Origin of the sequence: Acinetobacter rongchengensis (assembly GCF_003611475.1) — a bacterium.
Taxonomy (GTDB): Bacteria; Pseudomonadota; Gammaproteobacteria; order Pseudomonadales; family Moraxellaceae; genus Acinetobacter; species Acinetobacter rongchengensis.
The window spans coordinates 1-57,671 of sequence record NZ_RAXT01000009.1; the positions used below are offsets into that span (position 1 = coordinate 1).

The 57,671-nt window shown below is 37.1% G+C and carries 53 protein-coding genes and 1 pseudogene (1 of these 54 running past the window's edge); 32 read left to right on the forward strand and 22 right to left on the reverse strand.

Annotated features, from left to right (window positions below; genetic code table 11):
• Window positions 1–450 (forward strand): hypothetical protein (locus D7V20_RS06635; RefSeq protein WP_120383529.1); only part of this gene is annotated, 450 nt, incomplete at its 5' end.
• A 54-nt stretch (window positions 451–504) separates the two neighbouring features.
• Here D7V20_RS06635 and D7V20_RS06640 read toward each other — a convergent pair.
• The 8 genes from D7V20_RS06640 to D7V20_RS06675 all read right to left on the reverse strand — a co-directional run bounded on the left by D7V20_RS06640 (window position 505) and on the right by D7V20_RS06675 (window position 6,655).
• Window positions 505–801 (reverse strand): cyd operon YbgE family protein, encoded by a 297-nt coding sequence (locus D7V20_RS06640; protein WP_120383530.1) that lies wholly within the window; start codon window positions 799–801, stop codon window positions 505–507.
• A gap of 3 nt (window positions 802–804) precedes the next feature.
• Window positions 805–906 carry a cytochrome bd-I oxidase subunit CydX gene (gene cydX / locus D7V20_RS06645; RefSeq protein WP_004653762.1) on the reverse strand — a complete coding sequence of 34 codons (102 nt, stop codon included), beginning with the start codon at window positions 904–906 and terminating at the stop codon, window positions 805–807.
• 41 nt (window positions 907–947) lie between these two features.
• Complete coding sequence (gene cydB / locus D7V20_RS06650; RefSeq protein ID WP_120383531.1) at window positions 948–2,093, reverse strand: cytochrome d ubiquinol oxidase subunit II; 1,146 nt, start codon at window positions 2,091–2,093, stop codon at window positions 948–950.
• Window positions 2,090–3,682, reverse strand: coding sequence for a cytochrome ubiquinol oxidase subunit I (locus D7V20_RS06655; RefSeq protein ID WP_120383532.1), 1,593 nt, complete (start codon window positions 3,680–3,682; stop codon window positions 2,090–2,092). Before D7V20_RS06655 ends, cydB begins: the two co-directional genes overlap by 4 nt.
• Complete coding sequence (gene cydP / locus D7V20_RS06660) at window positions 3,682–3,873, reverse strand: cytochrome oxidase putative small subunit CydP (RefSeq protein WP_120383533.1); 192 nt, start codon at window positions 3,871–3,873, stop codon at window positions 3,682–3,684. Before cydP ends, D7V20_RS06655 begins: the two co-directional genes overlap by 1 nt.
• A gap of 796 nt (window positions 3,874–4,669) precedes the next feature.
• A complete protein-coding gene (locus tag D7V20_RS06665; protein WP_120383534.1) occupies window positions 4,670–5,284 on the reverse strand; it encodes an OB-fold-containig protein in 615 nt (204 codons plus the stop codon).
• A gap of 39 nt (window positions 5,285–5,323) precedes the next feature.
• Window positions 5,324–5,632 carry a Rieske (2Fe-2S) protein gene (locus D7V20_RS06670; RefSeq protein ID WP_120383618.1) on the reverse strand — a complete coding sequence of 103 codons (309 nt, stop codon included), beginning with the start codon at window positions 5,630–5,632 and terminating at the stop codon, window positions 5,324–5,326.
• Window positions 5,633–5,650: 18 nt separating this feature from the next.
• On the reverse strand, window positions 5,651–6,655 hold the full coding sequence (locus D7V20_RS06675) for an adenosine kinase (protein WP_120383619.1): 1,005 nt from the start codon (window positions 6,653–6,655) through the stop codon (window positions 5,651–5,653).
• A gap of 114 nt (window positions 6,656–6,769) precedes the next feature.
• Here D7V20_RS06675 and D7V20_RS06680 point away from each other — a divergent pair, with 114 nt between their 5' ends.
• From D7V20_RS06680 to D7V20_RS06690, 3 genes are all read left to right on the forward strand, one after another.
• On the forward strand, window positions 6,770–7,237 hold the full coding sequence (locus tag D7V20_RS06680) for a GNAT family N-acetyltransferase (protein WP_120383535.1): 468 nt from the start codon (window positions 6,770–6,772) through the stop codon (window positions 7,235–7,237).
• A 218-nt stretch (window positions 7,238–7,455) separates the two neighbouring features.
• On the forward strand, window positions 7,456–10,404 hold the full coding sequence (locus tag D7V20_RS06685) for an insulinase family protein (RefSeq protein ID WP_120383536.1): 2,949 nt from the start codon (window positions 7,456–7,458) through the stop codon (window positions 10,402–10,404).
• A 37-nt stretch (window positions 10,405–10,441) separates the two neighbouring features.
• The gene (locus D7V20_RS06690) at window positions 10,442–11,590 is read left to right on the forward strand and encodes a phospholipase A (RefSeq protein WP_120383537.1); all 1,149 of its coding nucleotides are present in this window, start codon (window positions 10,442–10,444) and stop codon (window positions 11,588–11,590) included.
• A gap of 169 nt (window positions 11,591–11,759) precedes the next feature.
• On the opposite strand, the gene D7V20_RS06695 is transcribed toward D7V20_RS06690, so the two are convergent.
• Both D7V20_RS06695 and D7V20_RS06700 read right to left on the reverse strand, forming a co-directional pair.
• Window positions 11,760–13,112: a TrkH family potassium uptake protein gene (locus D7V20_RS06695; RefSeq protein WP_120383538.1), complete on the reverse strand. Its 1,353-nt coding sequence runs from the start codon at window positions 13,110–13,112 to the stop codon at window positions 11,760–11,762.
• Between the two features lie 9 nt (window positions 13,113–13,121).
• Complete coding sequence (locus tag D7V20_RS06700; RefSeq protein WP_120383539.1) at window positions 13,122–13,772, reverse strand: potassium channel family protein; 651 nt, start codon at window positions 13,770–13,772, stop codon at window positions 13,122–13,124.
• Window positions 13,773–13,993: 221 nt separating this feature from the next.
• On the opposite strand from D7V20_RS06700, the gene D7V20_RS06705 reads away from it, so the two are divergent.
• Window positions 13,994–14,539 carry a hypothetical protein gene (locus D7V20_RS06705; RefSeq protein ID WP_120383540.1) on the forward strand — a complete coding sequence of 182 codons (546 nt, stop codon included), beginning with the start codon at window positions 13,994–13,996 and terminating at the stop codon, window positions 14,537–14,539.
• 70 nt (window positions 14,540–14,609) lie between these two features.
• Window positions 14,610–15,206 carry a hypothetical protein gene (locus tag D7V20_RS06710; RefSeq protein WP_120383541.1) on the forward strand — a complete coding sequence of 199 codons (597 nt, stop codon included), beginning with the start codon at window positions 14,610–14,612 and terminating at the stop codon, window positions 15,204–15,206.
• Between the two features lie 72 nt (window positions 15,207–15,278).
• Here D7V20_RS06710 and ilvA read toward each other — a convergent pair whose 3' ends face one another.
• Entirely contained in the window at window positions 15,279–16,817 is a 1,539-nt protein-coding gene (ilvA, locus tag D7V20_RS06715; RefSeq protein WP_120383542.1) for a threonine ammonia-lyase, biosynthetic, read from the reverse strand.
• Window positions 16,818–16,932: 115 nt separating this feature from the next.
• Between ilvA and rpiA the strand changes: the two genes are divergently transcribed.
• The 3 genes from rpiA to D7V20_RS06730 all read left to right on the forward strand — a co-directional run bounded on the left by rpiA (window position 16,933) and on the right by D7V20_RS06730 (window position 18,866).
• Window positions 16,933–17,604, forward strand: coding sequence for a ribose-5-phosphate isomerase RpiA (gene rpiA / locus D7V20_RS06720; RefSeq protein WP_120383543.1), 672 nt, complete (start codon window positions 16,933–16,935; stop codon window positions 17,602–17,604).
• 173 nt (window positions 17,605–17,777) lie between these two features.
• Complete coding sequence (locus D7V20_RS06725) at window positions 17,778–18,467, forward strand: YgjP family zinc-dependent metalloprotease (protein ID WP_120383544.1); 690 nt, start codon at window positions 17,778–17,780, stop codon at window positions 18,465–18,467.
• 42 nt (window positions 18,468–18,509) lie between these two features.
• A complete protein-coding gene (locus tag D7V20_RS06730) occupies window positions 18,510–18,866 on the forward strand; it encodes a glyoxalase superfamily protein (RefSeq protein WP_120383545.1) in 357 nt (118 codons plus the stop codon).
• 353 nt (window positions 18,867–19,219) lie between these two features.
• On the opposite strand, the gene D7V20_RS06735 is transcribed toward D7V20_RS06730, so the two are convergent.
• The gene (locus tag D7V20_RS06735; protein ID WP_120383546.1) at window positions 19,220–19,972 is read right to left on the reverse strand and encodes an HD domain-containing protein; all 753 of its coding nucleotides are present in this window, start codon (window positions 19,970–19,972) and stop codon (window positions 19,220–19,222) included.
• A 523-nt stretch (window positions 19,973–20,495) separates the two neighbouring features.
• Here D7V20_RS06735 and D7V20_RS06740 point away from each other — a divergent pair.
• The 6 genes from D7V20_RS06740 to D7V20_RS06765 all read left to right on the forward strand — a co-directional run bounded on the left by D7V20_RS06740 (window position 20,496) and on the right by D7V20_RS06765 (window position 26,821).
• Window positions 20,496–21,605 (forward strand): GGDEF domain-containing protein, encoded by a 1,110-nt coding sequence (locus D7V20_RS06740; protein WP_120383620.1) that lies wholly within the window; start codon window positions 20,496–20,498, stop codon window positions 21,603–21,605.
• A 119-nt stretch (window positions 21,606–21,724) separates the two neighbouring features.
• The gene (argC, locus tag D7V20_RS06745; protein ID WP_120383547.1) at window positions 21,725–22,774 is read left to right on the forward strand and encodes an N-acetyl-gamma-glutamyl-phosphate reductase; all 1,050 of its coding nucleotides are present in this window, start codon (window positions 21,725–21,727) and stop codon (window positions 22,772–22,774) included.
• A 79-nt stretch (window positions 22,775–22,853) separates the two neighbouring features.
• Window positions 22,854–23,603 (forward strand): DUF6776 family protein, encoded by a 750-nt coding sequence (locus tag D7V20_RS06750; RefSeq protein ID WP_120383548.1) that lies wholly within the window; start codon window positions 22,854–22,856, stop codon window positions 23,601–23,603.
• 18 nt (window positions 23,604–23,621) lie between these two features.
• Window positions 23,622–24,038 (forward strand): ATP-dependent Clp protease adapter ClpS, encoded by a 417-nt coding sequence (gene clpS / locus D7V20_RS06755; protein WP_120383549.1) that lies wholly within the window; start codon window positions 23,622–23,624, stop codon window positions 24,036–24,038.
• A 9-nt stretch (window positions 24,039–24,047) separates the two neighbouring features.
• The gene (clpA, locus tag D7V20_RS06760) at window positions 24,048–26,324 is read left to right on the forward strand and encodes an ATP-dependent Clp protease ATP-binding subunit ClpA (protein ID WP_120383550.1); all 2,277 of its coding nucleotides are present in this window, start codon (window positions 24,048–24,050) and stop codon (window positions 26,322–26,324) included.
• A 143-nt stretch (window positions 26,325–26,467) separates the two neighbouring features.
• A complete protein-coding gene (locus D7V20_RS06765) occupies window positions 26,468–26,821 on the forward strand; it encodes a YnfA family protein (protein ID WP_120383551.1) in 354 nt (117 codons plus the stop codon).
• 56 nt (window positions 26,822–26,877) lie between these two features.
• On the opposite strand, the gene D7V20_RS06770 is transcribed toward D7V20_RS06765, so the two are convergent.
• The 8 genes from D7V20_RS06770 to D7V20_RS06805 all read right to left on the reverse strand — a co-directional run bounded on the left by D7V20_RS06770 (window position 26,878) and on the right by D7V20_RS06805 (window position 34,150).
• The gene (locus D7V20_RS06770; protein WP_120383552.1) at window positions 26,878–27,360 is read right to left on the reverse strand and encodes a lytic transglycosylase domain-containing protein; all 483 of its coding nucleotides are present in this window, start codon (window positions 27,358–27,360) and stop codon (window positions 26,878–26,880) included.
• 230 nt (window positions 27,361–27,590) lie between these two features.
• The gene (locus D7V20_RS06775; RefSeq protein ID WP_120383553.1) at window positions 27,591–28,154 is read right to left on the reverse strand and encodes a hypothetical protein; all 564 of its coding nucleotides are present in this window, start codon (window positions 28,152–28,154) and stop codon (window positions 27,591–27,593) included.
• A gap of 25 nt (window positions 28,155–28,179) precedes the next feature.
• Window positions 28,180–29,124: a phosphatidate cytidylyltransferase gene (locus D7V20_RS06780; RefSeq protein ID WP_120383554.1), complete on the reverse strand. Its 945-nt coding sequence runs from the start codon at window positions 29,122–29,124 to the stop codon at window positions 28,180–28,182.
• Window positions 29,121–29,804, reverse strand: a complete 684-nt coding sequence (locus tag D7V20_RS06785) for a lysophospholipid acyltransferase family protein (protein WP_407923934.1) — start codon at window positions 29,802–29,804, stop codon at window positions 29,121–29,123. Before D7V20_RS06785 ends, D7V20_RS06780 begins: the two co-directional genes overlap by 4 nt.
• A gap of 72 nt (window positions 29,805–29,876) precedes the next feature.
• Window positions 29,877–30,311: a hypothetical protein gene (locus D7V20_RS06790; protein ID WP_120383556.1), complete on the reverse strand. Its 435-nt coding sequence runs from the start codon at window positions 30,309–30,311 to the stop codon at window positions 29,877–29,879.
• Entirely contained in the window at window positions 30,308–31,666 is a 1,359-nt protein-coding gene (locus D7V20_RS06795; protein ID WP_120383557.1) for a phosphatase PAP2/dual specificity phosphatase family protein, read from the reverse strand. The genes D7V20_RS06790 and D7V20_RS06795 overlap by 4 nt, the downstream gene beginning before the upstream one ends.
• A 76-nt stretch (window positions 31,667–31,742) precedes the next feature.
• Window positions 31,743–33,491, reverse strand: a complete 1,749-nt coding sequence (locus D7V20_RS06800; protein ID WP_120383558.1) for a bifunctional alpha/beta hydrolase/class I SAM-dependent methyltransferase — start codon at window positions 33,489–33,491, stop codon at window positions 31,743–31,745.
• 23 nt (window positions 33,492–33,514) lie between these two features.
• On the reverse strand, window positions 33,515–34,150 hold the full coding sequence (locus tag D7V20_RS06805) for a CDP-alcohol phosphatidyltransferase family protein (protein ID WP_120383559.1): 636 nt from the start codon (window positions 34,148–34,150) through the stop codon (window positions 33,515–33,517).
• Between the two features lie 144 nt (window positions 34,151–34,294).
• Here D7V20_RS06805 and ybaK point away from each other — a divergent pair.
• The 15 genes and pseudogenes from ybaK to D7V20_RS06870 all read left to right on the forward strand — a co-directional run bounded on the left by ybaK (window position 34,295) and on the right by D7V20_RS06870 (window position 50,148).
• Window positions 34,295–34,761, forward strand: a pseudogene (gene ybaK / locus D7V20_RS06810) (Cys-tRNA(Pro) deacylase).
• A gap of 372 nt (window positions 34,762–35,133) precedes the next feature.
• Window positions 35,134–36,918 (forward strand): IucA/IucC family protein, encoded by a 1,785-nt coding sequence (locus D7V20_RS06815; RefSeq protein ID WP_120383560.1) that lies wholly within the window; start codon window positions 35,134–35,136, stop codon window positions 36,916–36,918.
• Window positions 36,911–38,419 carry a lysine N(6)-hydroxylase/L-ornithine N(5)-oxygenase family protein gene (locus D7V20_RS06820; RefSeq protein ID WP_120383561.1) on the forward strand — a complete coding sequence of 503 codons (1,509 nt, stop codon included), beginning with the start codon at window positions 36,911–36,913 and terminating at the stop codon, window positions 38,417–38,419. Before D7V20_RS06815 ends, D7V20_RS06820 begins: the two co-directional genes overlap by 8 nt.
• Window positions 38,416–40,233 (forward strand): IucA/IucC family protein, encoded by a 1,818-nt coding sequence (locus D7V20_RS06825; protein ID WP_120383562.1) that lies wholly within the window; start codon window positions 38,416–38,418, stop codon window positions 40,231–40,233. The genes D7V20_RS06820 and D7V20_RS06825 overlap by 4 nt, the downstream gene beginning before the upstream one ends.
• A 41-nt stretch (window positions 40,234–40,274) precedes the next feature.
• Window positions 40,275–40,922 (forward strand): GNAT family N-acetyltransferase, encoded by a 648-nt coding sequence (locus D7V20_RS06830; RefSeq protein WP_120383563.1) that lies wholly within the window; start codon window positions 40,275–40,277, stop codon window positions 40,920–40,922.
• The gene (locus D7V20_RS06835) at window positions 40,919–41,290 is read left to right on the forward strand and encodes a hypothetical protein (RefSeq protein ID WP_120383564.1); all 372 of its coding nucleotides are present in this window, start codon (window positions 40,919–40,921) and stop codon (window positions 41,288–41,290) included. Before D7V20_RS06830 ends, D7V20_RS06835 begins: the two co-directional genes overlap by 4 nt.
• Window positions 41,287–42,537, forward strand: a complete 1,251-nt coding sequence (locus D7V20_RS06840) for an MFS transporter (protein WP_120383565.1) — start codon at window positions 41,287–41,289, stop codon at window positions 42,535–42,537. The genes D7V20_RS06835 and D7V20_RS06840 overlap by 4 nt, the downstream gene beginning before the upstream one ends.
• A 9-nt stretch (window positions 42,538–42,546) precedes the next feature.
• Window positions 42,547–44,796 carry a TonB-dependent receptor gene (locus D7V20_RS06845; RefSeq protein WP_120383566.1) on the forward strand — a complete coding sequence of 750 codons (2,250 nt, stop codon included), beginning with the start codon at window positions 42,547–42,549 and terminating at the stop codon, window positions 44,794–44,796.
• 245 nt (window positions 44,797–45,041) lie between these two features.
• Window positions 45,042–46,262, forward strand: coding sequence for an MFS transporter (locus D7V20_RS06850; protein WP_120383567.1), 1,221 nt, complete (start codon window positions 45,042–45,044; stop codon window positions 46,260–46,262).
• A 317-nt stretch (window positions 46,263–46,579) separates the two neighbouring features.
• Entirely contained in the window at window positions 46,580–47,602 is a 1,023-nt protein-coding gene (locus D7V20_RS06855) for an alpha/beta hydrolase (protein WP_120383568.1), read from the forward strand.
• Window positions 47,603–47,745: 143 nt separating this feature from the next.
• The gene (locus tag D7V20_RS06860) at window positions 47,746–47,970 is read left to right on the forward strand and encodes a hypothetical protein (protein ID WP_120383569.1); all 225 of its coding nucleotides are present in this window, start codon (window positions 47,746–47,748) and stop codon (window positions 47,968–47,970) included.
• A 382-nt stretch (window positions 47,971–48,352) separates the two neighbouring features.
• Window positions 48,353–48,475, forward strand: a complete 123-nt coding sequence (locus tag D7V20_RS20290) for a hypothetical protein (protein ID WP_268877888.1) — start codon at window positions 48,353–48,355, stop codon at window positions 48,473–48,475.
• Between the two features lie 397 nt (window positions 48,476–48,872).
• Window positions 48,873–48,986 (forward strand): hypothetical protein, encoded by a 114-nt coding sequence (locus tag D7V20_RS20425; RefSeq protein ID WP_456236585.1) that lies wholly within the window; start codon window positions 48,873–48,875, stop codon window positions 48,984–48,986.
• A 213-nt stretch (window positions 48,987–49,199) separates the two neighbouring features.
• Window positions 49,200–49,544 (forward strand): SMR family transporter, encoded by a 345-nt coding sequence (locus D7V20_RS06865; protein ID WP_120383621.1) that lies wholly within the window; start codon window positions 49,200–49,202, stop codon window positions 49,542–49,544.
• A 46-nt stretch (window positions 49,545–49,590) separates the two neighbouring features.
• Window positions 49,591–50,148 (forward strand): TetR/AcrR family transcriptional regulator, encoded by a 558-nt coding sequence (locus D7V20_RS06870; RefSeq protein ID WP_120383570.1) that lies wholly within the window; start codon window positions 49,591–49,593, stop codon window positions 50,146–50,148.
• Window positions 50,149–50,301: 153 nt separating this feature from the next.
• Here the strand turns inward: D7V20_RS06870 and putA are convergent, their stop codons facing one another.
• Window positions 50,302–54,063 carry a trifunctional transcriptional regulator/proline dehydrogenase/L-glutamate gamma-semialdehyde dehydrogenase gene (gene putA, locus D7V20_RS06875; RefSeq protein ID WP_120383571.1) on the reverse strand — a complete coding sequence of 1,254 codons (3,762 nt, stop codon included), beginning with the start codon at window positions 54,061–54,063 and terminating at the stop codon, window positions 50,302–50,304.
• A gap of 121 nt (window positions 54,064–54,184) precedes the next feature.
• Here putA and D7V20_RS06880 point away from each other — a divergent pair, with 121 nt between their 5' ends.
• A complete protein-coding gene (locus tag D7V20_RS06880) occupies window positions 54,185–54,673 on the forward strand; it encodes an Lrp/AsnC ligand binding domain-containing protein (RefSeq protein ID WP_010111721.1) in 489 nt (162 codons plus the stop codon).
• A gap of 132 nt (window positions 54,674–54,805) precedes the next feature.
• Here the strand turns inward: D7V20_RS06880 and putP are convergent, their stop codons facing one another.
• Window positions 54,806–56,305 carry a sodium/proline symporter PutP gene (gene putP / locus D7V20_RS06885; RefSeq protein WP_120383572.1) on the reverse strand — a complete coding sequence of 500 codons (1,500 nt, stop codon included), beginning with the start codon at window positions 56,303–56,305 and terminating at the stop codon, window positions 54,806–54,808.
• A 369-nt stretch (window positions 56,306–56,674) separates the two neighbouring features.
• On the opposite strand from putP, the gene aspA reads away from it, so the two are divergent.
• On the forward strand, window positions 56,675–57,671 hold the 5' portion of the coding sequence (gene aspA, locus D7V20_RS06890) for an aspartate ammonia-lyase (protein ID WP_120383622.1). The gene runs 455 nt beyond the window's last position; only the first 997 of its 1,452 coding nucleotides appear in the window; the start codon lies at window positions 56,675–56,677; its stop codon lies off the right edge, out of view.

Consider the following 57,671-nt stretch of genomic DNA (forward strand, 5'->3'; position numbering starts at 1 on the left):
TTCTTTGGTGCTTTAACGGCATTAATAATATTTACGAAATGGACGAATCAAAAAGGCAGTGAAGTTATTTCTAATGAAGCAAAGGAAATTTTTAATTTAATTGAAAAAATTGCTGTGAACTCCGATAAAATTTTAGAAGATATGATGATAATGTCTATTCATAACAAAGTGCCTAATGACTTTGATGAAGAGAGATTCAATAATTTTAGAGAATTAAATGTCGAAATTATAAAAAGACTGCAGCTGATAAATTTTGAAAATAAACATGTAGATACAGTCAGACTAATAAATAGTTTTGAAGGAGCTTATAGAAACTTTGCAAAGCTATACCATCAATCTACGCCAAGAATTTTGACTGATATATTAAATAATGAAACTAAATATAAAGAGAGTTTTGGTCATCTTAAGAAAGATATGTATGCCTATGCACTTTATAAAAAAACACTTTGAAAGCTAAAAAATAAAAAAACCCTGAATTTTTCAGGGTTTTCATATTTCTTTAGCTTAGGTCAAGAGCCAAGTGTAATAGCCCCAAAGCATGAGTGGCCATGCAATATAAGGGCTAAATAACCATTTCCAAACCCAAAACTGTGGCAGAAATCCTACACCGTGAATAAACCCACCTGAAATACCAATCATCACCATCATCAAGGCACTATGATTATAGTGACCATTGGCGTCTAGCATCATGGCAGGGTGAATTAATAAAACACTTGCAAGCGGCAATGCCATCAAAAATGAAATGGCCATCGCAATTTTGTTCGGCTTGTTTTCTTCTGTTGTCATTGCAATTTCTGTCATGGTTTATTCCTCATCCAAATCTTGATGATGTTCGATGTAAAGTGCGCTTAAAACACCTGCAAAGCACGCCATCAAAACTCCAAGAATCCAAGCAAAATACCACATCGCTTATTCTCCAATGATATTAATTAGGTTATGACACAGCCTTAATACAGGCTGTGTGAATTATCTTGAATGTGTTTGTTGGTAATCACGCCCCACATTTTGTAATAACACCAAGTGGTGTAAGCCAAAATAAGCGGAACAAAAATAGAAGCAACAACGGTCATTACGGTTAGGGTATTTTTACTTGAAACAGCATCCCACATCGTCAAGCTGACTGTTGGGTTAGTGCTAGAAGGCATTAAGAATGGGAATAAAGCAAATCCAGCAGTTAAGATCGAACCAGTTACCGCTAAAGTAGAACCTGTGAAGCTTATTCCAGCCTTATTTTTTCCTGCACCCAAGATGATCATGATTGCACCTAAAATCGCAGCGATTGGAGCAAGCATGGTGATTGGATAAGTTGAATAGTTATTCATCCAACCTGGGTTCATATCGGTGAGTACTTGCTTCGCTAATGGGTTAGCAACGCCATTGGTGTTATAAGGTGTTACTAAGGTATAACCTTGAATACCACCAAAATATAGCCATGCGCCAGCACCTAAGAAACAAACTAAGAATATAATACCCATCAATTGTGTTGCTTTAGCAGAACGTTGACGTAAGTCACCATCTGTACGCAACATTAACCATGCACCACCATGTGCGCAAAGCATAGATAGACTTACCAATCCGCAGACCAGTGCAAATGGGTTCAGTAGGGCAAAGAAGCTACCTGTATAAGTTGAACGTACAGTTTCATCTAAAGTAAATGGTACGCCTAAGAACATATTACCAAATGCAACACCGAATACTAATGCAGGTACAGCACCGCCGATGCATAGCCCCCAATCCCATGAAGTACGCCATTGGGTATTGGTGAGTTTAGAGCGGTAGTCAAAGCCTACAGGTCTAAGAAATAGTGCGAATAGGACTAAGAGTAGTGCCCAATACATACCCGAGAAGGCCGTTGCATAAACCATTGGCCATGCAGCAAATAGCGCACCACCAGCAGTTACAAACCAAACTTGGTTGCCTTCCCAGTGCGGTGCAATGGTATTGATGGCGGCACGACGTTCATCGTCAGTTTTACCTACAAATGGCATGAGCGCCATTGATCCCATGTCAAAACCATCGGTTAGGGCGAAACCAATCAATAAGACCCCAACCAATACCCACCAGATAATTTTGAGAAGTTCATATTCGATCATGATTGAGTCTCCCCGGCGTGATTTGCATTCGTGTTCGCTTCAAGTTTTTCGAAATGGTATTTACCTGTATGTAAAGAACTTGGCCCTAAACGAGAGAATTTGATCATTAAATACATCTCAATAATCAGCAATACTGTATAAAAAGCAGCTAGTGCAATAATTGAACCCCAAACGTCACCTGTGCTTAAACTTGATGCAGAGAGATGTGTAGGCAGTACTTCACCAATGGTCCATGGTTGACGACCACCTTCAGCAACATACCAACCTGTTTGAGCTGCAATCCACGGTAAAGGTAAGCCAAACAATGCAAACTTGAGTAACCATGGTTTGTTTTCAGCATTGCGTTTAGCTACGGCAAATGTTGCTAAGATAAACAGCAATAACATGAGGAAACCAGAAGCAACCATTGCACGGAATGACCAGAATAAGCTTGCTACATGAGGGATAGTATCTTTAGTTGCAGCTTTAATCTGTGCTTCAGAAGCATCTGTAACATTTGGTGTATATTTTTTAAGAAGTAAGCCATAGCCTAAGTCTTTTTGATTTTCTTTAAATGATGCCATCAGTTCAGGAGAGCGATCACCTGCACGAAGTTTTTCAAGTTCACTATAAGCGACCATACCATTTCGGATACGTACTTCATGTTGAACCATCAAATCTTTTAAACCAGTGACTTCTTTATCAATAGAACGTGTTGCAATAAGCCCCATTGCATAAGGAATTTTAATTGCATAGTCAGTGCGTTGTTCTTCTTGATTTGGAATACCAAACAACGTGAATGAAGCAGGTGCAGGGTGTGTTTCCCATTCAGATTCAATTGCGGCTAATTTAGTTTTTTGAACATCACCAAGCTCATAGCCAGATTCATCACCCAATAAAATAACGGATAATGTAGATGCTAAACCGAAGATTGCAGCAATTGCGAAAGAGCGACGTGCAAATGGTAAATCACGCTTTTTCAACAAATAATAACTAGAGATTGCCAAAACAAAAATTGCACCAGTAACATAACCTGCAGAAACAGTGTGTACAAATTTGACTTGAGCAACAGGGTTGAAGATCAAAGCACCGAAATCTACAAGCTCCATACGCATGGTTTCAAAATTAAATTCTGAACCGACTGGATTTTGCATCCAGCCATTGGCAACTAAGATCCATAAAGCAGATAAATTAGAACCAATCGCAACTAACCATGTCACACTTAAATGTTGAACTTTTGAAAGGCGATCCCAGCCAAAGAAGAATAAACCGATAAAGGTCGATTCAAGAAAGAAAGCCATTAATCCTTCAATAGCGAGTGGCGCACCGAAAATATCACCAACATAGTGTGAATAGTACGCCCAGTTTGTACCAAACTGGAATTCCATTGTTAAACCTGTGGTAACACCTAAGGCAAAGTTAATACCGAAGAGTTTCCCCCAGAACTTGGTCATATCTTTATAAATTTCTTTACCTGAAATCACATAAGTGGTTTCCATGATGGCAAGAATAAAAGCTAAACCGAGAGTCAGCGGTACAAAAATAAAGTGATACATCGCGGTCATTGCAAATTGGAACCGCGAAAGATCGACCACGCTTTCAGAAATCATCAACGTGTCTCCTTGGTTTGGGAAGGACTGCCAGCGATACGCTCAGCAACTTGATTGTCAAAATTTTTAGGAATTGTCGGCGCATCAAACCATATATGTTTGATCGTCATTAAAAGCACAATCTTAATTATTAATATGATTGTTATTTCTCTGACTAGGCGACGATTTAAATCGTTTGATTTTAAGCTCATGGTTAAAGCCTATAATTTAATTACTTTTATATTATTAAACAAAATACTACATAAAATAAATAGAAAATATGATTAAAATAAAAATATATTATTAATTTCAAGTAAAACAGTAACTTGAAGTTAGTATTTGTTAAAAAATAAACTAAATAAAGTTAAAATAAAAGTTGATTAAAACAGTTGTATTTAATCTTTTTAAAACCAACTAAAAAGGTAATATTTAAATTTATAATCCATACTAATTTGGTTTGGATTAATTTTTAAGAATTTTTAAAATAAAAATAGAGTAAAAATAATCATAGTGAAATGGTTGGTTTAAATGTTTATATTTAAGTGAATAATCCGACTAAAAGAATAAGGTTATTTTTAAATAGTGTTTGTGTTTTATTTTATTCTAGTGCTCTGAGGGTCTGATTAATATTGTAATTTTATGGATATGATCTTGAATCGAGTGGGTAATATTAGACTGGTTAAAGATGTTACTTATGCTATAGGTGAACTTCTAAAATCTGACGAATATGCACGATATGCGAGGATTATTCTATAAAACAGCATATGAGCGTATGGTGAGGATCGGCTTTAATTTAAGTACAAATATGATGAAAATTTGCGTATTTCTAGGAATGAAAAGATAAAAGAGAGAGTATTAAATTTTTAGCGGCTTTGAACGGCTTTTAATGCTGCTGCAGCGCATTTGTGAATTCATCGAGTCATAAATAAAATGATCATTGAGTGTGCTAGGTCTCGTTGTATCACGTTTTACAGGTATAAGCTTTGTAGGGTATAAAATTATGCAGGATTAAAAATTTTCAGAAGTGAATAAATGGTTTGAGATCGAAATTTTTTTAGCAATGTAATGCGACTTTCGAAAACGAATCAAAAGAATTTGAGACTGAAATTCTAACTCACCGAACTCAGGTTCCACTTGTACATAATGCAATTGCCCATACTCATCTCGTACACGTGCTTGAGCAGAAAACCCAGGACGTGCATTGCCACTGGATACGGTTGCTAAACGACCAAGAAGGTTGACTTTATTGGTCACAACTTTTGGTTTAATTACCTGATCCAAACAGTGAATCATAAACACGGTAAAAAATATTGCCATGACTAAGGCTGGCAAGATAACGTAATACCACGCAACAAAATGTTCTTGTGTAGCGTGCATGACCAATTGAAGAAAATAACCAGCAAAACTAAAATTGATTAACAAAAAAACAAAAATCAATACTTTAGAAAACTTCACCTGTATCAGTGGAGAAACGATGAGCCAATGCGGGGAAATTTTCTTTAAAAAAGTACTTGGACGTATTCCGATATAATAGCCTGCGGTTTCTGCCATGCTGAGCAGAAAAAGAGCCACCACTGAAATGTGAAATGGCATTAATTCAGATTCCGATAAGAATTCCAACATGACAGTCCTTAGCTGTATTGATTATTTAAAATAATTCAATTAATCAACGATATAAATACCACCATCTGAGTGAACAGCAATATTTACTTTTTCAAGTTTATCACCCATGCATGGTCCCGAAATACATTCACCTGATTCAACCTCAAACAGTGCGCCGTGAGTAGAGCATTGAATATATTCACCATCTTGATCTAAGAATTGATTTTCTAGAAATTCAAGTTCCGTCTGTAAATGCGGGCATACATTCTGGTAAGCATAGAATGCACCATCACGTTGGGTAATAAAAATGGTATCACCCGTCATTGTGTCAAAAGCACGTGCAGTACGCTCTTGAATTTCTTCAGTCATTGCAATTTTTTCAGCCATTTATGCGCATTCCTTTTTAAATGTTTCAAGTAAATTGGCATATTCTGCAATTTCTAAACGCGGGCCGAATTTAGAAACCACTTCACTTGAAATAAGAATAGCAAGTTGAGCCGCAGTTTGTAAATTTTCACCTTGATTTAAGGCATATAAGAATGCACCTGAAAAAGCATCACCTGCGCCATTTGTATCGACTGCGATCACTTTACGTCCTTGGACATGAAAATGCTGTTCTTGATTTGAAACGATTGCACCTTTTGCACTTAATGTAATGACAACTTCATTGCTTAGTAATTTCAATTTAGCCAAAGCTGCTTCTACAGACGTTGTTTCTGTATACATCATGGCTTCTTGTTCATTACAGAAAAGTAAGTCTACGCCGTCATCAATCAACTCATCTAAGCCAGTACGTGCGTATTGAACCATTGCAGGATCAGATAAAGTCAGTGCGATTTTGACATTATTTTCACGAGCGATTTGACGTGCTTGTTTTACAGCGACACGTGCAGAATCACTGGTCGATAAATAACCTTCAATATAAAGCCATTGTGCAGTTTTTAAGGGTTCGAAGTCCATTTGGACGTCTGACAGTTCAGCGGTAATCCCCAAATAAGTATGCATAGTACGTTCAGAATCATCACTCACCAAAACCATACAAGTGCCTGTTACACCTTCACTGATTGATTTTATTGAGGTTTGAATACCAGCTTCAGTTAGACCATTCAGGTAAATTGTACCTAAATCATCATTCCCTACACGACATGCGTAAAATGCTGAAGCACCAAGTGCACTAAAAGCTACTGTGGTATTGGCTGCTGAGCCACCAGAAGCTTGACCTTTGTAAACTTGGCTAGCTTTTAAATTCTTGTAGAGTTCAGCCTGAGTTTCACCATCGGTCAATTGCATGGTACCTTTTTGCAAATTTTGTTCGCTTATGAACGTATCAGATACTTTAAATTCTTGGTCAATGAGTGCATTTCCAATTGCAAAAAGGTCAACTGTAGCCATGTTTTTCATCACATTTAACATTAAAAACACAAAGTTTACACCAATGCTCAGCTTAGCAGTAGTTTGTTGAATAAATTTCAATTACATTTGTCATATAAATGCATTGGAGGTTGTGTGGATATTTTAATTCAACAGGTAGATCAATTACCTTCGCAGATTCAGGATTTGGTTATTGCTTCAGAAAAAGAAGGCTTCCATTTTATTCAAAAACTTGTCGATGAGTTTCAGCAAGGCACAAATCAATTTAATCGTTATGGCGAGTTTTTATTGGTGGCTTTTGATGGGCAAAAACTGGTTGCTTGTGGTGGTTTGAATATACAAATGAGTGATGACGAGGAGGCCAATAAAGCTGAAGCAAAATATAAAATTGGTCGTGTACGCCGTTTTTATGTATTACCTGAATATCGTAGGTCAGGATTGGCGAGAAAGTTATTACAAGAGCTTGAGAAAAGGGCAAAACCTAATTTTTCAGCTTTGTGTTTATTTACAGGTACTAAAGTTGCTGCGCAGTTTTATCAAAAACAAAACTATGTATTTGTAGAAAATCACTCTAATTATAACTATTTCAAATATTTGATTTAGATTGTTTATTGTATTTAATTTACGGTTCAGACTTAAGTGGTGATTGTTCGCTCTCATCACTTTTTGATTTTAACAAGTGTATATTAGCAACATGAATAGTGTGGTCTTGTGTTTAAATCCGAGTAAATGAATAAGAATTAGTGATAAGAATGAATCGCATTTATTTAACTTTGCGTTATACTTAAAGTTATAGATAAATATTTAATTTAGGAGATCGCATGACTGTAGATGTGACTGAAACCTTAGCCCAAACTGTTCATCCTGCGTTTCAGTTGGTACGTCAACACCATGTTGAAGCTTTAGACATTTTAGTTTCAGAATATAAGCACAAAGTCACAGGTGCGATGCATTATCACTTAGCAACGGATCACGATGAAAATGTTTTCCTTGTTGCATTTCGTACGCAGCCTATGGATTCCAAAGGTGAAGCGCATATTTTAGAGCATACGGCATTGTGCGGTTCTGAAAAATTCCCTGTTCGTGACCCATTCTTTTTGATGATTCGTCGTTCACTCAATACCTTTATGAATGCGTTTACAGCAGCAGATTGGACAGCATATCCATTTGCGACGCAGAACAAAAAAGACTTCCAAAACTTGCTTGAAGTATATTTGGATGCCGCTTTTGCAGCCAATTTGAATCCTTTGGACTTTGCACAAGAAGGTATTCGTATCGAGTTGGAAAATGGTGAACCTGTTTACAAAGGTGTGGTATTCAATGAAATGAAAGGTGCGATGAGCTCTCCTTCAGATCAGCTTTATCACCAATTAGCTCATCATTTATTCCCTAAAACAACCTATCACTACAATTCAGGTGGTGATCCAAAAGATATTCCAGATTTGACTTACGAAGAGTTAGTCACTTTCTATAAGTCACATTACCATCCAAGTAATGCCATATTTATGACTTTTGGTGATGAATCTGCTTATCATTTACAAGAGCAGTTTGAAAAGCTAGCACTGTCTAAGTTTACAAAAGGTGAAACGCTTTATTCTAAAGCAGAACAGCGTTTGACAGCACCGATTGAAGTGCAAGAAACCTATGCAGTTGATGCAGAAGATTTAAAAGATAAAACCTATCACATCTTGTCATGGTTATTACCTCAAACCAGCGATGTGAAATTGCGTTTAGGTATGCGTTTGGTTGAAGGTGTTCTTTTAGAAAACTCAGCTTCGCCACTGCGTCATTATTTAGAAACCTGTGGTTATGCACAATCTACTGGCCCAATTATGGGTGTAGATGATTCGAATTATGAAATGACGTTCTACTGTGGTGTTCAAGGTTCAAATCCTGAACATGCAGCAGAATTTAAAACAGGTGTCTTAAATATTCTGCAAGATGTAGCCTCTAAACCTGTGGATCAAGACATGGTTGATGCGATTTTGCATCAAATTGAATTGCATCAACGTGAAATTGGTGGTGATGGTACGCCTTATGGTTTAACGCTGATTTTGAATGGATTGGGTAGTGCAATCCACCACAATGACCCAATTCAGACTTGGGATGTGGATAGCGCTATCGCCAGTGTTAAGGAAGAGCTAAAAGATCCAATGTGGTTGTCGAATTTAATTCAAACTCATTTATTGGACAATCCACATCGTGTGCAAATGACTTTAGTACCAGATGCAACCAAGTCTGCAAAAGAAGCTGAAGCTGAAAAAGCACGTTTAGCCAAAATTGGTGCAGCACTAACAGAAGCGGATAAGGCTGAAATTATTGCACAAACGGAAGCTTTAAAAGTTCGCCAAGAAACACCAGATGATTTATCGTTATTACCAAAAGTTGGTCTAGAAGATATTCCCGCTGAGCTTGCGATTGTACAAGGTCAATTGCGTGAGATTATCTCAAATGGTTTAGATACACCATTGAATTTGTATCATGCAGGAACCAATGGTATTTATTATCAACAAGTGTTGATTAAAATTCCTGAACAAATTGTAAAATCTCCATATTTCAACTTGTTATCTATTCTCATGGGTGAAGTAGGTGCAGGGCAGTATGATTATTTAGAATTACAACAATTACAAACTGCTGTAAGTGGTGGTTTGGGAATGGGTGCATCTTTACGTTCTAAAACCGATGACAAAGGTCAAATTAGTGCGTGGCTAACGCTTACGACTAAGTCTTTGGCAGATAAGTTTGATGCAATTCAATTGTTAAAGTTAGCTTTTGAACAGTTACGTTTTGATGAGAAAGATCGAATTATCGAACTTTTACAACAACGTAAAACCCGTTGGGCTTCACGCTTATCAGGTTCAGGGCATAGTTATGCCATGCAAATTGCCTCTCGTAATATGAGTGCTTTGGCAAAACGTGATTATGACAGTACAGGTTTAGGCGCGCTGAATTGGTTAGGTGACTTGGTTGAAAAAATCGAGCATGACGACACAGCGTATAATGCACTGATTGATGAATTGAAAGCGATTCATCGTGGTTTGATGCTTGCACCAAAACAATTTTTATTGGTGTGTGAAGAACATCATTCAGATCGTTTGGTTGAAGAAGTGCAAACGGTTTGGGATAAGCTTGCAGTCGATCAATCTCCTGTGTATTTAACAGAAGTTGAATTTGAAGAAAGTAATTCTCAAAATTTAGATCAGGCTTGGCTTATCCAAGCCAATGTTCAGTTCTGTGCTTCAGCTTACCAAGCCGTTGATGTTGCACACCCTGACGCAGCACCATTGATGGTTCTAGCGGGTTATTTACGCAATGGTTTCTTGCATAGTGCGATTCGTGAAAAAGGCGGCGCGTATGGTGGCGGTGCAAGTTATGACGGCAATGCATGCTCATTCCGTTTCTATAGCTATCGTGATCCACGTCTTGCTGAAACATTCCAAGATTTTGAAGCAAGCTTAGATTGGTTATTGAACAAAGAGCAACACGCTTATCAGCTTGAAGAAGCAATTTTAGGTCTGGTCTCTAGTATGGATAAACCAGGTTCGCCTGCAGGTGAAGCAATTACCGCATGTTATGCATTGCTTCATGGACGGACACCTGCGTTTAGAAAGCAATTACGTGAGCGTTTATTAAACGTTACTATGGATGACCTTAAGCGTGTGACACAAACTTATTTGGTTGAACAAAAACCAGTAAGAGCTGTAGTTGCTCCTGTTGCGAAGAAAGAAGCTTTAGAAAATTTAGGCTTTGAAATTAAAAAAGTGAATTAGGGTCTGTCCATAAACCCCTCATCAATTGGAGAGTTGTATGTCGTTCAAAAATTTTGAACGCACACCATTAAACCTGAGCATCTTGATGATGCTCAGTTTTGGTTTAATGGAGGTTACACATGCGGATGATACAGCATTGATTAATCCTGCAAGTACACAAGCATGTGTTGCATTAGAGTCTAATGCAGACCGTTTAGCGTGTTATGATAAAATTTTTAAAACACCAAGTGAACCAGCACCAGTCATTGTTTCAGAACAGCGCGCAGCTCAAGAGATTATAGTTGAGAAAGCTGAACCTGTAACTTTAAAGGAAAAGATTGAAGATAAGGCTGAGAATATATTTGCTGTGCATGGCGATAAAATTGATCCGAATACTTCTTTATTGGATAAACGTTGGGAACTTTCGCAAGACAGTAAATTAGGCACATGGAATATTCGTGCACACCAGCCTGTTTATTTGTTACCTGCGTTTTGGACAACGGAAAAGAATTCATTTCCAAACAGCCCAAATCCTCAAAATGACGTTGAAGAAGATCAAAATCTAAAATCAATGGAAGCAAAGTTCCAGATTTCATTAAAGACCAAAGCTGTAGAAAATATTTTTGGTAAGAATGGCGATTTGTGGCTAGGCTATACACAGTCATCTCGTTGGCAAGTTTATAATTCAGAAGAATCACGACCATTTCGTGAAACCAATTATGAACCTGAAGCGAGTTTAATATTCCGTACCAACTATAATCTGTTGGGGTTGAATGGTCGACTTTTAGGTCTTACTTTAAATCATCAATCCAATGGACGTTCTGATCCGCTTTCAAGAAGTTGGAATCGTGTCATGTTGAATCTTGGTTTTGAGAAAGACAACTTCGCTTTGATGCTACGTCCTTGGTATCGTATGGAAGAAGACTTTAACGACGACAATAATCCTGATATCAAAAATTATATGGGGCGTGGTGATATGACTGCGTTCTATCGTTGGAAAGAGCATGACTTTTCATTGATGCTACGCCATTCTTTAAAAGGTGGTGATGATTCACATGGTGCAGTCCAATTTGATTGGGCATTCCCGATTAAAGGAAAACTTCGAGGTAACCTACAAATCTTTGATGGTTATGGTGAAAGTTTGATTGATTATAATCATCGTGCGACCTATGTCGGTTTAGGTGTGTCTTTAATGAATTGGTATTGAGATCCCAATCATTTTAATCTAAGCATCGATTCTTTTGAAATAAGCCCTTACATGACATCAAGTAAGGGCTTATTGTTTTTAACTCTAAGTATTTAATGCTTTAAAATAGATCGTCTTGACGCAGTATTTGCTCTAAAGACAGAAGTGGCTGAATTTTTAAGGGCTGTATTTAACCGATTTGGATTTCTGTAGTCGGGTAACTGACTCGGCTCTTGTTTGGTGTTGCGATCAGATATGCCAAGGTCAAAGGCCCTAAACGACCTGCGAACATTAAAAAAATTAAAGCGACTAAACTACCAGGACTTAAATCCTCAGTGACTCCGCGAGATAAGCCCACGGTGCAGGCGGCGGAAACGGCTTCAAATAATAAATCTAAGAATTTTTTATTGGGTTCTAATATCAATAGCGTGAAGAAACCAATTAAAATCAACAGTGAAGTGATGGCAATTACGGCCAATGCTTTGAAAGTGGCCTGATGCGAAACTGAACGACCAAAAACTCTAATCTCATCGGAACGCTTTAAGAAAGTGATCACACTTAAAATCATAATAATAAATGTGCCGACTTTAATTCCGCCCGCCGTACTCAAAGACCCGCCCCCAATAAACATTAACACCATGGTAATGAGTGTTGAAGCATTGGTCATATTGCCGACTTCTAAACTGTTAAAGCCTGAAGAGCGGGGTACAGTGGCATGGAACCATGCATTCAATGCTTGATCACCGACTGACATCGGTGCAAGTGTTAAAGGGTTAGATGCCTCTATTAACCAGATCACAATGAAAGCGAATAGATTTAATCCTGCAATTGTTGAAAGAATTAATTTACTGTTGGTTGAAAGCTTTTTCCAACGTTTGGCACGTTTAATATCCATCAGAACAACGAAACCAATTCCACCAATAATATAGAGCATACTGATGGTGAATGTGACCATGTATTGGTCAGAGAAACTCATCAAGCTATTGGGAAATAAAGAAAATCCACCATTGTTGAACGCTGAGACACTGTAAAACAGTGCGTAGAAAAAAGCATTATCAAGGTCATAGTGATGTGACCAAGCCATGGTTAAAATTGCAGTCCCAATCGCTTCAAAAAATAATGAATAGAGAAAAACGCCTTTTACGGTAAAAGTTGCTTTTGCGAGACTGGTTTGTCCAATGGTTTCTTGTGCCATGATCTGCTGTTTAAGTCCAACTTTGGAAGAAAGACTCAAGGCCGCAAGAATCGCAAAAGTCATAAAACCTAGGCCACCACATTGGATCAGTAACATCACCACAACTTGACCAAAAGTGGTAAATGAATCCCCAATATTCACCACAGAAAGGCCTGTAATGGTGACAGCAGAAGTTGCAGTGAAAAGCGCATTTATCCATGTTAATTCGCCGTGATGGGCGAACGGAAGTTTCAGCAACAATGTACCGATAATGATGAAACTTAAAAAACCTAAAGCAAGTAAGCTCGGTGGACTGAGATTAATACGATTATGTTTTTTATCGACCAATTCATTTTTAGATAAACGCATAGATCACAACTATAAGAATCGTATTGAAAATTGTCTTAACATTTCTACAGGACCTTCAAGAATTAAAATATCTTTTTCTTGTAAAATTGTTCCAGGTGCGATCTCATAAAGTACATGAGAGCCACGTTGTAACATTAAAGTTTTGATATCAGGGGTATTTTCCATGACAGCCTGAAATTGCATGCCTTGTAATTTTGCTGAAATTTCAATTTTAACGATATAGCGATCATTGTTGAGCGCCATATAGCGTCGAACCATTGGGTAACTGAGCGATTGCGCGACTCGAATCCCCATGTCTTCTTCAGGGTGAATAATTTTCGTAATGCCTAAATGTGACAAAATCATATGGTGTGCTTTAGATTTTGCTTTGGCATAGATTTTATCAATGCCTAAATTTTTTAAATGTAAAACGCATAAAATACTGGCTTCGATGTCTTCACCAATCGCAACCACAACAGCATCACAGTTTTTTACATTCAGTTCATCTAAAACATGTTCATCTGTTCCATCGGCAATCACCGCATGGCTGATTTGATCTGCGATATTTTCAACATTTTTTTTAAGGGTATCTATTCCAATCACATCGTGATTTAAATTGGTGAGTTCTAATGCAATCGCTCCACCAAAACTCCCTAAACCGATAACAGCAAATAATGCCATAATCTAAAAAATCCTTATCAGCATGCGAAATTCGCATAAACATCATATTTAATTCATTGCATTTTATATTTAAACGTTACAGCAGCCAATCTGTAAAAGAACAATAAAATAGGTTAAATGTAAAAATAGTCATTTTTCTTGTCATAAATATTTAAAAAAGCATAAATATAATTCATTTAAAGATGGATTTTCACTCTAAAACTTAAGTTTAAGTATAAAAAATGGATGATAAAAAGATTTTCAAAATACTCCAGCATTGGTTTCCTGAATTGTTGGAGAGAAAAATACCCAAAAAGAAAAAGCGTAAAGATTTTGAGGAATTTTTAGGCTGGTTGGTTGCAGAAAAAGTCGCAAATCATTTACGTGCTTTTCTGATGAAAATAGATCGTCATGCATTCCAAGAAAATGAAATTGAACGGAGTGCTATTTTTCAAGATCATCGTTTAGATGCTCAACATGTGCAGCGTACAATTCGGCTACGCGCTCAACCCATTTTTGCACATTATGAAAAGCATAAAGCAATTATTGGGCGTTATTACAATGTACAAGATCAGGTCTTTGATATTGTTTTTGAAGAGATTTTAACAGTTCTAAAAATGCATGGTTTTGAATTGCTTTTGATCTATGCCGAGGATTATTATTGGTTGGCTGTCCCTAACCAAGAACACAAAATTGAGAAATTCTGTAAATATTTCAATAAACAATTCCATGATGAAGATATCTGTATCGAACATTATGCATTGTTTGATTGTTCAAGATCGACTTGAGGTTTGAAACATGAAGGCTTTTTAAAGTATAGTTTTGTTCACTTTTTAAAGACTTAAAATTGAATAAACAATGCATGATAAAAAGATATATCAACGCTTACAAGTATGGTTTCCAGAGTTGGAGTCGCTGAAAATTCCAAAGAAAAAATTTAGAAGAGATTTTGATACTTTCTATTATTGGCTATCTCCTAAAAATATAACAGAGCCTACGGCTGATGATGATCTTCAAGAACACAAATATCGTGGTTATTTTTTAAGTATTGATCGTGATCAACATTTTGATAATGGTATTGAGGCTTGCGCATTATTTCAGGATTTAAGTGTGGATGTTGATGCAATCCAAAACAGGATTGAGTTAAGAACCGCGCCATTATTTGAACATTTTGAAAAATATAAAGATTTAATTGGTAATTTTTATGCTTTACGTAGCCATGTATACGATATTGTTCTGGAGGAAATTTACAACGAGGTGAGAAAGCAGGGGTATCGAATGTTGTTGATTTACGCATCTGAACAGATTTGGATGGCTGTGCCAGATCAACCTAAAAAAATAGAACAATTTATTCAGTTATTTCGTAAGCAATTTATTGGATCGCATCCATCCATCGAATATTATGAACGATTTAAACCATTTAATTTGAATAGTTTTTTGTCAGACGATGATTGATTGTTCAATTCAAAATACTTATATACATCAAGCTCTATTTGACAAGAGCTTGATGCATATTGAAAGACAATCCTATTTCAAGAAACGCTGATAACCTAAGTTATTGGTAATTTCTGCATATGGATAAGTTATGCTTTCCAATGTTTCAATTAAACCATCAGGATTTTGTTTAGCATCAGTCGCTTCAAGACCAACCAATACACGACCTTCCGCAGCACCGTGGTTACGGTAGTGGAATAGGGTAATGTTATGTGTTGGCCCAAGACGTTCTAAGAAAGTCAATAATGCACCCGGACGCTCAGGGAACTCGACACGGAAAAGACGTTCATTTTCAATATCGGCATGACCGCCAACGAGGTAGCGAATATGTAACTTCGCCACTTCATCATCAGATAAATCATCCACATCATAATGTATTTTCAATGCTTCATAGATATCGTGGCGTTCTTTCTCACCCGCTTTTAAACTGATGCCGACAAAAACTTGTGCTGCCGATGCATCACTCGCACGGTAATTAAACTCAGTGATATTACGACCTTGCAAAGCACGGCAGAAGTTAAGGAAAGAACCTTTTTCTTCGGGAATCGTCACAGCAAAAATAGCTTCTTTACGTTCACCTAGTTCTGTACGCTCAGCAATATAACGTAAACGATCGAAATTCATGTTTGCACCACAAACGATCGACACCATGTTTTTGCCTGAAAGTTGGTGTTCAGCAACGTATTTTTTGATCCCTGCCAAAGCCATCGCTCCTGAAGGTTCTACGATGCTACGACATTCATCATAAGTGTCTTTAATTGCAGCACAGATTTCATCGGTATTGACTAAAATAACGTCACGTTCAACGATTGGACCTGAATTATCCGATTTTTGCAGTTGAATCACTTCAAATGGTTTCTCGCCAATTTGCGCAACTGCTGTACCATCTGCAAATAAACCAACAGTTGGTAGAATCACACGCTCATTAGATTCAAAAGCTGCTTTTAAACATGCAGATTCATCATACTCAACAGGAATGACTTTGACATGTGGCGCAACATCACCTAAATAGGCTGCAACACCTGCGATTAAACCACCACCACCTACAGCGACGAAAACATATTCGACATCACGCCATTGACGTAAAATTTCATTGGCAATGGTTCCTTGCCCAGCCATGACCAATTCATCGTCATAAGGTGGAATAAAGCTCATGCCTTCATCTTTAGCACGTTGGATGGCATATTTATTGGCAACATCAAACGAATCACCATGCAGAACCACTTCACCGCCTAAGCGTTTTACCGCTTGGACTTTAATGTCAGGTGTGGTTTTTGGCATAACAATAATGGCACGAATTCCTAACTTTTGACCTGATAATGCCACGCCTTGAGCATGGTTACCCGCAGAAGCAGTAATAACGCCACGTTCCAACTGAGATTTCGGTAATTGACTGATGCGGTTATAAGCACCACGCAGTTTGAAAGAAAAGACAGGTTGTAAGTCTTCGCGTTTAAAGCGAATGTTATTGTTTAGTTTTTCACTAATTCGTGGCGCTGCTTCGAGTGGGGTTTCGATTGCAACGTCATAGACGGTTGCCTGTAATATTTGTCGAACCAAACGAGACAGCATGTTAATTTTCCATCTAACAGTTTAAAATGAGCGATCATTGTAACAAACCGATGTACATTTGCGTTTTAAAATTATGCAAAATGTGCAGGAAATTGAAATTTAATTGAGAGAAGCCATGAGCCTTTATGCAACCCAAGATGAGAAAAAACAAGCAGCAGCCAAAGCTGCTTTGAAACACTTACCAAAAGGGGGCATTTTGGGGGTGGGTACGGGGAGTACTGTAAACTTCTTAATTGACCTTTTACCAGAATTACAATTGGAAGCTGCGGTTGCAAGTTCTGAGGCTACAGCACAACGCCTTAAAAAATTAGGCATTGAAGTGGTTGATATGAACTATGTGGGGGGTCTAGATGCTTATGTTGATGGGGCAGATGAAATTGATCGCCATATGCATATGATTAAAGGTGGTGGTGCGGCGCTAACACGTGAGAAAATTGTTGCTTCTATTGCTAAAAAATTCGTTTGTATCGTTGATGATTCAAAATGGGTTAATCAGTTGGGACGTGAGTTCCCAGTACCGATTGAAGTGATTCCAATGGCACGTTCTGCTGTTGCGCGTAAAATTGTTTCTTTAGGTGGTGATCCTGCTTATCGTGAAGGTGTGGTCACCGACAATGGTAATGTGATTCTTGATGTTTTTAATTTGAATATTTTAAATGCTTTAGAGCTTGAAAAAACTTTAAATGATATTCCTGGTGTTGTTTGTAACGGTATTTTTGCCATTCAAAAAGCGGATATTGCCATCGTTGCGACCAATAATGGTATTGAAGAGCGTACAGCGGTTTAAGAAAATGAAGAGCATCACCGCGATAATTATTTTTTCTTTTAAGGAAAATTTTAATGAGTTTGTAAAACAGCGATGTGGTGCTTTTTATATGATTAATCCCTCCTCAATCCCCCCTTTTTCAAAGGGGGAAAGTTTGCTTTGCCTTTTAATGGAAGATGTAAAGGATTTAGAAATTGTCTAGTTTTCCAAATCTTCCAGAAATACAAATTACCCATCATGCACGGGCTACACGCTTACGTTTACGTGTTGAACCCACGCAGATTCGTTTAACTGTGCCAAGGTTTTGCTCAAAAAGGCAAATTCAGGATTTTCTAAAGCAATCTGAACAGTGGATGGTCGAAACGTGGCAGAAGCAACAAGAAAAAGTAGGTCAAATCAACAAAGCGTTACCTACAGAATTAATGTTGTTTAATATAGAGCAACCTTTACAGATTATTTATCAAACTCAAAAAAACTCTTATGTTTATGATGAGAATCATCATCAGCTTTTTATTAGTGATCGCCAGCCTGAACAATATTTAAAAGCGTTTGTGATTGCCTATGCAAAACACCATTTACCGATTTATTTAAAACAAGTCAGTCATGAAACTGGATTAAAGTTTGGTGAATGTTCAGTTCGTCAACCGAAAACACGCTGGGGAAGTTGTACTTCGCGACATGATATTATGTTGAACAGTGCTTTGGTTTTACATACTCTTGAGATTGCACGATATGTCTGTGTGCATGAATTAGCACATACTCAGCACTTTGATCATAGTGCTGCTTTTTGGGCAGAAGTTGAAAAGCATGATTTAAATTTTAAAAATCATCGGAAGATTTTAAAGACTGATTCATTACCATATTGGTGGTCAAGTAAACCTTAATAGTTAGATAGATAATACACAATAATGAGATGAGAAATAGCCATGGCTGTTAAAAGAATAACCAGTAACATCAAAGCTATAGATCTAGACAAAGCAAAAACTTTTTATACTGATTTTTTAGGTTTAGATTTAGTCATGGATCACGGTTGGATAAAAACATTTGCAAGTTTGGAAATAACACATCCACAAATTAACATTGCTTCAGATGATGGAAATACAACTGATGTCCCCGATTTTTCAATCGAGGTAGATAATGTCGTGCAACTTTATGAGACTGCAAGAAAGTTTGGTTTTGAAATTATTTATGGATTAACCAAAGAAGAATGGGGCGTTGAGCGTTTTTATGTCAAAGATCCGTTTGGAAAAGTTGTTAATATTCTGCAACATGTGGAATCTTAAAGTGACATAGCTATTTCTGTTTCTGTGATGTTAAAAATAGCCTAAGCTAATGTATTTAAGTAACTCAGGTCATTCCCCCAGTCCTTAATCACTTTCACCACCTCATCAGATTGGTTAATCCATACAGTATATTGATTTCCTCTGAATTGTTGTGATTAATCTACAGTTTTTATTTTCAAATTATTAAAATAACGACTTAAACCGAGCATTGAACATATCGGCGCAAAATTGTTTCTTTTTAAATATACCAATAGAGCAGTATTTTCAGCGATTTGTTCATGTTCAAGAATAATGTCTTGATCATGTCCCGTATTGAATCGTTATTTTGAATGAATGTGTTATGAATGATTTAGTTATTCCTTAAAAATATTCATTCGAATCATTAAAGGTAATCCGACTTGTAACGTCAGTGCAGTACGAGATTTAGGGTTTCTTTGTGCTTCAATTGCGATCAATCTACACATTTCTGTATTAAATTTAAATCGTGGATATGCCGCTAGAACTTCATCTCTAAATGTTGTTGAGAACTTTGATAAATCAGTACCAATCACATCACAAGAGGTTGCTTTTTGCAGTAAGATCACCTCTTTAGAAAGACTTTGATCATTTTCATCTATATATCCATTCAAATGCATGCAAATGGCTTCTGAAATATTGTCAGTTTTTTGCTGTGGGTAGTGATGTTTTGAGCAGAGGCTTTCTGCACGTAAAGCACTTTCAAATGCAAAACATTCACAAGAATATTGTTCTAAATGTTCCACTAAACCTAAATCATGCATCAAGCTAGCAATAAGAAAACTTTCATCATCAAACTGCCAATGATTTTTTTGAGCAATTGCGACGCCCCAAATATAAGTTCGCCATGAATGATGAATAATCGCTTTAGATTGGGTTTGCTCTAATTCTGCAATAGCCTCTTTAACAATTGCAGTATCTGGAATTTTAAAATCTTTAAGTTTGAGGGCAATAGGTGCTGCATCTGGTTTTAAAAAAGTTTTGCCATAACCTGTAAGAGCAGGTAATAGTACGGTTTTAATCAATTGTGCTTTTTCTTTAAAGCTTAAATTTCCGTTACTTAGGTTCATCCATTCTCTAGATCCAATCATTCTCGTTATTCCTGTTTTAATTTTTAGAGTAATTACTCTAATTTATTATGCATGGATTATTGTCAAAAACAAGATGGCTTTATCTTTTTTTGAGTTTTTAGATTGATTGCTAACAAAACAGAAATTTAAAAATCAAATCCAATAATTCTGTGGCTTAGTTTTTTCCGAATAATTCAGTTATTTAATCTATCAACGATGACTTATGCGACATTATCAGAAATAATATAAATATTGATAAATCTTAAAAGTAGAATCGCCGCCATAATCGGTGGTTTTATAAATAAAGTTTTAATTTAATCACAAAAAAATAGGGTTTTTTTTAAGCATAAACTAAGGATAAATCGGAAAAAATGTTTTAAACTTCATTGCTTAAATTAGGGTTACTTAATTTTAGGCTAAACACAAGCCATTTATGAAACGTTAACAGACTCTAAATATTCTCCCATCTAGCCAAAAGATATTAGACGTGGATTTTGCAGATACTCACTATTTCTTATTAATTGTTCCTATCTGCCTGATATTGATGGGTAGTTTGCTATTAATCTGCTTTTTCTTTTTTAAAGCCCCATCCTATTTATTCTGGTTAGGACTTGCATATATTGTGCCGTCGTTTGCTTTAGGCGCGCAAAGTTTTATGTCCGATCATATGTTAACTTTATGTGCGCCATGCTTAGGAGCAATGTATTTATTTGGAGCATGGTCAAGTGCTTATGCTATGGCTTTACGAAAAAATGCCAATGCACATTCTAAATTTGCTTTTATACTTATTTTCTCAGCGATATTATTATTAAGCTATTACTCTTCTGTCGATGATCAGCTATGGGTGAGAATGTTGATTTTGAATTTAACGATCGCAATCGTTGAATCACTGGTTCTTTTTTCTATCTTTGAGAATTATAAACAAACCGATTTATTAAATAAAATTGTCGATTATTCTTATTTACTCATCGTGTTATATGCTTTTGTTCGTGGATTAATTATATTCATATTTTTAAAGAATATTGAAATACATCTGTTAGTGAGTTCTGTTTGGTGGCTCATGATGCTTGCAGCAAGTATTTTATCCAGTTTATGGTTTGCGATGGTTTTGTTAGGAACATTAGTTCGGGAAACTGTTGCTAAATTAAGCGATGAGCGTTCTAGGGATCCGCTAACACATTTATTAAACCGCCGTGGTTTTTATGATGCTGCTAAAATAAATTTTTCACTTACACCACGACGTAAGTATTTTTTGGTGATGTGCGATGTGGATCATTTTAAAAAAATTAATGACACATACGGGCATTTGGTTGGAGATCAAGTTTTACAAGAGATTGCTCATATTATTCATAAAAATCTACGTGAAAATGATTTAGTTGGGCGTTTTGGTGGGGAAGAATTTATTATTTTATTGCAAATTGATCATATTGACTTGGCTTATGATGTTGTTGAAAGAATACGTCTAAGCATTGAGAATGAGCAATTTACATCACAAAAAATATCACTTACGGCAAGTTTTGGCTTAACACAGTTGCAACAACCGAATTTGTCGCAAAGTATCGATAATGCGGATAAATTATTATATGCAGCTAAACTTGCAGGCAGGAATTGTATTGTTTTTACTCAACAAAAAACATTGTTGAAAAATCCTTAAGCTGAATTTTATAGATGTAGAAAATATGATAAAACCCAAGCAAAACAGTTTGGAAAAATCAAACTTCCTGTCATACTACGACACAACAAAACGGATACTTTTGAATTGAGGTAAAGAACGTGATTTCAGTTGGAATTGTCGGTGGCACGGGTTATACAGGCGTTGAATTGTTGCGTCTTTTACTACGACATCCAAATGCTCAAGTAAATGTACTGACTTCACGTACTGAAGATGGTCGCCGTGTGGATGATATGTTCCCAAGTTTGCGTGGCCATACAGAACTTAAATATTCAGATTTAAACATTGATGAATTAAAAAAATGTGATGTTGTATTTTTTGCTACACCACATGGTGTTGCAATGCAACATGCTGAAGCGCTTTTGGCTGCAAATACCAAAGTCATTGATTTGGCAGCAGACTTTCGTTTACAAGATTTAGAGCAGTTTGAAAAATGGTATGGTATGCAACATGCATGTCCTGAAATTTTAAAACAATCAACTTATGGTTTGTCTGAGTTAAATCGTGACAAAATTAAAAATTCAAATGTGGTTGGTAATCCTGGTTGTTACCCGACAACGGTACAATTGGGTTTAGCTCCATTATTTAAACATATTGAAACATTGGTTAAACCTGAAACTATTATTATTGATGCAAAATCAGGCGTTTCAGGTGCAGGTCGTAAAGCCAGTTTGGGTATGATCTATTCGGAAAATGCCGATAATTTCAAAGCCTATGGTGTGGCAGGACATCGTCATCATCCTGAAATTGTTGAAGCTTTAGAGAATATTTCAGGGCAAAAGGGTGTGTTTGATCATATTGTTTTTGTACCGCATTTAGTGCCAATGATCCGTGGGATGCTGAGTACCATTTACATCGATTTAACAGAAGCAGGCGCAGTGGCAGATTTGCAAAATATCTATGAACAGTTCTATGCCAACGAAACTTTTATTGATGTGATGCCAGCAAATAGTTCACCTGAAACTCGCTCGGTGCGTGGTTCAAATCAGTTACGTATTGCTTTGTATAAGCCACAGCCAAATAAGTTAATCATTTTGTCTGTGCAAGATAATTTGGTGAAGGGCGCAGCAGGTCAAGCTGTGCAAAATATGAACTTGATGTTTGGTTTTGCTGAAGATGCTGGTTTACAAGGCATTGGATTATTACCATAAGAAACGCTTTATAACTTCACACACATTTAACTTTGCGGTTAAATGTGTGTTTTGATTTTATCAATAATCAGAGATGACGATGCAGAACACAGAAACCAATACCGCGTCACAGCCCACTCAAACGCCAAAAAAATCTTTTATACAAGAGAATATGCCGCTGATCGTTGGTGGTGTTGTACTTTGCTTAGGCAGTACACTTTTGGGTTATACAGTTGGACATCGCCAAGGGTTGACGGCAGTTGGTTATGATGCAGATGCTGAACAATTGGTCGAAGTTGTTAAACAGCAAAAAGCAACCTTAGGTCATTTAAATAAAGGTCTAAATGCCGCAGTACAAGAGCGTGATGTTGCTGTATCAAACTCAAATGATCTGTTGCAAGCATTGAATAAGGCCAACGCAGATAAAGTACAAGGCGATATCACCAGTGCAATTTACCGTGATATTTTAAAGCAACGTGGTGGTTTGAGTCTGACTATTCAAAATTTAGCAGTAAAATCATTACCTGAAAATGCCTATGAATATCAATTAGATTTAATTCAAGTTAGCCCGAGCAACCGACGTGCGTCAGGTAGTGTTGAAATTCGTTTGATCAGTGGCACGGAAGTGCTGACTGTACCTATGGAAGATGCGAACTTTAATTTTGCAGATTATGAACGCCTTACTGGGCGATGGACGATGCCGAAAGGATTTAATCCACAATTCATTGAAATTCGTCTCAATGGCGCTACGCCAGTCATTAAGCGTTTTGCATGGTCACGTGGGCAAGCTGTTGAAAATACAGCTGCATTTGCTGCTGAAGTTCCACAAGCTGAAGCAAATTCTCAATAATTTATGTATCTAAATATTATGCGAAGTATAAAGCGCCAAATCAGCTTAAATGAAGTGAAATCCTCATTCCAAGCGTCAGGTTATGTCGATTGGCATTTGAACACACGTATGAGCAATACTGACGATCCAGATCATGGACAAGACGATATTGCTGTGCAGACTGCACCACCCGAAGTGAAACGTCCACCGATGTATGCTGTCGTTTTATTGAACGATGACTATACGCCAATGGACTTTGTTATTGAAATTTTACAACAATACTTTGCTTTGAATCTTGACCAAGCCACTCAAGTAATGTTAACAGTACATTATGAAGGTAAAGGTGAAGCTGGTGTTTATCCGCGAGACATCGCAGAAACAAAAGCTAACCAAGTAAATAACTATGCTCGGTCGCAAGGTCATCCGTTACTTTGTCAGATTGAGCCAAAAGAATAAGGGGGTTTCATGCTCAGTCGTCAATTAGAGGTTTCACTACGTTTGGCTGTTAGCATGGCTCGTCAAAAGAGACATGAGTTTCTTACAGTTGAACATTTATTGTTGGCTTTACTTGATAATGATTCTGCAGTGAATGCTTTGAAAGCATGCGGTGCTGAAATTATAACTTTACGTAAAGAGTTGGAAGAGTACGTTGAACAACATACACCTAAATTGGGTGAAAATAGTGATCAAGCGCCGCATCCAACTGAAAGTTTTGACCGTATTTTACAACGTGCAATTTTTCATGTTCAATCGAGCGGTGGAGATCGTACTGTTGAAGGTGCAGACGTATTAGTTGCAATGTATTCTGAACGAGATTCTTTTGCAGTTTATTTGCTTAAACGCCATCAAATCAATCGTTTAACTTTGACACAATATTTGTCACATGGTGCACGCAAAGAAGAAATACAAGTTGAAGAAGAGTCTGATGATTTAGACGGTGAATCAAGTTCTTCAGCAAATGCAGGCCCATTAGAGCTTTACACGTTAAACCTAAATGTTGAGGCACAAAAAGGCAAAACAGACCCATTGATTGGCCGTGAAAAAGAAATTGAACGTGCTGCGCAAATTTTATGCCGCCGTCGTAAGAATAACCCGTTATTGGTCGGTGATCCAGGGGTAGGAAAAACCTCGATTGCTGAAGGTTTAGCTTGGTTAATCGTGAATGGTAAAGCACCTAAACCACTTCAAAATGCTGAAGTATTCAGTTTAGATATTGGTGCATTGGTTGCAGGTACAAAATATCGTGGTGATTTTGAAAAACGTTTAAAACAACTTTTAAATGCTTTGAAAAAGAAACCAGAAGCGATTTTATTTATTGATGAAATCCACATGATTATTGGTGCTGGCTCAAGTATGGGCAGTACGATGGATGCATCAAACTTAATTAAACCAGCTTTAGCCAATGGTACATTACGCTGTATCGGCTCTACAACATTCCAAGAGTATCGCCAAGTCTTTGAAAAAGATCATGCTTTATCACGTCGTTTCCAAAAGATAGATGTGAATGAACCATCAATTTCAGAAACGATTGATATTCTGCGTGGTTTAAAAGTGAAATTTGAAGAATTTCATCATGTTAAATATGATGATATGGCTTTAGTTTCAGCAGTAGAATTGTCTGCTAAATTCATCAATGATCGCTTTTTACCCGATAAGGCGATTGATGTGATTGATGAAGCAGGGGCGCAACGTCGCTTAAAAGCAGAGCAAGATGATACGTTAATCACGGTTGAAAATATTGAAGATATCGTCTCTAAGATCGCACGTATTCCACCGAAAACTGTTTCTAAAGACGATAAGTCTGTACTTGAATATCTTGAACGTGATCTTAAACGTGTGGTATTTGGTCAAGATGAAGCGATTACTGCATTGGCCTCTGCAATCAAATTATCACGCGCGGGTTTAAAATCACCAGACAAACCTGTAGGTAGCTTTGTTTTTGCAGGTCCGACAGGTGTAGGTAAAACAGAAGTCACTAAACAGCTTGCGAAATTGCTTGGTGTCGAGTTGGTTCGTTTCGATATGTCTGAATATATGGAACGCCATGCGGTTTCTCGTTTGATTGGTGCACCTCCAGGTTATGTTGGATATGACCAAGGCGGTTTGTTAACAGATGCGATTCATAAAAATCCACATTGTGTTTTATTACTTGATGAAATTGAAAAAGCACATCCAGATGTCTTTAACTTGTTATTACAAGTCATGGATCATGGTGCTTTGACAGATAATAATGGGCGTAAGTCAGATTTCCGTAATGTAATCATTGTATTAACCACCAATATTGGTGCTGAGAGCATTTCACGTACCAGTATTGGCTTTACGGAACAAGACAATAGCAATGACAATCAAGAAGCGATGAAACGAGCCTTTGCACCTGAATTCCGTAACCGTTTAGATGGTGTGATTCAATTTAAAGCATTGCAAACGACTGTTATTGAATCTGTTGTAGATAAATTCTTGACAGAACTACAAGCACAGCTCGATGAGAAAAAAGTTGTTCTTGAAGTAGATCAAAGCGCACGTGATTGGATGGCTGAAAATGGCTATGATCGATTAATGGGTGCACGTCCAATGCAACGTCTTATCCAAGAACACTTGAAGAAACCGCTTGCTGAAATGATCCTATTTGGCGAGTTGGCAGATCATGGTGGAAATGTCGCAGTGTCTGTGAAGAAAGAAAATGGTAAGTCTGTAGGGCTTACACTGGAAGTGTTTGAAGATCAAACTGCAGAACCTGCTTAAGGTTTTAATCTAGTGTTATTCTCTTGATTGAAGGTGACCCGTGTTTACACGGGTTTTTCTTTATCAATGATAATGTCACATTCAAATTAACAATTTCAAATATTCTGCAAAAGTAGAATGAATCTAGGTCCCAATTATATTTTATGGATATTCAACTGACAAAAATATTTACAACTTTTCTTTTGTTTTTAGTGACAGCAGTTGCAGAAATTCTGGGTTGTTATTTTCCTTATTTGATTATGAATCAAAATAAAAGCCATTGGTTGTGGATTCCAACTGCACTGAGTTTAGCTGTATTTGTATGGTTATTAACTTTACATCCTGCGGCTTCTGGACGTATTTATGCTGCTTATGGTGGGATTTATATTTTTACAGCATTGATGTGGTTAAGATTCGTTGATCAAATAAGTTTAACACGTTGGGATATTATGGGCGGTATCGTCGTTTTGATCGGTGCTGCTTTAATTATTTTACAGCCACAAGGTTTAACTCGTTAATGAATAAGATTCTATCATTAACGAGTTTGATCATTTTCAAAACTATTTTCAAAACACTATAAAGCAGACTTCAATTGTTTTTGATGTTTCTTGACTTGTTTTGCATATTTTTTGCCTTGGCGGCGCATTTTCCAACTCGACTCATAATTGCTTGGTCCAACATTATAATAAGCCAAAGCTTTCTTCCAACTGCCTGCAGATTGATTATATTTGGATAAAATCATCGTACCACAACGAATATTGGTGTATTCATTGTATAAATCACCAGGGCACGATTGCTGCCAATAACGAGGCATAACCTGAGTGAGTCCAACAGCCCCAGAAGGTGATACTGCATAACTGCGATAGCTTGATTCTTGGCGAATTGTTGCAGCAATGAGTAATGGATCAACGTCGAATTGTTCAGCACTTTGTACAATCATTGGTGACACACGATTGGCTACATCAGGTGAAACAGAATATGCTTTTTGAATGCCTGTTGAGAGCTTTCCAGCACGTTTTTGTATAGAGCCACCACCTAAAGAAGAACAGCCTGTCATAATCAGTACAAGGGAGAATATAACGGTATTTTTTAATGTATGGCTGTTGCTTAAAGGGTTGTATAAATTCAAAATAAAACCAATAACGTGTGTTTAAATGTGCTTTGATGTTATGTGGCACAAGGCTTTGTGTCAATTATAGAAGTTTTATAAAATTATTAAGATATTCACTTAATATTCAATCAATTTTTGTTTTCATTACATTCATCATGCTATAAATTTGGCAGTTGTTAATTGGCTTTTTTTAACATAATCGCAAGCATTAAATGTAATGCGTTTTCAGGACTATATTGCACTTCATATGGTTTTTTGCCATTTGGAGTATAAATTGCATAAACAATCGGAATATTCAGCTTATTTTTTTGAATTAATTTTGAATTTTCGGGACTCATTTGTTGAGCAATTTCTGTTAATTTTGATGTATTAATCTCTTGTTTGATCGTAGCTTTGCAAATGTATTGCGCATCTTCGAAACGGTCATGAATGATATCGAGAACTGCTTGTGATTCTTGGGTATTTTCAGATTTTAATTTTTCAATATTTAGTTGTTTAATCTGTTTTAGCTCGATACCCACTATAGATTGGGAATCTCCCTGAACAGGTGTAGAACTTTGTGTTAAGCGTGCTCTTAACTGATCAATTTTGGAAAGCGGATTGATATTGATCTGATTGGCATAAAGTTTTTTAACCGAATCAGTCACTTGTTCATCATTACAAGGGCTATTATTGAATAAACTACAGCCTTGCAAGGCGAAAGCTAGGCTTAAAAAAGTCACAACTCTTTGGATTTTCATTTATTTTTTCCTATCTATGAGTCGATTAACTCCACCAATATCTTAGGATATGAAAGAAAATGGGTGCAGAAAAACAAATAGAATCAATACGATCTAACATTCCACCATGCCCATGAATCAGTTGCCCCCAATCCTTAACTCCACGATCACGTTTAATTGCAGACATTACCAGACCGCCAAAGAATCCAAAGATACAAACCACCAATCCAATACCAGCCGCTTGGACATAACTAAAAGGCGTTAACCATGCCATTGCAGTACCCAAAGCCGTTGCTAAGAGAATACCACCGAGTAGACCTTCTACAGTTTTTGAGGGGGATAAAATAGGAGCAACTTTATGTTTTCCAAATAATTTTCCACAAACATACTGTAACACATCGGAGACTTGAACCACCATGATTAACCAGATGGCTAGCCAAATCGGTTCACCTTTAAATTCAGGTAACTTCAAATTCAACAAAGCTGGAACATGTGAGATACAGAATACACTGACCATGAGCCCCCATTGAATTTTTGAACTGCGTTCTAGAAAATGAGTTGTATCTTCTTGTTTTAAACTAGCAATTGGAATCAATAAAAAAACATACAGTGGAATAAAAATTGAATAAAGACCGTACCAGTCGGTATAAATTAAATAATATTGATAGGGAATAACAAAATAGAATGCGATAAGTAATGGAAAATAATCGCCACGTCGAGTTGGTAGTAAGCTAATAAACTCGCGTAGGGCAAACAGAGAAATAATCCCAAATAACACAATAAATGCTGTTTTTCCCAGTAAAATCGCAGCAGCAATCACGATAAGCATGACCCACCATGCATTGATTCGTGCATTTAAATTATCGATAACCGAGGATGGTTGAGCGCCTGCTTTTTGTTTAAGAATAAAACCAACAGTAGATGCAAAAACTAAAATTCCTGCAAAAATAGTAAATAAGAGATAGGTTTTATCAAGATTATTTAACATCATTGATTTTCAACCTCTTTTAATTCTAATAATTGTTTTTGCGCATAATCAATAAAGCTTGTTTTATCCATTTCCAAATGTTGCTCTAAAGGGCATCCAAAACATACTGTCGAAAGTAATGGCAGTGGAATAAATGCACCTTTGGGCATGACACGTCTTAAATTTGAAATCCAAACAGGAACAATTTCAATTTCAGGGAATTGTTTGTGTAAATTATACAGTCCACTTTTGAATGGTAATAAATCTATATCATCATTCAGATTACGCGTACCTTCAGGGAAAAAGATAATAGAATAACCCTGCTCAAGCGCATCTTTCACAGGTTGCAAAGGGTCAGTATTATCTTGTTGATTGCGCCGAATCGTTACGCCATTAAACGTATCTTGAATGAGGAATTGTCGAAATCCATCTTTAAGCCAATAATCGGAAGCGGCCACAGGCTTGGTTTTTCGACGCATGATTTTAGGCAAAGATGACCACAGCAAAATAAAATCGATATGACTATTATGGTTTGCATAATAAATTCGCTGTTTTGGCACAGGTTGACAACCGATCCATAAACTACGTGTGCCAGTGAGTAAACGTGCGCCACGACGTGTAAAAAAAGCAATTAATCGTGCAAGTGAACTCGATGCAAAATTGTGTTGCGGTTGAGCTAATGTGCTGTTTTTGTCATGTTGCATCGGTGTTTTATTCATTCTATAAACCAATTTTAGCAATAATTTCAAGAGGCTTTGTGGCTTCAAGAAAAAGGTTTATTGTGTCAATAACTTATAAATTAAGGTAATTAAAACAAAATATTGTATGAACAGTAAAGTAATTTGCAGTTTAAATAAACCAAAACAGCCTTTAAAGCGTAAAGACCAATCACGACCAGCTTTCGATTCAGGCATGAGTTTGAATTGCATTAATGATTGATCGAACTGTTGCGTTAAATTTTCGATTGATACAGTATCAGATTGTCGTGCAATAATTTCAATCAGCTCGCTATCAAATTTCAGCCTGAGTGACAAGTAATGGTGAATCATCATAAGGCTGAAGCTTAGAATAATAAATATCCAAAATTCAAGAGATTGCCAGCCTTTAAGTAATATCGCCATAATCGATAATATAAAAGCGACATAGCCTGAAATGAGCAAACCATGGGTCGCAGACAAAAGCTTTGCCACCACATAAAAGTTCATTTTCATGGGGCTAATCCTTTCAATTTTAATTGATAAGTATTTAAGTTTTTGATTTGTACTTCGTTAAGCTTAACCCACGGTCGAGCGGATTGAACCATTTGAATGGCATCATTCACATGTGCTGCATGCTGTTTTTGTAACAGCCAAGCGCATAAAATAGCGCTACTTCTTGAATAACCTAAGGCACAGAAAATTAATATATTTTGTTGCGAGTGCTGTGCTGAAGTTGTATCAATCAACTGGTTGAAAGATTCAACAGCTTGTTGAAGTTGATCTGCTTGTAAGGGGATTAAGTCTAAACTGGTGTATTGAAAATATGAACTTTTAGCATACACGGGTAACTCTGCAACACAATCAAATACGGCTTGATATTTTTCAGTTGTAGATCGTGTTGGGATACGACCTAAAAAAATGGTTGTATTTTCGAATTTAAAAATTTGGGAATCTTCAGGATGTTTTTTTGTCCATATTCGACTATTCAACCATGCAAATATTAGGTAGGGCGCAAATAACATTTTTGCTGCGATGCTCAGATTACCATCTGCTTGTTTTTGGAAAAAATGTGGTCGAACCAAAGCATAACTTAATGCTACGCCAAATAAGCTGATCGCTGGATAAAGTAACCATAATCCCCAAGGTTTGAGCCCATATGCCAAGATAAGACAAAGCACTGTACCGCAAAGGTAGTAACTGCCTAATTTTAAATGCTTTGGCGTTAAAATTTGCAAACCATCTTTTTTAAAGGGTGATTTTGCAGTGATTGGAAATAGCCATAGACAGAATGCACCTGCCAATAGACCTGTTGGAATATCGATAAAATGGTGTTGCCATGTCGTGAGTACAGAGATTCCTATTAAGAGTGACCAAAAATCGACAAGATATTTCCATCGACCTGGGCTATGTCTATGGAAGAAGTCCCAAAGAATGACCAATAAAACGATATGTAGAGAAGGAGCCTGATTAAAAGGTTTATCAAAACCCATCAATACATCAAACCATAGACCAAAAAACCCGTCTAATGGAGGTCGTTCAAAACTAAATTTAAGTGGGAATAGTAGAAAGCAACTAATCGAAATCAGTTGCGCTGTAAATAACCTAAGCGCATGCTGTTTCAGCTCGAATTTATTCCAACATAACAATAAAGACAATCCATAAAAAAGATCAATTGACCAATAAGGCACAATGCTCCATGCCCAAAGCGGAATGTGTTTTTCCCAGTCATAGACAATACTAGGCACATTCAGCAGCTGCGATGCATAGTTATTTGCAAATCCATAAGTGAGAAAGAAAAAGGGTGCAAGGAAAATTAAACAAAGGATTCCCCATTTCCAAGTGCCTGTTTCTTTATTCAGTATTTGCATAAAACATCCATAGATTATTATTGTAAAGTTATAAATAGACGACATGATTCAAAGAAGGATCATGTCGTCAATGCTTTTAAAGCTTTTGAGCGACGGAAACTGTAAAAATTCCAAACTCATCAATACATTGATCTACTTTTTTAAAGCCTGCCGCTTCAACGAGTGCGTCCATTTCTGCCTGAGAACGTAGACGCATGACCCATGCATCACCTTCACGATGTGAGGTTAATGCACGTGCAATAAATTCTTGCTGAGGGTGCCAAATTTGGCCTGTATAGATCAAATATCCATCTTTGAGAATGGCTTTACTTAAACCTTCCAGTGATTGACGAAGTAGATCATTATCACTAAACAATTCATATAAACCAGAAACCACAGCCAAAGATTGTTTGGGTTTGACGGATGCAAGAGATTGAGTATCAAAGGCATCTGCTTGAACAAATTCAGCGATATCAGTTAAACCACGTTCAGCAATCATTTGTTGCCCAGCTTGGACATTAATATCACTATAATCACGCAGTAAAATCGAGTCCGGACGCTTTGATAGTTGTGTAACAGCATCAAGAATATAACGACCATGTCCCGAAGCAATATCCATGATTCTAAGTGGTTTACGTTTTTTGATGAGAATGTCAGCGTATTTCTGTACGAGATGTTCAATATTCTGTTTACGAATACGGATGCCACGCCAACCAATCGCATTGAGATATTGTCGATCTATAATTTTTCCAATTGGATTGCTACTTTCAGTTTGGTTGCGATAGACAAAATCTAGTGTGCTACCTGAGTCATAGCCAGTATCTTCGCCAATTTTTAAGCCTTTAGATAAATGACTGCCTATTTTCAAATTCTTTTTAGTCATTTCCCAAAATACATTCTTGATGGATTTTGCTGGCAATGGAGCACTTAAATCTTCTGCAATCGCACAACTTGAACCAATTTTATCGGCATTTAAAAGATCAGGTGCTTGATATTCAACAGCAAAACATTGCTGAATAAAGCGACGAATTTTCTCAGTCGCAATATGACGGTCTTTTTCGCCCAAAGTATCGTGAAAGAAGCCATCGAGTATATGAAATTCTTTTTTAGGATGCGGTAGTTTTTGATAAAACTGTTTTTGTGGTTTTTGGAAGACCACGAAATCTGAGCCTGAACATAAAACCTGTGTTGGAACAAAGATATTTTGTGCATCTGCGACAATACGTTTCGAAGCATCGTATAGTCCCAACAACATTCTGACCGAAATCGCTTTGGCAATTTTCGGGTCGGTATCATAACTCTGTGCACGCTGTTGATCATGCGTGAGCATATTGGCTTTAACATAGCTTTGTATAAAGAAATTACCACGTAGTTTAGCCATCACTCTTAAGCTTGGTTCAGCAAAAGGCACATACAATTTAATATCAAAAGCAGGAGAGGCTAGGCAAAGTGCACGAATTTTAGGTGCATAATCATGCACCCAAGTTGCAGCTAAAACAGCACCAACACTTTGCGCAACGACAGCGATATTTTCCGATGAAATTGCATATTGTTGTTCAATATGTTGTACGAACGATTGAATGTCTTTAACACATGCAGAAAAACTGGGTGCATCACCACGCTCACCAGGTGAATCTCCATGACCACGTGCATCCCAAGCGAAGAAATCAAAATCAGGTAAATTGAGCTCGTTGACTAAATGTGCCATACGCCCAGAATGTTCATGTCCACGATGAAATAGAATGATGGCTTTTTTTGTTTCCGATGGTGTATCAGTTGCCCAATGTTGATAAAACAATGCAGTTCCATCATGACTGGTAAAGGTTTGTTGAGTATTGTTATACATCTGTTTTACCCTGAATAATAAAATTACGACACTGTCTTTAAACTATTTTTAATTCGGTTATAAATGGTGAGCGCAAGGAGCAGGCCAATTAGAATCAGTATGCCATTACACATCCAACTGAGAAGTTGCAAATTTGTACTGATTAGGGGAAATATCACAATAATAACAGCAATTAAACCAAACCAAAAAGCACGATCACTTTTCCCCATCGGGCCATCATAACGACGTTCTTGACCAATAAGTGGCGCCATAACACCTGTATATTCGCTTAGAAGGGCAAGAAAAACGATGAGTAACAACAGTTTTGCATTTATAAAGCCAAAAGCCATAAAACAAAGATAGAGTGCTGTATCGGAAATAATGTCACACAATTCATTATAAAAAGCGCCCAAATTAGACTGTTGTTTAAACTCACGTGCCAACATGCCATCAATGGCATTGAATGCCATACGAATCAGCATCCACAAGGGGAATAATAACAACAGCCAAGAAATAGAATGCGTTAAATAATGTTGATATAGAAAATAGCCTAAGCAAATTGAAATCAGCATTGCTAATATCGTGACTTGATTCGCTGTGATTCCCAATTTGAATAATCTTTGCACAAAGGGACGCAATAAGTTCTGAAATGCTGGTTTTAATTGATAAATAGAAGGCATCGTTTTAATAAATATTCGTAATTGTTGAGATTTTAAGCAGATTACTGATGATTTATCAAGTGCTATAAATAGCCTAAGCAAATTTAAATTTTATTTTAAAACGCTTATACTGATCTCTCTAAATACTTTATATCCTAGATTCAAATGACACCTGCTTGCAAAGTTTTGAAATCAAATAAAATCGAATTTTCAATACATGAATATCAACATGACACCAATGCCAAAAGCTTTGGTTTGAAGCAGCAGAGAAGCTTGGATTACAAGTAAATGAAGTATTTAAAACACTGTTGGTAACGGATGATAAAAATTATTTTGTTACTGTTTTACCTGTAAATCATCAACTTAACTTAAAAAAAGCCGCCAATGCTTTTGGGTGTAAAAAATTGCATATGGCAGAACCAAAAGATGCAGAACGTTTAACAGGTTATTTGGTTGGTGGTATTAGTCCACTCGGACAGAAGAAGCGCTTAAAAACGGCGATTTCTAATCAAGCGTTAGAACTGACAAAAATGTATATCAGTGGTGGAAAAAGAGGGCTCGATGTCGGGCTACATCCAAATGATTTGGCGAAGGTGTTAGGCGCAGTTTTTGCTGATATTGTCGATGATTAATTGCATGAGCTTTTCTGGTTAAAAATATATAAGTTATTCATTTATAAAGTTTAATACCCAGAACTTATTTCAAATTAATATTTGCTTAATTAAATGAAAAGTTAAATTGAGTAGGTTTGGCATCATTTTGCATATCAATAAAAATAAAATTTTTTAATTCAATGTCTTAAATGTACTTTAAAAACCTTTTTTTAGATTACTATTGAATTATTAAATGATAATAATTATTATTATCAATATTCTTAGATTTTATAATCTTCGATCAAGAAACATAAATAAATTTAAAGCGACTGCCCAAGGGTTTGAATTTAATCAATTTATAACTTTGATGGAACAGGCTTATTTTACTCTTTTGTGAAGAGGACTCGTAAGATGCAACAACTAGCCAATCGGTTGGCGATGCAACATTTCATAAATGCTTACACGCAGGAAACTGGCAAAGGTTATCTGCTTCAGGATGAGCAACAAAGTTCTCAACAACATGCGTTTAGCCAAGGTTTGACGCTGTTATCCATTCCGATCTACGCAATTCAAGCGCAATGCTATTTCCCTTTATCCTATGTCAGTCGAGTAGGGCGTCACCGTTTAGCAGATCTCCCGCAGGTGATTATTCACGGACAAATCAAGACTTTAAGCCCTATTACAGTTATAGGTCTCCTGCTTGAAGAACTGGTTCTTGATTCTTCGATTCCATTAGATGCTGCTTCCTTGCTTGAAAAATGGATTCAAAGTCGGGATGCATTACAACAATTTTTAGTACAACGTGAAGATGATTTTGATGATCTCGTTAAAGTTGGTCAGAGTTTTATTGAAACTGAACAAGCTTTGATACTGGGGCATAGCATGCATCCTGCGCCAAAAAGCAGAGCAGGTTTTGTACATGAAGATTGGTTAAAATTTTCACCTGAACATAAAGGCAAGACACAACTGCATTATTGGTTGGTTCATCAAGACTATATTTCTGAATGTAGCGCCACTGATGAAAGTATTTCAACTCAACTCAAAGCTGCTTTACAGTGGTATTTATCTGAACATGATCTCAATTTACTCAAAACTCATACTGAATATAAATTACTGCCTTTACATCCTTGGCAAGCACGATATTTACAAAGTAAGTCGTGGTTTGAGCGTTTAAAACAAATAGGGCAATTGATTGATTTAGGTTTGCGTGGCTGGCAATTTTCGCCAACGACTTCGATTCGAACACTTGCCAGTTTTAATGCACCTTGGATGGTGAAACCGTCACTTTCAGTGATGATCACCAATTCTATTCGCGTCAATTTAGCCAAAGAGTGTCACCGTGGTGAACTGACGCATCGTTTATGGCACAGTGAATTGGGTCAAAATATTTTAAAGCAATGCCCAAGTTTGAAAGCGGTGAATGATCCCGCTTGGATTGCATTAAAAATTGATGATGACATGGTCAATGAAAGTATCTGTATTTTCAGAGATCAGCCATTCCATCCGCAGCAACAAGTCACTTGTATTGCTTCTTTATGTCAGGATCATCCGAGCAAATCTCTAAATCGCTTTAATGCTTTATTTGCAAAAATCGCCAAGACAAACTCTGAAACTGATTTTTCAGACATCGCTTTGGATTGGTTTAATCGTTTCCTTGAAGTTAGTTTGCAACCTTTGATGTATGTCTACCATCGTTATGGTATGGCTTTTGAATCTCATCAACAGAATGTACTGTTGGAATTAGAGAATCATTTTCCAAAAACCTTGTGGCTACGTGATAACCAAGGTTTCTATTACATTGAAGAATTTGCCACGGAAATTCTGCAAGCCTTACCTGAGCTGAAAGAAAAGGCTTTTGCTGTAGGTCCAAAAGATTTTGTGGATGAACGTTTTAGTTATTATTTCTTTGGAAATACCTTGTTTGGCATGATCAATGCGATTGGTGCAACAGGCTATATCACTGAAGATGAATTGCTTGAACATTCAAAAACTTTCTTACAAGTACAATTACAGCAATATCCTGATAGCACATTATTGCAGGGCTTATTGTTCAATCCAACTTTACCTTATAAGGGTAATTTACTGACTCGTTTACATGAGTTAGATGAACTGATCGCACCCGTCGAAAATCAATCGGTTTATGTACAACTGCCGAATCCACTGCGTATTTCACAGAAGGATGTCAGTTATGCTTGATTTTATTGGCATTGGTCTAGGACCATTTAATTTAAGCCTTGCCAGTCTGCTACACAATAAAACTGCATTGAACTATGCATTTTTCGAGCAAAAAGCGCAATTCGATTGGCATGCAGGAATGCAATTACCGAATACGGTATTACAAGTACCCTTTATGGCGGATTTGGTGTCGATGGTTGATCCAACCAGTCCATTCAGTTTTCTGAATTATCTGCGTCATCAGCAACGTTTATATAAATTTTACTTCTTAGAGCAACCCCATATTCCACGTTGTGAATATAACCATTATTGCCAATGGGTTGCAGAACAGCTCGACTGCATCGAATATCAATCTCGTGTTTTGATGATTGAACCTCAAAGTGTTGGTTTTAAAGTACATGTGGAATCACAAGGGATTCAGCAAAGTTATTTATGCCGTCATTTGCTGATTGGAAGCGGTAATGTGCCTTATTTGCCTGAATGTTTAGCAAAAGTTCAGCAACAGCTACCACAAAAATGTCTGCATTCAGCGCAATATATGACCCATGCTGATACTGATTTACACGGCGATGTGGTGGTGATTGGTTCAGGGCAGTCGGCTGCTGAAATCTTTATTGATCTGTTTGATGAACAACAGAATACGGCAAATCATTTATTCGATTTACATTGGTTTACCCGTTCTCAAGGTTTTTTCCCGATGGAATATGCACCTTTGGGATTGGAACACTTTAGTCCTGACTATGCACAGCATTTTTATGATTTGCCTGCCGAGAAAAAACAACAGCAATTGCAGCAGCAAGCTTTGTTGTACAAGGGAATCAGTGCAAAAACCATCCGTGAAATCTATCAAAAACTTTATCATCGCAGTATCGCAGGGCAAAGCCTGCAAACACATTTGCATAGCCAATGTGATTTACAAAATGCCGAAATATTGGATACGCAAAAGATCCGATTACATTTTCAGCATCGTGCCACGGCGCAAAGCTTCCATCTCGATTGTGATTTTTTAGTAGCAGCAACAGGTTATTTTACACCTGACTTTGGTTTTATGCAGTTGCTGAAACCTTATATTGAATTTGATCATAAACAACGTTGGCAAATTACCGAGGACTATCGGGTTGTACATCATTTGAATGGTCATATTTTTGTTCAAAATCAAGAAATGCATAGTCACGGGGTCGGTACGCCTGATTTAGGGCTTGGTGCTTATCGTGCAGCGACGATTATCAATCAATTGGCTGAGCGTCAGATTTATGATCTTGGACAACAGGCACAGACTTTCCAAAATTTTAACCTCACTCAAAACCCTAAAATCTGTTTGGCTAATCACGATACAGATTCAGAACAATGTTCTTGTAAACAGAAGATAAGTAAAAATCTTTCTACTTTGAAGCATGCAGATATTAAAAACACACAACAGAACACTGGAACAGCGCATTCAACAACACATTCAACCAGTCGTGGTGCAAGTATTCGTACACAAACGGTCACTGTGCATCCAACTTATGAGAAATTGATATGAACTTTGCAACTCTGAAAATTAATCAGCAGCAATGGCGTGCCGCTGGGCAACGTCTGATTGAAATGGCGATAGCAGAGTTTCTCTATGAAGAAATTATTCAAGTGAAAGCCTTATCAACAGGACATTATCGGCTCGATCTTGGCAATCGTCATTACGAATTTCAAGGTCATCAATATCGACTTGGGCATTGGAATATTCAGGAAGGTTCGGTACGTGATGTAAGCAATGGTCAGCAGAGTGATCAGCCCACATGGAATTTACATGAGTTTATTGTGGCGATGTCAGACAGCACTGATGTTAAGCCATTTACCAAAGCATATTTAATTAAAGAAATGAATAATACTTGGCTAGCAGAAGCGCATTTATTTAATGAAACGCGTTTGCCAAGTACGGCGGTATTGACTGAATCGCATTATAAAGTTGAAGGCATGTTACGTGGTCACCCTTGGCTGATCATGAGTAAGGGACGTATGGGCTTTGGTTATGATGACTATTTAAGCGCTGCACCTGAACTCTCACCTGAAGTCAAAGTATTGTGGTTAGCGGTACATCGAGATTTAGCGGAATATCGCAGCACTGAACAATGGGATGCTTGTGCTTTGTATCAGTATGAGTTTGATGCAAATGAACTTGAACAATTCATTTATGTTCTAAAAGAAAAAAATCTCGACCCTCAAAATTACTTTTTGATTCCTGTGTATGCTTGGCAATGGCATCAATGGCTGGTTGCAACCTATGCCAACGAAATTGTCGATCAAAAAATCATTGAGCTAAACATTAGCCAAGACAGCTATGTACCGATGCAGTCTATTCGTACATTGTGCAATACATCCAATACACAACGTCATTACATTAAACTACCTGTCAGTATTTTTAACACCGCTGTTTATCGTGGATTGCCTTCAAAACGTAATCTTGCAGCGCCTGCAGTCACTACGTGGTTAAAACAAATTCATCAGCAAGATCAAGACTTACAAAAAACTGGTGTGATTTTCTTGGGTGAAGTGGCGACATTGACCATTCATCAACCGTGTTTTGACCAAATTGATGGTGCGCCTTATCAATTTAAAGAACTCTTTGGGTGCTTGTGGCGTGAAAGTGTTGATCGCTATGTAGCTCCATCACAGCAAGTACTCTCTCAAGCTGCATTATTGCACCGAGATATTTCAGGTCAATCTATCCTCAATGTACTGATTCAAGCATCAGGTTTAAGTCCTTTGACGTGGTTAGCGCAATTTGCCCAAATCTGTCTCAGTCCGTTATTACTCTGTTTGTATCGTTACGGTTTGGCATTCTCACCACATGGCGAAAACACCATGTTGGTGCATGAAAATGGTGTACCAAAAGCATTGGTCTTAAAAGACTTTATTGATGACATCAATTTGGTGGATGAAGATTTCCCTGAGTTGGCGCAATTGCCTTCTGAAGCTGATTTGTTATTACGTCATGAAGCCACAGACTTAAGTCATTTCATTTTCACAGGTCTATTCATGGTGCATTACCGCTATATCTGTAATGTGTTCTTACAAGATTATCCTGAATATTCAGAACTCGATTTCTGGAAAACCATTTCCAACGCTATTGTTGCGTTTAACCAACAGCATCCTGAATTGGCTGAACGTGCTGAAAAATTTGCCATGTTACGACCAAGGTACACCAAGATTTGTTTGAACCGTGTGCGTCTATTTACCACAAGTTATAACGATGAAGCAGAACGTCCTGTTCCTGTTTTCCTCGATCCAATTGCAAATCCTGTCAGCCCCGTGACATTGGCGGAATGGGCAACTCAACAAGCTAAATCCAAAGCGAGCTAAGTTCTTTTAATTAATAAATTTTTAAATCATACAGGTCTGATATGAACACAATCTCTCAGCAACTCCCTGATTACTATGAATACCATGAGAATGGGACGCAATATTATTTAAGACAAGTGCAATATCCACAAGATATTCCGTTATTACATCAGTGGATGCATGAACCACATGTCATTCCACAATGGCAATTGAATAAATCTGAACTTGAGTTACAGGTTTACTTTGACAAGATGCTTGCAGATGACCATCAGCGTTTATTGATTGTTGGAATCGATGGTAAAGATGTGGGTTATACCGAAATCTATGAAGGTAAACGTGATCGTTTAGGTCGTTATTACCAAGGTGATGATCATGATCTCGGTTGGCATTTGCTGTTTGGTGACAAATCTGTGTTTGGTAAAGGCTTTTTACGCCCAACTATTCGCTTACTCAGTTTCTATATTTTTGAACATTCTCAAGCCAAAAAAATTGTGGGTGAACCCGACCATACGGTTAAGCCTTATGCGGCAGTGGTCGAAGAGATGTGCTACGAAAGCCAGCGTTTAATTCCAATGGCTGAAAAAACCGCCATGTTGTACTACTGCTTTAGAGACACTTTTTATCACAAGTTTGGTCAATCTCTCTTAGCTTCACAGCAATTACAACAACAGCTCGCAGATCAGCCAGCCAAAGTCCTGAGTGTTACATGAGTTTATTTATCAATGAAATGCACATCTTAGACATGCGCTTTGCCGCGCAAGTCTCGGTGGCAGAATTTGAACAATGGTTGGCGCATATTCAACAATATTTCGAGCAAAAAAGAAATTTTGTGCTGATTATGCAAACTGAGCTGGATACCGAATTTCCTGAAGAATATCGAGCAATTCAAGCGAAATGGTATAAGCAATATAAATCTGATTTTTATCAATATTGTTTGGGATTTGCACGTATTGCTCAAGATGAAGCAGATCGGATTCGTTTAGATACGCCAGCACTGCATAAAGCGTGGCATGTGCCTTATTTCGTTAGCTTGAACCAAGCTGACGCTGTGCAATGGGCTGTGCAGAGGTGGTTATGAATCAACTATTGAATCGTGACAATCTTTTTCCAATCAAAACAATATCTACGCTGAGCCTATCGGTTGTAGTGGTGTTGTACCTTGCTCATGCTTTGCCATTATATTTTTACAATGTGGCTTTACCTACGATTCTACGCCATCAAGGTGTGGATTTGCGTTGGATTGGGATGTTATCGCTGCTGTATATCCCATGGGCATTTAAGTTTTTTTGGGCACCATTACTTGATCGTTTTTATGTGAAAGCATTGGGTAAACGTAAAACTTGGCTGTTATTCACTCAGATTGCATTGGTCTTGGGCGTGGTTGCTTTGGCTTTAACCCAATTTGACTATGGATTAACCGTCTTTGTGATTGTGGGCTTATGGATTTCAACTTTTGCGGCAACCCAAGATATTGCGATTGATGGTTATACCGTCGAAACATTTTCCGAGTCTGAATATCGCCTTGGCAGTATGGCACAAAGTATTGGGGTTGCTTTGGGCAGTATGGTGGGTGGGGCTGGCACTTTATGGTTGTATCAACTCTATGGTTGGCAAACGGCACTGATTGCTTTAGCCGCAATGACTGCATTCACCATGTTGGCGATTTTCAAAATTAAAGAAAGACCGAATACAGAAAAAATTGCCAAGCAAGTACCGAGCCTGATCCGAGCGTTTAAACGTCCTGAAATGTTATGGGCTTTGGCTTTGATTGTCTGTTACCGCGTGGTCGAAGCGCCTGCCATGGCAATGCTCAATCCGATGTTAATTGATCAAAACTGGTCATTGGCACAAATAGGTGTACTCATGTCTGTGGTCGGGGCGGGTGTCGGTTTATTGGCAGCAGTATCCGCAGCATTTTTATTAAAAAAATTAGCAGCGACTCAATTATTGATTTGGGCAGGTTGGGCACGAACTTTGATTTATGCCTTACTTGGAACTGCTGTCCTACTGAGTTGGTTTGACCAATGGCACATGTTACTTGGCATATTTGTCATTGTTATTTTAGCCATCCGTTATGTGGCAATGACGGCTTTATACGCGTACTTCATGCAAACCAGTTCTAAAGAGCAAGCAGGGACAGATTTTACGATTTTAGTCTGTTTTGAGCTGCTGGTTTATTTCATTGGTGGGGCAATGTCAGGCTTTTTAGCCAAAGCATTTGGCTATGGAAATTTCTATCTCATTCTTGCTGTGGCATCTGTACTGAGTGTCTTACTTAGTCAATTGTTAATTCACAAATCAAAACAAACGCAACATTTCACCTAGGGGTAATTTATGAAAGTTATTGCACTTTCGACATCATTCACATTATTGAGCTTGGCCATAAGCACACAACTTTATGCTCAAACTGTTGAAACAGATTCATCGACACAAGCGGTTGCAGAAAGTCAACAAACGCAGCTTAGCCCAATCGTTGTCACTGCAACTCGTTCAGCTCAAAGTATTGCTGAAATCGCAGGAACAGTACAATCGATTGAGCAAAAACAAATTGAGCAACAGGCCGCAGCGGGAAGAAAGCTTGCTGATATTTTGGCTCAATTGGTTCCTTCATTGAGTCCAAGTAGTGGTACAACCACCAACTATGGTCAAACCATGCGTGGACGTCAGGTTTTGGTTTTAATTGATGGCGTGGCACAAACAGGTTCACGCGATGCTGCCCGTCAGTTGAATAGTATTAGTCCAGATTCAATTGAAAAAATTGAAGTAGTATCAGGTGCAAGTAGTATTTATGGTTCGGGTGCAACGGGCGGTATTATCAATATTATTACTAAAAAAGGTACTGGCGATGGCTTAGCTTTTGAATCAAAAGTCGGTGTGACGTCGGGTAATAATTTCAAAACTGATGCACTTGCTTATGAAGCTTATCAATCACTCGCATTTAATCAAGGCGATTGGAATGCTTTCTTAGGTGCAGGTTATACCAAACGTGGGGAAATTCAGGACAGTCATGGTGATCGTATTGGACCTGAAATTGCACAGACAGATCGTCAAGACACAGAAACAGTCGATGTGAATGGTCGTTTAAGCTGGCAATTCACAGATAAACAAAAGTTAAGTTTTGGCGCTCAATATTATGACGATCAACAAGATACAGAATATGGCCCTGATTATGGTACAAACCTTGCAGTTTTGAGAGGAAATCCACCAAGTTTAAAAGCAGTAAAGGGATTTGAATTAGATGAACAACCTTTTACTAAGCGTTATGCAGTCAATGCACAATATCAAAATACCGATTTGTTTGGGCAAGAGCTGAACGTTGAAACTTATTATCGTAATGAAAAAGCAAGATTCTATCCGACCATACTTCGTAATTTTATTCCAGCAGGTTATTACTTAGCTTATCAGTCTGAGTCTGATATAGATGTTGCAGGTATTCGTGCGGTGATGACTTCAAAACTCAATTTAGTCGATCGTGCTTTAGCACTGACCTATGGTATTGATTATGATCATGAAAAAGATCAACAGACCACAGATCTTTATCGCTTTAGCAATAATGGATTGAAGTATGACAATACAGGACGCAGTTACGATTTTGGTCCAGATGCAACCATTAAAAATCTAGGCGCATTTGTACAAGGTGATTATGATTTGACAGACGCATTGAATGTACAAGCAGGTATTCGTTATCAGCGTATCGACAGTGATACAAGTTCATTCAAACCAACCGTTGCCGCTATTCAAGGTGATATTACTGGTCAGCCAGTGAATGCAGTAGAAGCAGGTTCAGTAAAACATGATAAAACTTTATTTAATTTAGGTGCAGTTTATAAATTAAATGATCAACAACAAGTTTTTGCTAACTTCTCACAAGGTTTTAGCTTACCTGATATTCAACGTGTATTACGTGATGTTTCAGCAGGCTATCTCGTGCGTTCTGAAAATGTAGATCCAATTACAGTCAATAACTATGAATTGGGTTGGAGAATGCAAAATGAGCATGATGTTAATTTAGGTTTAACCACTTTTTATAATACCTCCGATAAAGTTGTTCAATTTAAAGCAGATCGCTCAGTTACGGTCGCTGATACAGACCAAAGAGTTTATGGCATAGAAGCAAATGCAAGTATGCCGATATTTGAACAATTCAATATTGGTGGAACACTTTCCTATACGCGCGGTCAATTTAAAGATGCGGCAGGCAGTTGGAGAGAACTCAATGCATTACAAGTTTCACCAATGAAAGGCACAGTATTCGGTGAATGGCAGGACGAAAAAGGTAATGGCTTACGTGTTCAAATGCTTGCGATAAAAGGCTCTGATAAAGCTTATGAAGATTCACTTGTTGCTAAATACGATAACAATGTTAGACCGAATGCTGCGACCAAAATCAAAGGTTATGCCATTATGGATGTTATTGCTAATGCAAAAGCAGGGCCTGGTACGGTTGGTTTTGGAGTGTATAACGTTTGGAACACAGATTACAAAACTGTGTTTAGCCAAGCAGCAGAAGCAGTCTATGGCGCAATGTCTAGCTTGCCTGCGCAAGGTCGAACTTATGGTTTGAGCTATACCGTTAAATACTAATCCCATCATAAGGCATGTTTTTAGGTTAATGACGGTCAGTTAAGCCTTTTTTAATCTTCCCCCTTGCGGAGCATGCTCCGCAAGGAATCTAAAATTATTTTAGATTCTCAACAGTTCCCCCTCTTTTCCTTGAGCCATATATGGCTCAGGGTTAGGGGAGGTTCTTAAATGAGTAATCACTAAATTACGCTTAACTAATCAGTATTCATCTTTTTAGATGCCTTTTCTTTTTTATGATATTCATTATGCAAAGAAATTTTAAATTATTGGCTTGGGCGACTTTGGCGAATGGTACTTGCTTCTCCATGATTTTGCCGCTACTTGCACCGTTAATCCGACAATTGCATCTGACTGAATTTCAAGGTGGAATGATTGTCTCTGCTGGGGCGATGTGTATGGCAATCGCATCGATATTGATCGCCAAGAATAAAAATATTCAAACGCCATATCAACTCATGAACTATGGTTTTTGGGGCATGACCATAACATGGGCGATTTTCACACTCATTCTTTATTTGGGAATTCATCAAAGTTTAGTACCTGTGGCAATTTTTCTACTACTTGTACTCAGCCGTGCCGCAACAGGGGCATTTATGGCAATGCCACAAATTGGTTTACAAAGCTATGTGATGCAACATGTTATCGATACTGAACAACGAAGTCAGAAAATGGCAATGTACGGGGCAATGAATAGTTTGGGGATGATCATTGGACCATTTATAACGTCTGTATTGTTAATGGGGGGGATTTTATTATCGATGTGGTTTGCAGTCATTCTATTGTTTATATTGAGTATTCTACTGACCGCTTTCTTTCAAAAAGATGTCAGTACGCCTAGAGATTCAATACAACGGACAAGCTCAAAATCTGAATCAACAGGGTTTTCAATCAAGCCTGCTTTACCATGGTTAATCCTTGGTTTTAGTACTTATGTGGCCATCGTGACTTTAAATATGACCGCAGGCTTTTATATTCAAGACCGTTTTCAACTGAGTACACAACAGAGTGCGAGCTATTTTTCCCAGTGTATGTTGATTGTGGGTTTTAGTTTGGTTTTGACACAAATCATGATTGTGAAAGTGCTCAAATTCAGTCTAAAAGCTTTGATTGGAGTGGGTATGACAGCAATGATTGCGGGAATATTATTGTCTTTAAGTGCCAGTCAAATGATTTATTTCCAAGCGAGTTATTTACTATATGGCGTCGGCGTTGCATGTTTACTTCCTGCATTCACCGCAGGTGCTGCGCAATCTGTTAGTCAAGACGCACAGGTTAAAATGGCAAGCTTATGTACTGCAACTCAAGCACTTGGTTTAATTTTGGCGCCATTATTCAGCACTTTATTATATCGCTATGCAATTCATTTACCTTTCTATTTACTTTTGGTTTTAATGGTTGTCGTCGGTTTGTATCTCGCTTGGGTTTTAGCAAGACAAACAAAGACTGCGTTTAAATTACAGGTGTGAGTAGGCAGGATAAAAGCGTTTATTTTTAAATAATTTTAATAATCAACTGCTTAGATTTGAAAACAACAAGGTAAATTTTAAAATTGATGATTTAAAATGTAACTAAGTGAAATGTATCATAAAGTTGAAAAATAATTTACATGCATGTACATTCGTGCCAAACAGCATGCTTTTATCATCAATTAAGCTGGTGTTTATGGTTTTGATTGAAGATTTCAGATTCAAAAATTAAGTTCAAAGAAATGAGTTTGATTGGATCTATTTGTAGATGCATTTTTAAATTTTGTCGCATCTTATTTTAATGATTAGAGGTAAAAATGCGATTACCCCATTTTCTAAGTTTTTATTTTTTCATATTTTTACTTTCAGGTTGCCAAAATGTGCAAACCAACAGCAAAGTGATTGCAACAGCATTTGATACATCAACGCATTTTCAGCGTATTTTGTTGGATTATTATGCGCCTGAGAATGTACAGGTTAAGACAAATATAAGTTATCAAAAAGAACCTCAACTGAGTTTGGATATTTATCAAAGACAAGATATACAACAATTAGGAAAACGACCAACAGTTGTTTGGATTCATGGTGGCGGTTGGGTCTCTGGTGCAAAAGATAAGGCAAGAGGATATTTCAAATTACTGGCAGCACAAGGTTATCATGTTGTTTCGGTACAATATACCTTCGCACCAGAAGCTGTTTATCCGACGCAACTTCATCAAATTAATAATGCCTTAGCGTTTATTAGTCAAAATTCGAAAGAATATCATATTGATTCAAATCAATTATTTTTAGCAGGAGACTCTGCTGGAGCCAATTTGGCGAGTCATTATGCAGCTTTACTGAGCAATCCAACATTTGCAAAGCAATCCGAATTTTCACCCAAAATTCAGGCATCGCAGTTGAAAGGGCTAATCTTGCATTGTGGAATTTATGATATGAATACTTTTGTAAATACTGCACCTGATGAAATTAAACTGATCGAATGGGGAGTGAATACATTGGTTCAAGCTTATACAGGCAATCAAAAGGACAATACTGAATACCTAAAACTGATTTCACCAGCTCAACATCTTACATTGCAATATCCGCCAGTATTTATTAGTGGTGGTAATAAAGATTTTTTAACGGATACGCAGTCAATGCCTTTTGTAAAAGCATTACAAGAAAAAAAGATTCCTGTAGACGCAGTGTTTTATCCAAATTCAAGAGAATGGTTGGTCCATGAATATCAATTTTTCATGATCAATAAAGCCAGTCGGAAGACTTTTGATAAAACCATTCAATTTATCGATCGATATACTCAACCAGGTAATCAGCAGACATTAGTTTTAGAAAATTGATGATTATCAATAAATTGGCTAAAAAATCAACGGTAGATATTCAGAGGCGACAGTAAATTACAGCAATTTATTGGTTTAAACTAAATTGTCATAAAAAGATGTTATACCTAGATCAAAGTTATTATGTCTAGAGAGTTAAGCAGATGGATATTAGTGTTAAAAAGGTGAATAAACGAATTGATGAATTTCTAGAATCTGGACAAAAACCTCAATTATTAGAAATAGGCTACAAAACATTTTCCAAATTGATGCATGAAGATAAGTTTGTCAATGCGTTAAAGAAAGATCAAGATGATCCAATGCTCAGATTTTACAAAGATATTCAAATTAAAATGGTCACTGAAAAGCATCATTTTGAAGTGAAGTGAAGTAAATTAAACTAAACTGTTACATTATGGTCTGAGAGTCATAGAATAGATATGTGCTTTTTACGCAATTTGCAATCACATATCTATCTTGATTGAACCAGTGTCACACATTGGTAAATGTTGAGCTGTTTAAGCCTAAGTTTTATCTGGTCATCTATAAGCAAAAATAAAAAAATAATTTCCAATAATTTTTAAATACTTACCTGTAATCACGATTATTTAATTAAGTTAAATGTCTCGTTGTTGTCATTTCGCTGATCAATTTTAAATACATAAAGCATGTATTTCATACAAAAGCGGTGCAAAAAGGCCTCAGAAGGACACAATTAAAAGTGTTAGATTTTTAGACTCAGATTTTGTTCAGTACGGCAGGAGATAATCTATGAAACTTTTAAAAATTATTGGTGTGAGTCTTTTGGCTGGTTATTGCTATAAAAAAGTTAAAGCGAAAAGGGCAGAGGTTAAGCCAAATAACACTGAAGAAGGAGAAAATAATTTAGCATAGCTAATAAATATTTTTTCAAATTGGATATGAGAACTTCGTGGGATTCACGAAGTTTTTATGATCATTGAAAGTAATAGAGTAAAATTAGCCAATTCATAATAGTAAAATTCACGTTCTTTTTATTTCTACAAAATGAAAAAAATTCTTTGTCAGTCCTGTTCTTATTTCTGATTATTGCTTGGTTGAACTAAAACATTTTACCAAGTAATAAATAAAAATGATGTTGAGTGATGACTCTATAAGAGAACGAGATTCGTTTTAAAGTTAAAATATACGACTAAAGTATAATGCTTTTAAGGAAAATTTAAGTTTTTTTGCTATTTTAATTTCTAAAAATATTACAAATACTAACAAAGTATTATAAAATGAATTAGGATCTGTTTTGTGATGTGAAATAATGGAAATTTTAAAATTTATTAGAAGTTTCAATACTTTAAATACATATTTGTTTTTATCAATTACTATTCTAATGATATTGGTTTCATTTTTTTATTTTGTGAGCCCCAATTAATAAAGAATAATATTCTAAAAGGAGAAATGTTTAGTTAATATTTCTCCTTTTTTAGTGGCTAAATTCATCATTATTCTTTTTATAATAATTTGAAAAAAACAGAAGCATTTCTTAGTCATTTAAAATTTTAAATCATTGATTGCATTTTTCAACATTGAATTTTTTTTGATTTTAATTCAACATACCAACCAGTCGGTATGTTTTGGTGCAATGATGAACGCTTTACTGTTTGCTTATATTTTGTTGGGCTTTGCCATTATCTCGGAAGTGACAGGTTCAACATTTTTAGTTAAATCCGAAGGTTTTACAAAATTATGGCCATCTGTAGCAGTGGTCATATTATTTAGTTTAGCTTTCTATTTGTTGTCACAGGTGATTAAAGTTATTCCTTTGGGGATTGCATATGCGATTTGGGCAGGCGTAGGCATTATTTTAACTGCAATCATTGGTTATTTTGTTTTTAAACAAAGTCTAGATGCCGCTGCTATGATCGGAATTGGATTAATTGTCTCAGGTGTGGTGGTGATTAATTTATTCTCAGCTTCGACAGGACATTAAGAATCCAAATCAGTCCGTTTCTGTGTCATCGAGGGGAATCAGCACAATGGAAAATCCATATCAACGCAAGAAAAATCCTACTCGGGTAAGGCAGTTAATTTTAGACAAAGTGATTCAACTTGCGGGTCAACAGGGTATTCAAGGGATATCGATCCAAAGTGTAGCAAGCATGGCAGGTATCACTAAAGGAGGTGTTTTCCATCATTTTGCCAATAAACAAATTTTAGTCAAAGCGATGTTGGAAGAGTTAATTCATCACTTAGATCGTGAAGTGAATGCAAAAATTGAAAATGACACGGTTGCTTATGGTTGTTTCACCAGAGCATACATTGAAGTCACGCTAAGCCCAAATATTGGTGCGAACTCGGCATGGAGTGCATTATGTATGACTGTCATTACAGATAAATCTTTTAGTGAGATGTGGAATCAATGGTTAGAAGAGCGTTTAAAGCAGCATGCGACAACAGACCAATCGATTGATTTAAAGATTTTACGTTATGCGGCAGATGGTGCATGGTTTATTGAGGGGCTACTGCCTGAGCCTCAGCATGATTATGCGTTAATCAAGCAGGAATTGATTTTAAGAAGTTATCCAAAATCATAAAAACGTTGTTTTACATTATTAAAATTACAGTCAGAAAAAAACCAAGCCAAAATTATTGGCTTGGTTTTCATTATTCGAAGCAGACTTAAAATTCAAAAATTATATTTTAAGTCTGTAAATAATAGGCAATAGTTTTCAAAGGCACTCACTTAATCAGAGATTATCCAGAGTCATTAAACTGGCATTACCACCTGCAGCAGCAGTATTAATACTAATTGCACGTTCAATGACTAAGCGTTCGAGTGGGATAGGTTCATTTGAATCATTGAGATGCGTAATTCCAATAATTGCCCCCGGTCTTTGCGCAATAATACTTTGTAATCGCAGTAAGTTTTTAGCAGAATCATGATGTAGCATAGCATCGAACTTACCTGATTTTAAATCATTGATCATGATGAATTGCTGTTGCAGTGTTTTTGGCATACTTTGAATCATTTTAAGCGCAATCGTTGTTTCACTTAAAATACAAACTTTTGCACCCACTGCCAAAATTGCATTAAATTGATTTAATAAAGCAGATTCATCATTTGAAATCGCTAAAACATGAGATCTCGCAAGCATTTGATATTGGTTCAATTCACCAGTAGGGCCTGGAAGTTCATACAATCCAATCGGAGATTGAACGTTTTGTAGTGTATGTTGCGGGTAGTTTTGTTTGGCCCATATTTTAAACTGCTCAAATGCTTCAGGTAATTTTGGTTCAAACTGCGCCGCAATATTCTTTAAAGTACCAAATGGTTGACTTGGCAATTCACGATGTTGCAATAATTTATATAAATAGATTGGACCGCCAGCTTTAGGACCAGTACCTGATAATCCTTCACCACCGAAAGGTTGCACGCCAACAACAGCACCAACGATGTTACGGTTAATGTATAAATTACCCACTTCTGCATGTTGAATCGTGGTTTGAATGGTTTCATCAATACGCGTATGTAAGCCCATGGTTAGGCCATAACCTTTATTATTGATCTGATTTAACAGCTGTTTTAACTCACCATATTTATAAGTAATGATGTGTAAAACTGGGCCAAAAACTTCACGTTCTAAATCGTTTAAATTTGGAAGTTCGATAAGTGTTGGAACAATAAAAGTGCCTTTATTTAAGTCACTACTTGGCGTATGTTCAGCAAGTTGATGTACTGGATAACCTTTGCTACGCATTTTTTCAATATGTTTTTCAATATTTTGCTGTGCTTCCAAGTCAATCACAGGCCCAATATCAGTTTTTAATGCAAATGGATTACCCATTTTCAGTTGTTGCATTGCACCTTTTAACATTTTGATTAAGCTGGCGGCATTGTCTTCTTGCACACATAAGATACGTAAAGCAGAACAACGTTGACCTGCACTGTCAAAAGCTGAGTTAACCGCATCGATGACCACTTGCTCTGTCAGTGCAGATGAGTCGACAATCATGGCATTTTGTCCGCCAGTTTCCGCGATTAAAGGAATAGCTTGACCTGTAGGACTGATTCTTTGTGCTAAAGTTTTTTGCAAAATTTTTGCAACTTCGGTAGAACCTGTAAACATAATGCCTTGAATACGTTCATCTTGGCTTAATTTAGCACCAACCGTTTCACCACGACCTGGTAGAAGTTGTACAACGGCTTGTGGTACGCCTGCTTCCCATAAGATTTGAATCGCTTGTGCTGCAATTAAAGGCGTTTGTTCCGCTGGTTTTGCAATAACGGTATTACCTGCAACCAATGCCGCAGCAACTTGACCTGTAAAAATAGCCAGTGGGAAGTTCCAAGGGCTAATACAAAGAATAGTGCCTAAGGGTTTGAGTTGCTCATGATCTGAAATATGTTGTACTTGTGATGCATAATAACGTAGGAAATCAACAGCTTCTCTAACTTCAGCGATACCGTTGCTATATGTTTTACCACTCTCACGGCAGAGCAGAACCATCAGCTCTTGCATGCGTGATTCCATAATATCTGCTGCTTTTAATAAGACATCTGCACGAAAATCTTTGCCAGTATTTTTCCAACTTTCGAAAGCTTGATGGGCATTATTCAGTGCTAAATCAACTTGAGCTGCTTCGGCTTCGATTACGTAGCCAACAAGGTCATCGTGATTTGCTGGATTACGAATTTCTTGCGTACTTTGCTCAGACAAATCTTGCACATCCAAGTTGTCAACTAAGCTATAACTGTTCCATTGATGTTGTGAATACTGTTGAACAATTTGATTCAATTCAAATAATTCAGTGTCATTGGTTAAATCTATACCATGTGAATTTTGGCGAATGCCTTGGTAAAGATCTTGTGGTAATGGAATAGCAGGGTGCTTTAATCCAATCGCATGCTCTTTTTGTGCTGTCGCTAAGATTTCTTGAACTGGATTTTCAATCAAGTCTTCGATTTTAATATTTTTATCTGCAATACGGTTTACAAAAGATGTATTGGCACCATTTTCCAATAAACGACGGACTAAATAAGCCAATAATGTTTCGTGATTTCCGACTGGGGCATAAATACGGCAAGGTACGCCTAATTTGTTGTCAGATTTATTTCCAACCACTTGCTCATAAAGCGGTTCACCCATGCCATGTAGGCATTGGAATTCATATTGTCCCGCGTGATAGTTGCTTGGGTCTGCAAGTTCATAAATCGTTGCAAGGGTTTGCGCATTATGCGTTGCAAATTGTGGGTAGATATTTTCAGGTGCTGCCAAAAGCTTTTTAGCACAAGCAATATAAGACAAATCTGTATGAACCTTACGTGTAAACACAGGGTAGTCAGTCATACCATCAATTTGTGCTTTTTTAATTTCACTGTCCCAATATGCACCTTTCACTAAACGAATCATTAAACGTTTATTGCTACGTTTAGCAAGGTCTACAATATAATCAACAAGATAGAAACAGCGTTTTTGGTATGCTTGAATAACGAAACCGATCCCTTTCCAATCTGCAAGTTGAGGTTCAAAGCATAAACGTTCGAGTAATTCTAAAGAAAGTTCTAAACGTTCTGTTTCTTCTGCATCGATATTGAGACCAATATCGTAAGTTTTAGCGAGCAAGGCTAAATTTAGAATTTTAGGATAAAGCTCTTGATGTACACGTTCAATTTGAGAACGTTGATAACGTGGATGTAATGCAGAAAGTTTGATGGAAATACCTGGGCCAGAATAGACATCTTTGCCTTCAGAAGCTTTACCAATCGCATGAATTGCTTGAGTATAATCCTCAAAATAGCGATCTGCATCATGTTCAGTCAGTGCAGCTTCGCCTAACATATCATAAGAATAGCGGAAACCTTTATCTTCAAGGACTTTGGCATGATCCAAAGCTTCTTCAATGGTTTCACCAGTGACGAATTGTTCACCCATCATACGCATTGCGACATCAACCGCTTTACGAATGATGCCCTTACCAGTACGTGCCAGTAATGAGGTTAAAACACTGGAAAGACTGGTTTGTTTAGGCGTTTCCATGAGCTTACCTGTAAGCATTAAGCCCCAAGCAGCAGCATTTACAAACATCAAATTACTTTGACCTAAGTGATCTTTCCAATTGCCTTGGTTAATTTTGTCACGGATCAGTAAGTCACGTGTGGCACTGTCTGGAATACGCAATAAAGCTTCAGCCAAACACATGAGTGCAATTCCTTCCTGAGAAGAAAGTGAGAACTCTTGTAATAAACCTTGAACAATACCTGCTTTGCCTGATGAGCTTTTACGATCGCGTAAACTGTGCGCCAAATTAAATGCAATATCATAAATTTTTTGATTCAAATCTTCATCAATTTGAGTCTGTTCAAGTAAATATTCGACACACTCAGGCTCAGAACGACGCCAAGCAGTATTGATTGCTACTTCATAATCACTTTTATCTTTAAATTCAGTAATATAATCTAAGCTAGCGGGAGCGAAATCGGTATGAGGGAAACTTTCAATGCTACTCATGTCAACATCCTGTGACTTGTTAAAACTTTTAGTTGAACTTACAACTTTATATAATTTATGATTACAGAATCATTGACGAATAACTCACTATAATTTTCGTATTTTTTAGAGAATAATTCAGATGAATAGCGATATTTTAAGCCTTGACCGTATAGATATTAAGATTCTCGATATCTTGCAAAAAGATGGACGTATTTCCAATATTAAACTTGCAGAAGCAGTAAATCTGTCACCGACTGCGGCTTTGGCAAGAGTGCAGAAATTGGGCAATGAAGGCTTTATTCTCGGTTATGAAGCTAAGCTCAATTATGAGAAGTTAAATTCGAATTTTGTGGTCTTTGTGGAAATTCTTTTAGACAAAACCACACCCAATGTTTTAGATGAGTTTTCATATGCTGTGGTGCAATATCCAGAAATTATGGCATGTCATATGATTAGTGGGGGATTTGATTTTTTAGTGAAAATTCGCTGTAAAAATATGGAAGAATTTCGACGCATTTCAGGTCAGATTTTATGGCAATTGCCAGGTGTGAAAGAAACACGAAGCTATCCAGTGATGGAAGTCATTAAAGACAGTTCTCAGATTTATTTGAATAATAAGATTAAATAAGGGATGGAAATATTTTGCTGATGTAGCCGTAATCGCACTGTTTAGAGATTCTATTTTCAATATACAAAATTAAAGGGGCTTGCGCCCCTTTAAAATGTATACCTTCGTCATTTGAATAAGTTTTACAGCAACTTAATTCATTTCACGATCATAGATTTGTTCAGCTTTGTCAAAGCGATCTACAACATCTTTTTGAGGCGTTTTATCCATCAAACTTACTACGACGATGCTGATAAACGATAGGATGAAGCCAGGTACGATTTCATATAAACCTGTATCTGCCATGGTATTTTTCCAAAGGATGACCGTTACAGCACCGACGATCATACCGACCAAAGCACCATTTAGCGTCATACGCTTCCAGAATACTGAAAGAATAATCAATGGACCAAATGCAGCACCGAAACCAGCCCATGCATAAGAAACCAGACCAAGTACTTTACTTTCAGGGTTCATCGCTAACAAAATCGCCAATACAGCAATCGCTAATACCATGAAACGGCCAACCCAAACCAATTCCTTTTGAGAAGCATTTTTGCGGATGAAAGCTTTGTATAAGTCTTCAGTGAGCGCACTTGAACAAACCAAAAGTTGACAGCTGAGCGTACTCATCACCGCTGCAAGAATCGCTGCTAAAATTACACCTGCAACCCATGGATTAAATAAAACTTTGGTTAATTCCATAAATACGGTTTCAGGGTTTTTCGCGACAATTGCTGCTGCAGGAATATCAGGATTCGCTTGGAAATATGCGATACCGACATACCCTACAGCAACTGCACCTGCTAAGCATAGAATCATCCAAGCCATACCAATACGACGTGCATTTGGAATAGACTTAACCGAATCTGCAGCCATGAAGCGTACTAAAATGTGTGGCTGACCGAAATAGCCCAAACCCCAAGCCATTGACGAAATAATTGCGAGCGCACTCACTCCAGTAAACATACTCGATGCATGAGGACGTGCTGTTTCAATCAATTGGTTGACCTGCTGAAGATCACCGATCGCCAAGAAGGTCATAATGGGTGCAAGTAAAAGCGCAAAAATCATTAAGCCAGCTTGGAAAGTATCTGTCCAACTAATGGCTAAGAAACCGCCAATACATACGTAACTCATCGTTGCAATGGCACTAACCCATAAGGCAGTGGTGTAATCCATAGCAAAAATACTTTCGAATAAACGTGCACCTGCAACCATACCCGATGCGCAGTAAATACCGAAGAATATTAAAATGACCAATGCTGAAATAATACGAAGCACTTTCTTTTTATCACCAAAACGGCTGGTGAAATAATCGGGTAAGGTCAATGCATTGTTTTGAACTTCAGTGTGAACACGTAAACGTCCTGCAACTAAGTACCAGTTTAACCATGCACCAATGATTAAACCTATTGCAATCCATGATTCAGATAGCCCAGTGAGATAAATTGCACCTGGCAACCCCATGAGTAGCCATCCACTCATGTCTGAAGCACCTGCTGAAAGTGCAGTTACAAAGCTACCTAAGCTTCGACCACCCAAAATATAATCTGAGAAATCTGTGGTTCTTTTATATGCATACAATCCAATACAAACCATTGCAATAATATAAAAAATAAAAGTAACCACTGTGGGGTTAAGTGAATCCATAATCAATCCTTTTCCATTTGGGACATTATCCAAGTATTATTTTTTTATAGCTACACATTTACGTGCAGATTCTTCCATAGAATTAAAAAAAATCGCTGTATTTTTTATAAGGTGATTATGAGAGTATTCTGTATCTGAATGTACATTTGGATACAATTCAAAATTTAGCCAAGTAAGACGATTTTTTAATCAGATAAAATTTTGGTTAAATATTAGCTTTACACAAAGTTACAAACAGTACATGTATTAATATTCTTATAAGAAATTTTATCGAAAAGATGTATTTTGCTAATACAGAAAGCACAGAAAAGGAATATGATTTAGCTATTGCACATATACAGTGCATTATAAGAGTAAAAGTCAATGGAAATAGAAACGGTTCAAGCGGATACCATAAGAATAGAAAAAGATTTACTTGGTGCAAAAGAAGTACCATTAAATAGTTACTACGGTATACACACATTAAGGGCGTTAGAAAATTTTAAAATTTCTAAACATACGGTTGGAGAGCAAAGCTTTTTTATTCGTGCATTGGCTCAAGTAAAAAAAGCTTCTGCACAAACCAATCAACAATTTAATCAGATTTCGGAACAAACCAGCCTGGCGATACAAAATGCCTGTGATCAATTGATTCAAAATCCTGAACAATGGCGTGAGTCCTTTCCATCGGATGTGTTTCAAGGTGGTGCGGGCACTTCGATCAATATGAATGCCAATGAAGTCATTGCGAATATTGCTCTAGAATCTCTTGGATATGCAAAAGGTCGTTACGACATTATTCATCCCAACGATCATGTGAATAAATCACAATCGACCAATGATGTTTATCCAACAGCTTTGCGTTTAGCGACTTATTATTCACTCGATCTACTTTTTGAGAAAATAAATCATTTAATCCATTCACTGCTGATTAAATCGACAGAATTCCAATTTGTTTTAAAAATGGGACGTACTCAATTACAAGATGCAGTACCGATGACTTTAGGACAAGAGTTTCATGCTTTTGCAACATTATTAAAAGAAGACGTACGCTTAATTAGAAAAACAAGAGAACTTTTATTAGAAATTAATTTAGGTGCTACGGCAATTGGTACAGGTGTAAATACACCACATGGTTATGCCACACAAGTAAATGAGAATCTTAAAACAATCACAGGTTTAAATTTAATCGGTGCGGAAGATTATGTTGAAGCAACCAGTGATTGTGGCGTATTTATTTTACTTTCGAGTACTTTAAAACGATTGGCAGTTAAACTTTCTAAAATTTGTAATGATTTACGCTTACTCAGTTCTGGACCACGTACAGGTTTATGGGAAATTCGTTTACCAGAATTACAAGCGGGTTCATCAATCATGCCTGCAAAAG

Bases quoted from the DNA above. Each gene is read 5' to 3' on its own strand.
- D7V20_RS06640 (WP_120383530.1), bottom strand. From the start codon at position 801: ATGACAGAAATTGCAATGACAACAGAAGAAAACAAGCCGAACAAAATT.
- cydX (WP_004653762.1), bottom strand. From the start codon at position 906: ATGTGGTATTTTGCTTGGATTCTTGGAGTTTTGATGGCGTGCTTTGCA.
- cydB (WP_120383531.1), bottom strand. From the start codon at position 2,093: ATGATCGAATATGAACTTCTCAAAATTATCTGGTGGGTATTGGTTGGG.
- D7V20_RS06655 (WP_120383532.1), bottom strand. From the start codon at position 3,682: ATGATTTCTGAAAGCGTGGTCGATCTTTCGCGGTTCCAATTTGCAATG.
- cydP (WP_120383533.1), bottom strand. From the start codon at position 3,873: ATGAGCTTAAAATCAAACGATTTAAATCGTCGCCTAGTCAGAGAAATA.
- D7V20_RS06665 (WP_120383534.1), bottom strand. From the start codon at position 5,284: ATGTTGGAATTCTTATCGGAATCTGAATTAATGCCATTTCACATTTCA.
- D7V20_RS06670 (WP_120383618.1), bottom strand. From the start codon at position 5,632: ATGACTGAAGAAATTCAAGAGCGTACTGCACGTGCTTTTGACACAATG.
- D7V20_RS06675 (WP_120383619.1), bottom strand. From the start codon at position 6,655: ATGGCTACAGTTGACCTTTTTGCAATTGGAAATGCACTCATTGACCAA.
- D7V20_RS06685 (WP_120383536.1), top strand. From the start codon at position 7,456: ATGACTGTAGATGTGACTGAAACCTTAGCCCAAACTGTTCATCCTGCG.
- D7V20_RS06690 (WP_120383537.1), top strand. From the start codon at position 10,442: ATGTCGTTCAAAAATTTTGAACGCACACCATTAAACCTGAGCATCTTG.
- D7V20_RS06695 (WP_120383538.1), bottom strand. From the start codon at position 13,112: ATGCGTTTATCTAAAAATGAATTGGTCGATAAAAAACATAATCGTATT.
- D7V20_RS06700 (WP_120383539.1), bottom strand. From the start codon at position 13,772: ATGGCATTATTTGCTGTTATCGGTTTAGGGAGTTTTGGTGGAGCGATT.
- D7V20_RS06705 (WP_120383540.1), top strand. From the start codon at position 13,994: ATGGATGATAAAAAGATTTTCAAAATACTCCAGCATTGGTTTCCTGAA.
- D7V20_RS06710 (WP_120383541.1), top strand. From the start codon at position 14,610: ATGCATGATAAAAAGATATATCAACGCTTACAAGTATGGTTTCCAGAG.
- ilvA (WP_120383542.1), bottom strand. From the start codon at position 16,817: ATGCTGTCTCGTTTGGTTCGACAAATATTACAGGCAACCGTCTATGAC.
- rpiA (WP_120383543.1), top strand. From the start codon at position 16,933: ATGAGCCTTTATGCAACCCAAGATGAGAAAAAACAAGCAGCAGCCAAA.
- D7V20_RS06730 (WP_120383545.1), top strand. From the start codon at position 18,510: ATGGCTGTTAAAAGAATAACCAGTAACATCAAAGCTATAGATCTAGAC.
- D7V20_RS06735 (WP_120383546.1), bottom strand. From the start codon at position 19,972: ATGATTGGATCTAGAGAATGGATGAACCTAAGTAACGGAAATTTAAGC.
- D7V20_RS06740 (WP_120383620.1), top strand. From the start codon at position 20,496: ATGGGTAGTTTGCTATTAATCTGCTTTTTCTTTTTTAAAGCCCCATCC.
- D7V20_RS06750 (WP_120383548.1), top strand. From the start codon at position 22,854: ATGCAGAACACAGAAACCAATACCGCGTCACAGCCCACTCAAACGCCA.
- clpS (WP_120383549.1), top strand. From the start codon at position 23,622: ATGCGAAGTATAAAGCGCCAAATCAGCTTAAATGAAGTGAAATCCTCA.
- clpA (WP_120383550.1), top strand. From the start codon at position 24,048: ATGCTCAGTCGTCAATTAGAGGTTTCACTACGTTTGGCTGTTAGCATG.
- D7V20_RS06765 (WP_120383551.1), top strand. From the start codon at position 26,468: ATGGATATTCAACTGACAAAAATATTTACAACTTTTCTTTTGTTTTTA.
- D7V20_RS06770 (WP_120383552.1), bottom strand. From the start codon at position 27,360: ATGACAGGCTGTTCTTCTTTAGGTGGTGGCTCTATACAAAAACGTGCT.
- D7V20_RS06775 (WP_120383553.1), bottom strand. From the start codon at position 28,154: ATGAAAATCCAAAGAGTTGTGACTTTTTTAAGCCTAGCTTTCGCCTTG.
- D7V20_RS06780 (WP_120383554.1), bottom strand. From the start codon at position 29,124: ATGATGTTAAATAATCTTGATAAAACCTATCTCTTATTTACTATTTTT.
- D7V20_RS06785 (WP_407923934.1), bottom strand. From the start codon at position 29,804: ATGCAACATGACAAAAACAGCACATTAGCTCAACCGCAACACAATTTT.
- D7V20_RS06790 (WP_120383556.1), bottom strand. From the start codon at position 30,311: ATGAAAATGAACTTTTATGTGGTGGCAAAGCTTTTGTCTGCGACCCAT.
- D7V20_RS06795 (WP_120383557.1), bottom strand. From the start codon at position 31,666: ATGCAAATACTGAATAAAGAAACAGGCACTTGGAAATGGGGAATCCTT.
- D7V20_RS06800 (WP_120383558.1), bottom strand. From the start codon at position 33,491: ATGTATAACAATACTCAACAAACCTTTACCAGTCATGATGGAACTGCA.
- D7V20_RS06805 (WP_120383559.1), bottom strand. From the start codon at position 34,150: ATGCCTTCTATTTATCAATTAAAACCAGCATTTCAGAACTTATTGCGT.
- D7V20_RS06815 (WP_120383560.1), top strand. From the start codon at position 35,134: ATGCAACAACTAGCCAATCGGTTGGCGATGCAACATTTCATAAATGCT.
- D7V20_RS06820 (WP_120383561.1), top strand. From the start codon at position 36,911: ATGCTTGATTTTATTGGCATTGGTCTAGGACCATTTAATTTAAGCCTT.
- D7V20_RS06825 (WP_120383562.1), top strand. From the start codon at position 38,416: ATGAACTTTGCAACTCTGAAAATTAATCAGCAGCAATGGCGTGCCGCT.
- D7V20_RS06830 (WP_120383563.1), top strand. From the start codon at position 40,275: ATGAACACAATCTCTCAGCAACTCCCTGATTACTATGAATACCATGAG.
- D7V20_RS06835 (WP_120383564.1), top strand. From the start codon at position 40,919: ATGAGTTTATTTATCAATGAAATGCACATCTTAGACATGCGCTTTGCC.
- D7V20_RS06840 (WP_120383565.1), top strand. From the start codon at position 41,287: ATGAATCAACTATTGAATCGTGACAATCTTTTTCCAATCAAAACAATA.
- D7V20_RS06845 (WP_120383566.1), top strand. From the start codon at position 42,547: ATGAAAGTTATTGCACTTTCGACATCATTCACATTATTGAGCTTGGCC.
- D7V20_RS06850 (WP_120383567.1), top strand. From the start codon at position 45,042: ATGCAAAGAAATTTTAAATTATTGGCTTGGGCGACTTTGGCGAATGGT.
- D7V20_RS06855 (WP_120383568.1), top strand. From the start codon at position 46,580: ATGCGATTACCCCATTTTCTAAGTTTTTATTTTTTCATATTTTTACTT.
- D7V20_RS06860 (WP_120383569.1), top strand. From the start codon at position 47,746: ATGGATATTAGTGTTAAAAAGGTGAATAAACGAATTGATGAATTTCTA.
- D7V20_RS20290 (WP_268877888.1), top strand. From the start codon at position 48,353: ATGAAACTTTTAAAAATTATTGGTGTGAGTCTTTTGGCTGGTTATTGC.
- D7V20_RS20425 (WP_456236585.1), top strand. From the start codon at position 48,873: ATGGAAATTTTAAAATTTATTAGAAGTTTCAATACTTTAAATACATAT.
- D7V20_RS06865 (WP_120383621.1), top strand. From the start codon at position 49,200: ATGAACGCTTTACTGTTTGCTTATATTTTGTTGGGCTTTGCCATTATC.
- D7V20_RS06870 (WP_120383570.1), top strand. From the start codon at position 49,591: ATGGAAAATCCATATCAACGCAAGAAAAATCCTACTCGGGTAAGGCAG.
- putA (WP_120383571.1), bottom strand. From the start codon at position 54,063: ATGAGTAGCATTGAAAGTTTCCCTCATACCGATTTCGCTCCCGCTAGC.
- D7V20_RS06880 (WP_010111721.1), top strand. From the start codon at position 54,185: ATGAATAGCGATATTTTAAGCCTTGACCGTATAGATATTAAGATTCTC.
- putP (WP_120383572.1), bottom strand. From the start codon at position 56,305: ATGGATTCACTTAACCCCACAGTGGTTACTTTTATTTTTTATATTATT.